Consider the following 56289-nt stretch of genomic DNA (forward strand, 5'->3'; position numbering starts at 1 on the left):
GGCAAGGGGGTGATGCCCCTAACCCTGGAGGTCAGCTGACCGCCACCCCGGCGATCTGCTGGCCACCCACCCGGAGATCACATGGCCACCAGCCCGGAGCGCAACTGTCCGCCCACCCGGAAGTCAACATGTCCCTTGACAAGCCGGCCGCGCACCGTCGCCGCCGGCACCCCCAACCGCGCGCCGATGCGCCCATGCAACACCACCCGGTGGCCTTGGCCTCCAACGCCGCGCCGATCACCACCGCCAAGTGTTACACCCGGCGGCCCACCAACACGTCTGGCCAACACGAATGCGACCGGCCACATCCCCGGCACAACACCCGATGGACGTCCACCGGCCCCCGCCTGGTCTGCCGAGTCCACCAGCCGTCGAAGATCACCCGCGCATGCCCACACCCGGGCAGCGCTCCGGCCGCGGTGTCCCAACCCGACCCTGCCGAGCCAAGAACTCGTCGATCGGCGCCTCGACAGCGAATACCATCATCAACGGCTGCTGCTATCAGCCCACGGCCCTCGGACGCCTGGACAGCGTCGCGAGGGCCAACCCTCTTCAGGACCGTGACATCCTCGCCGTCACCCGCCCCGACCACAATCCCGTCAGTCACGCTCCGTAGAAGACACCCATCTCGTCACAACCGCCCACCTGCAGCGCCACCTACCCCGTCCGCCAACAGCGTGGTGACCGACCGCTTGCTCTTCCACGACCTCGCGGTCCGGAGCGTCCGCCCACCTCGGCGGAGGACGCCTGGCTGGCTGGGATCGCCCAGGCGACCGACACCGCCAGCCATACCGCCACGTCGCCACCTCCTGCGCGGCGCAGGACCCCGAGCCCGTCCTCCGCCGCGACCTCGAGCTCGGTTGGCGGCGGGTCGCTACGTCGGCGAGCTGCGCCGTGACGGCCGGGTGCTCGAGAACAAGCCGCGGCGGGCATCGAGGTCCTGGCAGCGTGGGCCGCGCCGAGCACGACGCGCCGCTGCACACATGACGCCGGATTCGATGGCTGGGCCCGGTTGCTGCATCACCTCAGCGTAGGGCACGAGCCGCGTCGAGCGGGTGGCTCCTCCGCCCGGGGCGGATGTGCCCAGTGCAAGATCAACACGGTGTCGGAATGTCGGTTCTGGCGCTCCCGGTGGCCCCGGAGCCCGGTTGTCTGTCGCTGTGCTGCCCGTGCGTGGGCCTCCAGTTAGGATGCCGTAGTGGTGGTCTCGGACTGCTGCTCGGGGACTTCAATGGGAGGAGAGAGACGTTCGAGACTCTGGTCCACCCCGACGAATCGACGGGTGGCAGATGCGTTTGACACCGCCGTGGTGACCGCGTGCGAGTTGCGGCGCGACTGCCGGGCGATCGAACCCGACGGAACTGTGGGAGAGAGATGACCGGGTCCGACGCACCCTCCACCCAGCCCGCCCGCGTGCGGGTGGAGGGCGGCGTGCCGCCGTCGCGCCTCGACGACCTCAACGCGGCGTGCCGGGCCATCGCCGGGGCGGACTCGCTCGAGAACCTGCTGCGCACCGTCGCTGAGTCCGCGCAGGGGCTGATCGGCACCCACCAGGCGGTCGCGAGCCGCCTCGTGCACGGCTGGGGCGAGGCGACCACGCACGTGTCGCTGTCGGACAAGTACGCGGAGTGGCGCTCCTACGACGAGCCGCCACAGGGGCTGGGGGTCCTCAACTTCGTCACCCGTGAGAACCTCCCACTGCGGTTGTCGGCCGAGGAGCTCGTCGAGCACCCCGAATGGCGCGGGCTTCGCGACGCCCCGGGGCACCCCCCCCTGCCCGACTACCTGGCCGCGCCGCTCATCAGCCGCAACGGCCGAAACATCGGCCTCATCCAGCTGTCGGACAAGGTGGACGGCAGCAAGTTCACCGAGGACGACGAGGGGCTGCTCGTGCAGGTCGCGCAGATGGCCTCGGCCACGCTGGAACACGTCGAGGGGCTCGAGCGTGAGCGCGCGCTGCGCCGGGAGCTGGAGTCCCGCGCGGCCGAAGCTCGCCTCATCGGCCAGGTCGGCATCGCCACGACGAGCAGCGACGCGCTGCCGGTGAAGCTGCAGGGCTGTGTCGAGGCGGTCGTGGAACAACTCGGGGCGGCCTTCGCGCGGATCTGGCTGCTCGACGAGCCCGCCGATGAGCTCGTGCTCGTCGCGAGCGCGGGCCTGTACACCCATCTCGACGGCGGTCACGCCCGGGTGCCGGTCGGCGCCTACAAGATCGGGAGGATCGCAGGCGACCGCCACCCCCATCTCACCAACGACGTCCCGAACGATCCCGAGATCTCCGATCCCGACTGGGCCGAGCGGGAGGGCATGGTCGCCTTCGCCGGCTACCCGCTCGTCCTGGAGCAGCGCTGCATCGGCGTCCTTGCGATGTTCGCCCGTCAGCCGCTCCCCGAGAGCAGCATGGCAGCGCTCGCCGCCGTCGCGGACGCGGTCGCCCTCGCCGTCGAGCAGGCGCGTGACGCGCAGCGTCTGGAGCAGCGGGCGGTGCAGATGCGCCGGCTCGCTGAGGTCGCCTCCGCGGTGAACGCGGCGACCGACCTCGACGCCGTGCTCGACCTCATCACCGAGGAGGCCCGCTCGCTCATCGGTGCGCACCAGGCGATCACGAGCGTCACGCAGGGCGGCGACTGGTCGCAGGCCATCACCAGCGTGTCGCTGTCGGAGAAGTACGCCGCCTGGCGCGACTATGAGGAGGAGCCGGACGGCTCGGGGATCTACGCGTTCGTGTGCAAGACCCAGCAGCCGGCGCGGCTGACGCAGGCCCAGCTCGAGGCCCACCCCCGCTGGCGCGGCTTCGGGGACGCCGCCGACCGCCACTCGCCGATGCGCGGATGGCTCGCCGCCCCGCTGACCGCCCCCGACGGAACGAACTTCGGGCTCGTTCAGCTGTCGGACAAGCTGGCAGGAGACTTCGACTCCGAGGATGAGGCCGTCCTCGTGCAGCTCGCCGGCATCGCCTCCTCCGCGGTGCACAAGACCCGCCTGTACGAGGAGCGCGTCCGCGTCGCCCGCATCCTGCAGCAGAGCCTCCTGCCACCGGCGCTGCCGGACGTGCCCGGCGTCGAGGTGGCCGCTCGCTACCAGTCCGGCCGCGAGGACGTCGGCGGCGACTTCTACGACCTGTTCCCCGTCCGCGGCCGCTCGTGGGGGGTCGTGATCGGCGACGTGCGCGGCAAGGGTCCCGACGCTGCCGCGCTCACCGCGCTCGCCCGCCACAGCACCCGCACGGCAGCGATGCTCCAGCGCCGACCCTCGAGGGTCCTCGCCGTCGTCAACCAGGCGCTGCACGACACCAGCGACCCCGAACGGTTCTGCTCCGCGGCGTACCTGCGCATCACGACAGGACGCAGCGACGTGCGCGTCGACGCCGCCTCCGGCGGTCACCCGCCGCTGCTCATCCTGCGCGCCGACGGACAGATCGAGCGGATGGAGCCCACCGGTCCGCTCATCGGCCTGTTCCCCGACATCGAGCTCAGCGACCGGCACCTCCGACTCGAGCCGGGGGACAGCATCATCGCCTACACCGACGGCATCACCGAAGCCCGCACCGGCGAGGAGCTCTTCGGCCACGACCGCCTCGTCGAGCTGGTCGGCACCCTCGCCGGCCGCAGCGCCGACGACATCGCCGGTGCGGTGTCCGAGACGGCGGCTGCCTTCGCGCAGGAAAGCGAAGCCGACGACGCCGCCGTCATCGTGCTGCGAGTCGCCCCGGATCCCATGTCCTGAGCGGGACCTTGCCGTCGCGCTGCCCGATGACGGACGATCCGCACCGGTATCAAAATGCCCGCCGGAGATCCCCGTCGGCGTCAACCGCCCACCGGCCGGGGTCGCCGCGGAGCCGAGCGTGGTCGGTGTCAACCAGGTCGCGTTCAACATCGGACAGAACGTGGGTCGACGAGGGTCACCTGCCGGGACTCGCCGCCCACGATCCACAAGGCGCGGCCGCGGGCCGCGGGTCAGCTGGGTGGCGAGGCCGGCCTGGAGCTGGTTGAGCTGGAGGGTGTCGCGCAGCAGGCACTGCTCGCCGGGCTTCTGCCGGTAGATGACCAGGTGCCGGAGTCGGCGATCACCCCTTCCGCCAGCGTCCACCGCGCCGACGCCTCGCGGCCCCGCGGGGAGGCGGCCACAGCGAGCTGCAGCCACGCGGCAGCGGCGATCATCACCAGCGGCAGCGCGGCCCGGTGCGACCGGTAGACCGCGGCGATGTCAACGACGGTCAACGGCTCGACGGTGTCGGCGTCGAGGTTGGTGTGCCCTGCGAACATCCCGCCGAGGTCGCCGTGGTCGTCGACGAGGCGGGCCATCGCCAACGCGAGCTCACGAGACTCCTCGGTGACCCGGCCGGGGTCCATGTTGAGCCGGGTCGCCACCGCCCGGTCGGGCGCGGTGAGCGCTTCAGGTCAGCATCGTCAGGGTCGCGGTGTCCCCGTGAGCGCTGATCGACGGATGCGCGTGGTCACCGGCCAGACCCCCCACCCGGGCCAGGGTCGCGCTGAGCAGGACCATCTCCAGCTGCCGGCAGGCCCGGCCGGGGGGTGGCCTCCACCAGGGCGCGGACGGTCGCGGTGTCGCGGTGGAACGGATCGGTCGGTGGGAGGTGATGGCCGGCGCCGCCGGGGTCAAGAGGGTTGAGGATCGTGCCGCCGCCGGGTCGCAGTGATCTCGAACGGCTCGGGACGCGCCTCCACCAGGACGTGACCGGCGAAGCGGCGGCGTTGCCCGCGAGGCCCACCGATGCGGCGGTACCGGTCGCGCAGCCGCCGCCGCTCGGCCAGCTCGTCGGCGGCCTGCTGGCGCCGCTCCTCGCGCAGCTGGCTGCGATCCGCCCGCCCGTCGCGGCGGCGCGCGCGGGCGCGAGTCACCCTTTTGGTGGCGGACCCTCGCCTTCGCCGTGACCGGATCACCGGGCGCCTCTGCACAGCGGCAGCGTGAACGCGAAGCCTTGGCGTTGGGTCCCCGACAGCCGGCGCAGCTCCAGCGAGCAGCGCCGGGCGGCTGCCTCGACCTGACCGACCGCGGTCTCGAGCTCGGCCGGGGTGGTGGCGGTGACGGTCACCAGCCACACGACCCGGTACACCGTGCGGCCCTCCACCAGGTCCTCCTCGCGCTGGGCGGCGTCGTGCCAGGCGCGCCGCTGCCGGGCGGAGGTCCCAAACCCCCACGTGCGCGCAGGGTCTGCTCGGACTCGGTGGACCACTGCTGGGTCTGGGCGCGGCGCTCGGCGGCCGTCAGCGGTGTGGGGACATACAGCAGGGACAGGCGGCGCTGGGCCGCACGCCGATCAGCAGGTGCTGGAGGAACTCGCCGGTCACCGGCCGACGCTGGCCGCGGCCCCGTCCACGCCAGGGTTCGGATCGCTGCAACGCACCGCACGCAGGCCGGCGTGCCGCGCACGTCGGTCTACGAGCTCGACCTCGCCCGGGAACCCGAGGGCGCCTGGCGGCTGGGCGGCTGCCGGCAGGCGCAGTGATGCGCCGGGGTCTAGCTGCCATCGCTGTCGTCGTCCTGGTGGCGCCGCTCGGCCTGATCGCCGTCACCGGCACCAGCGATGCCCGCTGGCCGATCGAATTCGACCGCACAGCCCTTGCCGGTGAGATCCCCGAGACGATGCTGTCCGCCTACCTCGACGCAGCCGAAGTGTGGGACATCGACTGGGCGCTGCTCGCAGCGATCAGCAAGCTCGAATGCGACCACGGCCGGTACCGCGCGCCCGGCTGAGGGCCGCCCGGCACCATCAACCACGCGGGCGCGCGCGGACCGATGCAGTTCCTCGGCTCCACCTGGCGCTCCTCCGCCGGACGCTACGAGCTGGACGTGGCCGGCCCCCAGCCCCCGACGGGCAGGGCTATGGCACCGCCGGGGACGGCGACGGCATCGCCGACCCGTGGAACCCCTTCGACGCCGTCCACTCCGCCGCCCGCTAACTCGTCGCGCTCGGTGGCCGAGGAGACCCGCGGGTGGCCGCCAAGAGCTACAACGCCGGCCCGGCCAACCGCAACCCAACCGCCGGCGAGGGCTACACCGCCCGTGCCGTCGAGCTGGTCGCCCACTACCACGCGCTCGCCGGCGCCGGGGGGCCGGGAACACCGCCGGTCGCGGTCGTCCAGGACGGCTACGGACTGCCGTTCGACCCGGCCGGACTGCACGCCGTCACCACCAACGAGGCCACCGCGCGACCCGGAGTGGCAGCTCGTCAAGCTGCACCACTCGGGTCGGGTCGGCATCGACATCTCCCTGCGCGTCGGCACGCCCCTGTACGCCCTCCTGGGCGGTCACGTCGTGTGGGCGGGTGAGTCCGGCAACTTCGGCTACGGGCTGGCCATTCGCAACCCTGACCAGCACGCGTCGGTCACCTACTGCCACCTGTCAGCCATCGACGTGACCGCCGGGCAGCAGGTCGTCGCCGGCCAGCCGGTCGGCCGCTCCGGTGGCCAGCCCGGAACGCCGGGGGCCGGCAACTCCACCGGCCCGCACCTGCACCCGCACATCGACACCCCTCAGGCCGCCGCTGCGCCCAGGCGCTCGCATGGGGCAATGCGCCCCCCGCTACGTGCGGGTGCTGCTCGCGAACCTGTCAGCGGTCCTCGGGGCTGCTGTCGAGGACGGGTTGATCGCTAAGAACCCGGCGAGGTCAGCTGCGGTGAAGGGCCCCGCAGCGCCCCAGGACAAGGTGATCCCATGGCCGGTCGAGCAGGTCGAGGCGGTCGTGACCGCGCACCCGGAGCGGTGGGAGGCGGTCCCCGTCCTCGCTGCGGGCTGCGGGCTGCGACAGGGCGAGGTGTTCGGCGTCCGCGTCGAGGACATCGACTCCTCGGCCGCAAGATGTTCGTGCGCCAGCAGGTCAAGATGCTGCACGGCAAGCCGGTGTTCGCTCCGCCGAAGGGTGGCAAGACCCGTGAGGTGCCACTGCCCGACGTTGTTGCGTTCGCGCTGGGCGAGAGCCTGCGCCGGTGGCCCGCCCGGGAGGTGACCCTGCCTTGACGGGAGGTCGACGGCAACTCAGTCACCGCGATGCGGGTGTTCGTCACCCGCGAGGGCGGCCCGCTGACACGCAGGCACTACAACGTGAACGTATGGAAGCCCGCACTCGTGGGGGCCGGGGTGGAGCCGACGCGGGCGAACGGGATGCACGCGCTGCGGCACCACTACGCCTCGGTCTTGCTGGACGGCGGGGTGAGCATCCGGGCCCTGGCCGAGTACCTGGGGCACGCCGACCCGGGCTTCACCCTGCGCACGTACACGCACCTCATGCCTAGCAGTGAGGACCGCGCCCGCGAGGCGGTGGACGCGGCCCTGAGTCGCCTGGCGCCGGGTACAAGTGAGACCCAGGCGGCACCCTGAGCGGAGTGTGCAGTAGACCAATGAGTCGCCCGCGACATCCACCAGCTCATCGCCTCAGCCATCGGCTCCGAGCCGGCGCTTGACAGACATAGGAGCACCATGGACCGGGTGCGGATAGCCGGGAAAAGTTAGATACTCAGGCCATCAATTAGGCAGGATGGGGGAGCGTCGGTCGGTCAGTCGAAGACCACTGGGCGGGACGCTTAGATGAAGTACTTGTACGAGTACGGCAAAGGGCCTATGCGCGGAGCCGATCCGAGCGCGTCGGCCACCTTCGACGCGTAGGACAGCGTGACCGGGAGTGTTCCGTACAGCGTCTCGGAGTTCCAGTCCATCTTGGTCAGGGCGAGCACCTCGGCCGCGAGTGGTTCCGCTGGTCCCTCGCCGGCCCACCGCCTGAGCAGAATCGGTGCGGGGATGCCTGTGCCTTCCTTGTAGTAGGGGTACCGGGACGGGATGTCGTCCACCGCACCCTGGGTCCAAAGAAGGGCCTCGTTGTCTCCCGCGTGGAGCAGCGTGCCCCTGGTCAGTGGGAACCCCTGCGCCTGCCGTCCGCGGTACCGGATTGCTCGCCACGGCGTGTGTTGCTGGACCTGGATGAGCTGGACGTCGGGGACGCCCTCGAGCGCATCAAGGCACCCATCGACTTCGCGGCGGAAGAACTCCGTCGACTTGTGGACGACTATCCGCTGGGGATGCCGGCCCGCGTGCCTGTCGGCGTACAGACCGACTGCCCTCGACACCACTGTGCGCATCTGCTGCCGTGTCAGGAACGGGTTGCGGCCATTCACGACGACGCCGTCGTCTGCGCGGACCTCATAGGCGAGGAATTCCAGCCCAGATCCTTCGGCGTCGAACACCTGGGCGCAGCAGGTCACGAAGCGAGTGTGACCGGGGACCCGCTTCAGGGTGTACGCCAGCCCGAGGAACGCCGTTCCGTCGTCGGCACGGTCCACCTTGTACGGCGTGCCGCCGGCCTTGGCGTAGCACGCCAGGGACAGGGTCCACCCGACGGAGCACGCGTCCCGCTGTCCCTGTGCGGTGCGTTGGCGGACGAGCTGGGTGGGGATCCCCAGGGCTGCTGATGTCCCTTTGACGAAGCTGTGTAGGTCGAACGGGTCGTCGTCGTCCCCGTAGAACCCCGCGGCGAGGCTGTCGGGCAGGTACAGCCAGACGATGTCGTAGTCGCTGCGCGTGTCGCGCAGAGACCGAAGGCCGTCGGCTATTGCTGCCGCGAAGACGGTGTGTGGATTAGGAGCCGCAGCCATCCTGTGGGGCAGGTCCTCGGCGAACCGGACGTGGCTGCGCTCGTCGGCCGGGGCGAGGTCGACACCAAACGCGGCGGTCATGCCAGGGTAGTCAATGAGGTAGTCGCTGCGGGTCTGTTTCGGCTGTGCCGACAGCAGCAGTCGTATGAGACTGCTCATATCGCGGCCGCTACCTGGCGGTGCGAGCGTTGCGACCCTGACGACCGGCGGGACGGCACCCGTAACCTCGTCGCTGTACGGCCCGAACTGTGTCAGTCCCCGAAGCGGGTGGACGTCGACCGCGTCGCGGTCGGACGGCGAGAACAGCAGACGCGGCTCGGGGAGTTCCCGCGTGTCGGGAAACCTGAATGGCAGCGGAGGGCTGTCTGTGACGTTAACCGGCACGGCGTGCCTCCTGGGTCGGTTCGGTGCGCGCATACGCAGTGCGGGTCCTCAGCCGAAACGATGCGTCGATACCGGCTTGGTCACCGAACCCGAATAGTGCGAGTTCGGCTCCTGTTTCGGGCGCGATCATCTTCGTCCACGCCGTGATGAGCGCGTCGGCAACGTCGTTGTATCGGTGGTCAAGGCGCCCCTTGAGGAATCGGGCACGCGGCGTGTCCGCGTCGCGGTCGTCGGGCCGGACCGACCCAGCCCGCCTCCCGGAGGGCCGTCCGCTTTCGTCTTCGACCCACACGGACGGACGTAGCACGACCCACAGCCGGTTGAACCGATGGTCGAGCCGCAACTCGACCGACTCGGCCCACCGCAGGCTGGTGCCTGGCACCGTGCCGCATACCGCCGTGCCCCCCACGAGTTGGCGGTTGAACTTCCGCTCCTCGGCTGTCGCTGCCACGGCCACGGCGGACTTGAGCGGCCCCAACAGCGCAGTCTCGGCCTTTGCGGCAGCGACAATAAGGCGGCGGTTGTCCCGGCGCGCCCGCGGGGCGGGTTCCAGCGGTGCAGCCCGAAGAATCGCACCGGTCAGAGCTGCGTACAGCAGCCCCTGCTCCATGCTGCTTGTCCTCGCGATCCTGTCGGGATCGAGCAGCGACTGTGACCAACCTGATATGCCGAACGGATCGAACGTCCTGCGGACATCCGCGTCGAGACCGAATGCCAAGACTCCCTGACGAGTACGGCACGCGACCACCGGTGCGTCCGCTGCCTCGACCGCTGCCAGCACTTCCGAGTGGCCACCTATGGTGCACTCCACCCGCCGGACCACCTTGGGGTATCCGATGACTTCGAGGGCGTTAAGTCGTACCGCGTCGCCGTCTGATGAGGTCCCGGGGAGAACGAACGGCATTTCGTGGCGAACCGGGCGGTGCGGCGTGAGCACCTTGGACACAGATGCGGGAACGGTCGACATCTCCACCAACCTGGTGATGAGCTCGCCGAATGTCTCGGCCTTGACCTTGTGTGCGTCCACGCCGCCAGCGCGGACCTCTGCAAGCAGCGCGTCGACTTGTGGCGGCGGCGGGTCGGCGCTGCGGTGGACCCAGAAGAGCCCGTGGGGAAAGGGGGTCGAGCCGGTCAGGACGCCGTGCAACGCGTCCAGCACTGATGCGTCACGCCCGCTGAACCCCGCCACGATGAGGCCATACCGCTGCCCGGCCGTGATGAGCGCTTGGCGCAACCGCTGGTCCTGTGCCTGCAGTTCGTCGCCAGTGTTCTTGAGCCGTTCGTACCGGTAGTCGCCGTGCAGTTTGACGTACAGCGGGACCCGCCCTTCGGTCACCGCGCGCACGGCGGCGTCGCCGGATTCGGGGGTTGCCGTCATCAGAGACGTGGCTGCCCCGAACCGTTCGCACGCGCGTTCAACCACCTGGTCGAAGTTCGTCGTCCACACCATGTCCACGCGGCGCGCTGCGATAAGAGCCGCGAAGCAGAGGTTCGCGTAGCCAGGCTGGGCCGCCTCGAGCCTGTCTTGCAAGTAGCGCCGCCGGTCCTCTGGGCGCGAGTACACGGCTTCCATGACTGCGGCGTACTCGTCCCTGTGCCCAGCGGGCGGCAGTCCGAGCGCCTCGACGAAGTCCTGAACCCGCTGCTTCACACCGGGTTCGGTGAAGTCGGCGGCCGAGGGGAGCCTGTTGCCCTTGGACACGTACAGGACCCGTTTGAGGTCGTCGATCATCTGCCCGGCTGTGGGGGCACGTGCTGAGACTGAAGCTCCTGCTCCCAGGAGCCACATGAGGTCGGATCCTCGTACCCCGTGGATGCGTACGAGTTCGTCAAGCTCCAATGGTGCGCCTTACCAGGATCGGGTCCAGGTGGACATAGTAGCTCGGCGGTGTCGCTTCACGCTTCCGTAATTCCACAGGAGAGATTCGTCGGCGTCTGGGCTGGCGGGAGCACACACGGTGGGATGCCCTCGGAGGCTCAGACTTCCGTCACTTGTTAACGATTCGGCGGTACCGTCGGCCGGACGGCAACAGAGCTCGGAGGGTGCATGATCGACTTCCGCGTCGGTGACGGCCGCCGGCGGGGGTGGGGACCCGACGACGACTGGGGCGCCTGGTTCGGCTCAGGCGTCCTGCGCGGCCTCGTCGAGGTCATCGACTGCTTCCTCGACGAGCCGATGCCGTTCAGCGCCCGCTCCGGCCCAGCGCGTGCCGCTCTCGGCTGCGTCCCTTGGCTCAGCCACCGAGACGTCACCGACCGGCTGTCTCGGATGCGGACCTGCGTCGTGGTCGACAAGCCTGACCGGGCGACCCGCTGGCACCGAGCGCTCCAAGAGGCTGGCGAGCCCTTCCCGCCGCAAGCCTTGCCGGGGTTCGACTCCTATGCGCCGCGTTCCCCCGAGGGAGAACCTGTCGTCGTCGGCCCCCACGGTCCCTGGCCCCCGTACGAGACCCCCGGCCTGGGTCCTGTGCGGGTCGCTGGCTTCCGCGGCGATAAGACGGCGCCACTCCTGCACGCGAAGGTCCTTGTCCTCGGCTACACGTACTGGGCTGAAGATGAGTTCTCCCGCGAGTTGATGCTGTTCCGGCCGCGGCTGGTCTGGTGGGGCTCCGCGAACTGGACTCGCGGGGCGGAGCGGCACATCGAGGTCGGCACGTACTCCGACGACGGCGACCTTCTCGACGACGCAACTCGCTTCATCAGCGACCTGGTCAAGATCTCCGAGCCGCTGGATACGACGAGCAGTTTCCCCGAGCCCGAGTTCGCCGAAGTCGACTTCGACGATGCCGCGTTCATCGAGTACCTGGACGAGTACGGCGACTGCTACGAGGAGGAAGAGGCCGACGACGCGAGGCCGTCCATCGACCAGTCGGAGGAGTATGGGTTCCTCCCAGAGGAAGCCGACGACTAGGGATGCCGCGCACCAAGCGCGTGACGAAACGGTTCGCGAGCCGGATGCAGTCCTGGCTTCGCGGTGCCCGCATGCAGGGCCTCGACCTCTTCGGGGGTCGTGACCTGGTTCGTGCAGCGCAGCATGCTTCGCTTCGCGGTGAATCGGGTGTTGCTCGGCGATGCACATGCCGGTTCCGCAGTTCGGCAATCGAGCGAACGCTCGCCGCGAACGCCTCAACCCTGGACTAGGAAATTGGCCGCCGGATTGAACTCGCGTCCACCTCAGTCAACTTTCTGGGATCAAGCTGCTACCAAGGCCATGACGCCATGGCCTGGAGCACTCCTCCCAGAACGATTTCCCCCGCCGAAACAATGGCAGCTCCGTTCGAACGGCGCTGATCCTGCAGGGTCGATCGCACGTCGGCAACTCGTGACTTGTGAACCTCATACAGCGCCGCGCTGACCTCGTTCTTGATCGCGCCCTTCAAGGTGTCAACCTCGTCTTGCAGCGCCGCGATGCTGCGCTGCCCAAGCGAATCGTGGGCGTACCGCTCATGCAGAAATCCGGCCGGATCAGTTGCCAACGCTCGCGCGGCGCGTTGGTAGCCGCGAATGGCCCACCACAGCACGCCGACTACGCCCAGGACCTCCAAGACGAGACCTATGAAGGTCAGTGCCATGTCCATCCTCCTCGCCGTAGCGTCGCTGGCCGCCGGGAGGATCTTCCCCTGGTGCCCGAGCAAATGCGGTCTGACGAGCATTCAAGTCGGTGGGCTGGCCCTCCACACGCGCAACCTGTCGAGGCTCCACGACGCGGGGCCCGGCGGCCCAGGGGATAGCGCTCTTGGTAGCAAACGACGGTAAGGTCGCCCTGGAAATCCGTCTGGGGGGTGGAGACGATCGACCTGTCACTGCTCATAGGCTGGCTCGGGCTGCTCGCGGGGACGGCGGGGGTCATTGCTTCGCTCGTCACGTACAGGCGCGCGGCTGAGAAGGCCCCCGCCTGTCTACGTGATCACTGGTCGTCCGCTTGCACGTTCCCACCCCCAACGAGGAATCGAAGTTACCTACGACGGCAAGGCGATTGACGCTGTGCACCAGCTGTTCATCGCCTTCTGGAATGCCGGCCAAGGCCCGTTGAGGCAGGAGGACATACCGCCCCACGAGCCGATCTCCTTCAGTCGGCCTGACGGCGTGACGGTCCTGGATGCTCGCCTGGCGAAGGTATCCAATGACGCCACCAGGTTCACCGTGACGAGCCACGACGACCGCACGATTGGGGTGAATTTTCACCACTTGGACGCGAGTGAGGGAGCGCTGGTGGAGGTGCTCCACGACAAGGGGTTCGCGATTCCAAGGGCCACCGGCAAGGTCATCGGCGCACGAGGCCCTATCGAAGAGATAGATACTCCCCTATGGGATGACCCAGGTGGCCACAGACCCCTCTTTGTCTCATCCTGGGTCAGTGGCGCTATCTCGGTCATCCTGGGAACCGTCGCGGTCCTTACCGGGTGGCTCTCAATTGCCACGTGGGCGCTCGTCGCAGGTGTGTTCGCGCTCTTGAGTTTCGCCGGGGCGCGCAGCTCCTACCGCAAGGACGTGAGGTTCATTGCCGAGGCGATCCGCCCCCACCCCTACAACATCCTCAGGATGTTCCGCAGTCGGGCAGTCCAGGCCGACGACTCATCGATACAGGGTTTGTAACGGGAGCAACCCGCCCGTGCCGTGACCCGCCCATGGCGTTTCGGTCGCCTGGTTGCCCAGACCAGGAGTTCGCGCGACATTTGCCCCGCTTGCCGGTCCGACGGCCCTTCCTACCGTGAATGCCGCTCCAGGTGGTGATAGCGGCCGCGTCGCCGTTTGGACAAGTGGGCGAACTCTGAACCCGCCCGAACGTTGCGATATCAGGCTGAACCATGAGCTATTGACAGCTGTGGTTAGCGGACGATGCACAACGAGGACCGCGCCCATGATCCGGCAGGCGCGGTCCTCAGTCAGCTGTCGTGTGGCCCAGATGTGGCCCAGACGGCCCTCCGACCGACATTTGCGCAGGTCAGAGGCCTGCCCTGTCAGATGTCGTAGTAGAGGTGGAACTCGTAGGGGTGGGGCCGCAGGCGGACCTGGGAGACCTCCTCGTCCATCTTGAACTCGATCCAGGTCTCGATGACGTCTTCGGTGAAGACCCCGCCCTCGAGGAGGAACTCGTGGTCGGTCTCGAGCGCGGCGAGAGCCTCCTCGAGGCTCGCGGGGACGCTCGGCAGGTCCAGCAGCGCCTCGCGGGGCAGCTCGTAGATGTCCTTGTCGACGGGGTCGGGCGGCTCGATCTTGTTGCGCACGCCGTCGAGGCCGGCCATGAGCATGGCGCTGAAGGCGAGGTAGGGGTTGCACGAGGGGTCGGGCACCCGGAACTCCACCCGCTTTGACTTCGGCGACTGGCTGATGAGCGGGATGCGGCATGCCGCCGACCGGTTGCGCTGGCTGTAGACGAGGTTCACCGGCGCCTCGAAGCCAGGCACGAGCCGGCGGTAGGAGTTCACCGTCGGGTTGGAGAATGCGAGCACCGCCGGCGCGTGCTGGAGGAGGCCGCCGATGTAGTAGCGGGCGGTGTCGGACAGCTGCGCGTACCCCTGCTCGTCGAAGAACAGCGGCTCGTCGCCGTTCCACAGCGACATGTGGGTGTGCATCCCCGAGCCGTTGTCGCCGAAGATCGGCTTCGGCATGAACGTCACCGTCTTCAGGTGCTGGCGGGCGACGTTCTTCACGATGTACTTGAACATCATGACCTTGTCCGACATGCGCAGGAGGCTGTCGAACTTGATGTCGATCTCCCCCTGGCCGGCGCTGCCGACCTCGTGGTGCTGGAGCTCGACCTCGATGCCTGCCCGCTCGAGCTCGACCGTCATCTCGCTGCGCAGGTCGGTGTAGTGGTCCATCGGCGGGACCGGGAAGTAGCCCTGCTTGTGCCGGACCTTGTAGCCGAGGTTGGGTCCTTCGTCCTTACCCGAGTTCCACGCGCCCTCCACCGCGTCGATGTGGAAGTACGACTCGTGGGGCTTGGTGTCGAAGCGGATGTCGTCGAAGATGAAGAACTCCGCCTCGGGGCCGAAGTAGGCGGTGTCGGCGATGCCCGTGCCGGAGAGGTACTGCTCGGCCTTGCGGGCGATGTGGCGCGGGTCGCGACTGTAGGACTCCCCGGTGACCGGGTCCCTCACGAAGCAGTTGAGGACGAGCGTCTTGTGCTGGCGGAACGGGTCGAGCACCGCCGTATCGGTATCGGGCACGAGGATCATGTCGGATTCCTGGATCTCCTGGAACCCCCGCACGGACGAGCCGTCGAACCCGAGGCCGTCGGTGAAGACCTCCTCCTCCATGACGTGTGCCGGGACGGTGAAGTGCTGCATCAGCCCCGGCAGATCGCAGAACCGGAAGTCGACGAACTCCACGCCCTCCTCGGAGATCCTCGACAGCACGTCGTCTGATGAGGCCAACTCGGCTCCTTTGCGTTCTCTGCGTACTCTCGGACGGTGCGCCAACACCCTACGCGGGTGCCGTCACACCGTGATTACTCCATTGTTTCCGACGTGTTACCGCTCGCCGTCGCGCCGCGCGGAGGGCACGAGGGCCGCTGCGGCGTCGCCGGACGCCCCGTCGCGCTGGCGCACCCAGACGGTCCTCTGCGGGAACGGGATCTCGATGCCTTCCTCGTCGAAGGCCGCCTTGAGGCGCGCGCGGTACTCGCGGTTGACGGGGAACTGCTTGCCCGGGACCGTCTTGATGACGATCCGCATCGTGAGCTGGTCACTGGCGAAGTCCTGCAGCCCCCACACGTCCGGTTCGTCGAGGATGAGGTCCCCCCACTCCTCGTCCCGCCACATGTCGTCGGCGACACGCTTCATGACGCGCTTCGCATGCTCGACGTCGGTGTCGTAGGCCACCCCCACGTCGAGCAGGGACCGGGCCCACTGCTGGCTCATGTTGCCGACCCGGTTGATCTGGCCGTTCGGGACGTGCCACACCGTGCCCTCGACGTCGCGCAGCCGTGTGGTGCGCAGCGTGATCGCCTCGATGGTGCCGCGCGCCTCGCCGACGTCGACGATGTCGCCGATGCCGTACTGGTCCTCCATGAGCATGAAGATGCCCGACAGGAAGTCCTTCACGAGGCTCTGCGCGCCGAAGCCCAGTGCGACACCGACGATCCCGGCGCCGGCGATGAGCGGGCCGACGCTGATGCCGAGCACGTCGAGCACCATGACGGCGGCGATGGCCCATATAGCGAACGTGGCGAGGCTTCGCAGGACCCCGCCGATCGTCTCGGTGCGCATGTTCGCGCGGGCGAGGTCGAGCGGTCCGGTCGCCCCTAGCGGCCCCCTGCCGCGCAGGGTCTCGAGCTTGGCGAGCCCCTCCTCCCTCACCCGGCGCATGAAGGCCTTGATGGCCTTGCGCATGAGCCGGTTCGCGAGGTACGCGAGGACGAGGATGAGGATGATCTGCAGCAGCGTCGGGATGATCCGTCCCGCGAGTGCGGAGACCACGACGCTGCCGCTCGTCTCGAAGACCCACGTGCAGATCGGCCCGGGCTCCTCGCCGCAGGCGCTCTGGAACCGGTCGATGTCCTCGGGGGCGACGTCGGGGAGGTTGTCGGCGGCCTGGGCGAGCAGGACGCTCAAGGTCAGGAGGGGCGCGTGCATCCGATGCAGCTCCTGGTCGGGAGACGTTGGTGCGCAGCCTAGTGGCGGGACTACCGCTCTGCTACACGAGCGTCTAGCCGGTCACGGCCCGTCGAGCCGCGGGCCGCCCTGGCCGGCTGGAAGGGGGCTGTCGGGTCGCTGCCACACGCCGGCGTCGGCCGCCTGGCGCCCGGCCCGGTACGACGAGCGGACGAGCGGACCGGCCGCGACGTGGCGGAACCCCAGCGCGCGGCCGAGCACGGCGTAGCGGTCGAACTCGGCCGGTTCGACGTAGCGCTGCAGGGCGATGTGGCGGTGATCGGGCTGCAGGTACTGGCCGATGGTCAGGATGTCGACGCCGACGGCGCGCAGGTCGCGCATCGCCTCGGTGACCTCGTCGGCGGTCTCGCCCAGGCCGAGGATGAGGTTGGACTTCGTCGCGCACCGGCGGGGAAGCCAGCTGCGGGCGCGCTCGAGGACCTCGAGGCTGCGCTCGTAGCGAAACGCCGGGCGGACATGGCGGATCAGGCGGCGGACGGTCTCGAGGTTGTGGGCGAAGACGTCCGGGCGCGCGTCGGTGACCGTGCGCAGGTGCTCCGGCCGGCCGTGGAAGTCGTCGGTGAGCAGCTCGACGCCGCAGCCGGGCGCCCGGACGCGAATCTGCCGGCAGGTCTCGGCATACAGCCAGGCGCCCCGGTCGGCCAGGTCGTCGCGCGACACCCCGGTGACGACCGCGAAACGCAGTCCCATGGCGGCGACCGTCTCGGCCACCCGGCGCGGCTCGTCGGTGTCGTAGCCGGGGGGCATGCCGGTCGCGATGTCGCAGAAGCCGCAGCGGCGGGTGCAGGTGTCGCCGCCGACGAGGAACGTCGCCTCGCGGTCCTCCCAGCACTGGAAGATGTTCGGGCAGGACGCCTCCTCGCACACGGTGTGCAGGCCCTGCCGGCGCATGCGGGCCTTGATGTCGCGGTAGTTGGGGCCGGCGAGCGGCACCGGCTGCTTGAGCCAGCGCGGCTTGCGCTCGGGGATCGGGGGGACGCCGACCACGGTCAGCCGGGTCGCGCCCTCGGGGATCACTGGCATCACGTACGCCCTCGCGGCTTCGTGGTGAGGCCCCGAGTCTAGCGAGCCGTCGACAAGGCTTGCGGAGCGAGCCAGGCGAACGGCGCGAGGTTGCGGAGGATCCCGAACGCTCCGAGCACGACGAGCGCCGTGGCGAGCAGCGCCCACCACACGCCGGCGGGCAGTCGCGGGACGGGCAGGCGGGGTCGGCCGAGTGCGCGGCCGGCCCAGGCGAGCCACGCGTAGGCCGCGAGGGGGGCGGCGAGAACGAGGAGGAGGTTCGCTCCGGCCGCCGCCGCGACGTCGCCGCGGGCGAGATGGTGGACGGCCCGCAGCGATCCGCACAATGGGCACCAGAGCCCGGTCGTCGCGTTGAAGGGGCACAGCCCGTAGCGGCCCGGGACGGAAGGGGCGGCGAGAGCGACGAGCGCGCATGCGGCGAGCGCGAGCGACCCGGACCCGAGCGCTGCCGCGAAGCCTGCCGGTGCGCGTGGCCTTCGGGCCGCGCAGTCGCTCGGGGCGCAGATCTCGGGCACGGCCGTCACCCACCCATCAGCGGCAGGAACGCGCCGAGCAACCCGAACACGAAGAACAGCACGACCCCCAGCACGACGAACGCCGCGCCGATCCACCCGACGACGATCGCAGCCGTCGCGATGCCGTCACCGCCCTGCGTTCCACCGGAGGAGCGGATCTGTCCGCGGGAGAGGTAGCCGAGGACGAGCCCGACGACCACCCCGACGACGCCGATCCCGCACATCCACAGGGTGAGCAGGCCGAGGATGCTCGCGACGAGCGCCGCGACGGCCATGCCGTTCGTGGGTGTCGTCGGCGCGCCGGCCTGCCCGCCACCCCAGCCAACAGCCGCCTGCTCCCAGGACGGCTGCTGTCCCGGACCCGCCCACGGTGGGGCCGCCTGCCCGGGCGGCGGGACCGCGCCCGGCACGAAGCTGCCCGGCGGCGGGGGCGGGGTCGCCCACGGGTCGCCGCCCCGGCCCTCCTCGGGCGGCCCCTCGTACGGCGGTGTGCTCATGCGACGCTCCTCGATCCTGGCACGTTGCCCGCAGCGTAGGGCACCCGCCTCCCGGGCGGACGACCCGCTCCTGCGGTCAGCGCTCGCTTCAGCGACGGACGCGCGGCGTCATCCCGACCTCGTCCGGGGAGGCGAACCGCAGGTCGCGGTCAAGCGCCCGGGCGAGCTCGACGAGCAGGCGGGGACCGACGTCGGCGACCGTCGTGGCCACGCCGAGGGACGCGAGCGAGCACACGCCGGCGTCGCGGATGCCGCAAGGGACGATGCCGGCGAAGTCGTCGAGGTCGGTGGTGACGTTGAAGGCCAGGCCGTGGCTCGTCACACCGTCCTCGACGCGGATGCCGATGGCCGCGAGCTTCTCGCCGCCGACCCACACCCCGGTGCGACGCCGGTCGGGCCGGGCGACGATCCCGTAGGCGGCCGCGGTGCGCACGCACGCCTCCTCGAGGGCCTCGACGTAGGCGCGGACCGCCCGGCGGGCGCGGAGGCGGACGATGGGGTAGACGACGAGCTGGCCGGGCCCGTGGTAGGTGACGTCCCCGCCCCGGTCGACGGCGACGACGGGGATGGGCCGCGTGCCGAGGACGTGCGCGGCGACGTCGGCGTGGCGCCCGGCCGTGTACACCGGCTCGTGCTCGCAGCTGAGCAGCACGTCGTCGACCGCATCGGCCCTGCGGGCGCTGACGAGCGCGCGCTGCCAGCGGAGCCCGTCAGCGTACGTGAGGCGCCCGCAGTCGACGGCGAGCATCAGTACCGGATCTCGCCGGCCCAGTCGTGGGTCTCCACGACCTCGGCGACGTCGGAGACGAACCGTGCCGCGTCGGCCCCGTCGATGAGGCGGTGGTCGTACGTGAGGCAGAGGTAGACCATGTCGCGGATGGCGATCGCCTCGCCGCCGTCGTCGGTGACGACGACCGGCCGCTTCTGGATGGCGCCGGTCGCGAGGATCGCGACCTCCGGGTAGTTGAGGATCGGGGTGTCGAGCAGCACGCCGCGGCTGCCGGTGTTCGTCACGGTGAACGTGCCACCCTCGATGTCCTGCATCTCGAGCTTCTTGTCGCCGCGTGCCTTGTCGGCGGCCTCCTTGATCCCGCGCGCGAGGCCGGCGAGGGTGAGGTCGTCGGCGCCCTTGACGTTCGGGACGAGCAGGCCCTTCGGCGTGTCGACGGCGATGCCGAGGTTGACGTAGCCGTGGATCTTGACCTTGCCCGCGTCCCAGTCGGCCTGGGCGTTCACGAGCTCGTGGCGGCGGATCGCGAGCACGGCCGCACGGGCGAGGAACACGAACGGGGACAGCGACACGCCCTCGCGGGCCTTGAACTCCTCCTTCACCCGCTCGCGAAGCCGCATGACGCGGGTGACGTCGGCCTCCTGCACCGTCGTGAGCTGCGCTGACGAGCTCATCGACTCCATCATCTTGGCGGCGATGCGCTGGCGGATGCGGGAGAGGTCCTCGACGCGCTCCCGCTCGCCCTCGCGCAGGGAGATGCGCCGCGCGGGCTGCGGGGACCGCTGGGGCGCCCGAGCGGGAGCCGCCTGGTCGCTCGGCGCGGCCGCCTGACCCCCGCCCTGGCCCGAGATGGCCGCCTCGACGTCCTCGCGGGTGATCCGACCTCCCTGGCCGGAGCCGGAGACCTGCGACACGTCGATGCCGTGCTCGGCCACCATCCGGCGCACGATCGGCGACATGAGCTGCGTCTCGCCGTTGCCCTGGCCGGCCGGCGCCGCGGCGGCCGGCGCCTCGGCGGCCGGACGCTCCTGCGCCTGCCCGGGCGCGTCGGCGGGTGGCGTCGCCTGCGCCGCTCCGTCCGCGGACTCGGTGCCCTGCGGCGCGGCTGCCTCGCCGCCGGTCGCCTGTGCGCCACCGGTGTCCTCGCCCGCCTCGGCGATGATGGCGACGACCGTCCCGACGTCGACCGTCTCGTCGACGTCGACGCGGATCTCCTTCAGGACACCCGACGTCGGTGCGGGCACCTCGGTGTCGATCTTGTCCGAGCTGAGCTCGAAGAGCGGCTGGTCGGCCTGGACCTCCTCGCCGATCCCGACGAGCCATGCGGTGATGGTGCCCTCGGTGACGCTCTCACCGAGCTGGGGCAGGGTCACTTCGGTTGCCACGGGCGTTGCTCCTCTCGTCCCTGACGGCTAGCCGTGCAGGGGGTTGCCGGCGAGCTTCATGTGCGCTTCTCCGAGCGCCTCCGTGAGGGTGGGGTGGGGATGGATGAACTGGGCGACCTCGGTCGGCAGGGCCTCCCAGTTGTAGATGAGCTGCCCCTCGGCGATGAGGTCGGTCGCCCTCGGCCCGACGATGTGGATGCCGAGGACCTTGCCCCCGTCCTTCGCCGCGAGCACCTTCACGTGTCCGCCGGCCTTCATCATCATCGCGCGGCCGTTGTGCGAGAACGGGAACGTCGCGGTGTCGTACTCGATGCCGGCCTCCCTCACCTGCTCCTCGGTGAGCCCGACGCTCGCGATCTCCGGGTGCGAGTAGGTCACGCGCGGGACGCCCGCGTAGTCGATGGCGGTCGTGGGCCGGTCCGCGAGGTGCTCCGCGACGAGGAAGCCCTCCTGGAACGAGGCGTGCGCGAGGCCGAGCGCCGGCGGCGGCAGGATGTCGCCGATGGCGTAGACCCCCTCGGCGCTCGTGCGGCACAGGCCGTCGACCGGCACGTATCCGCGCTCCACGGTGATGCCGGCGTCCTCGTAGCCGAGGTCCTCGGTGACCGGCCTGCGCCCGATGGCGATCATGAGCACGTCGCCCTCGAGCTGCTGCTCGCCCTTCGGGCCTTCTACAGTGACGCGCACGCCCCCGTCGCCCTTCTCGACCCTCGTGAGCCGCGTCGACGTGAGGGCGGTGATGCCGCGGCGCTTGAAGTCGCGGGCCAGCGCCTTGCGCGTGTCGGGATCCTCGTTCGGCACGAGGCCGTCGAGCATCTCGACGATCGTGACCTCCTGTGCCCCGAAGGCGTTCCACACCGTGGCGAACTCCACACCGACGGCGCCCGCCCCGAGCACGATGGGACGTTCCGGCAGGGCCTCCCGGTACAGCGCGTGGTCGCTCGTGATGACGGTCTCCCCGTCGATCTCCGCGCCCTCCACCGGTATCCCGCGGGGCACCGACCCCGTCGCGAGGACGAGCCCGCGCCCGGCGGTCAGGGTGCGCTCGCCCTCCCCGGTGCTCACCACCACCGTGCGCGCGTCCTTCAGGCCGCCGATGCCGGCGATCGTGTCGACGCCGCGCGACTTGAGCGTGGCCTGCAGCCCCTTCCAGTTCGCGTCGACGACGGACTGCTTGTAGTCGAGCAGCGCCGCGACCTCGATGCCGTCGTAGCTCGCGCGCACGCCGTAGTCGCCGGCGTGCTGGACATGCTCGGCCACCTCCGCCGCCTGGAGGAACGCCTTCGTCGGGATGCAGCCCCAGTGCAGGCAGGTCCCGCCCACCTTGTCCTTCTCGACGAGGGCCACCTGCAGCCCGAGGTCCGCCGCGCGCAGCGCGCAGGAGTACCCGCCCGTGCCGCCGCCCAGGACGATGAGCTCATAGCTGTCGGCCATACCGGTTCACCCCTGCTGATCGCGGTCTTGCTCGCATCCTATCGACGCGTGCAGCGCCCTTTAGGCTGCTCTTACCCGCTTGACGAGGAGCCCACCGTGCCCGTGCTGCGCCGCTCGCCGCTCGACGACCGTCACCGTGCGCGGGGGGCCACCATGACGGGCTTCGGTGGGTGGGAGATGCCGCTCGACTACGGAAGCGTCGTGGCCGAGCACCGGGCCGTGCGCACCTCGTGCGGCGTGTTCGACCTCTCCCACCTCGGCACCGTGCGGGTCACCGGCGACGGCGCGCAGGCCTGCCTGCGGCGGGCGTTCACCAACGACGTCGCGCAGCTCGCGCCGGGGCGGGCGCACTACACGCTGTGCCTGAACACCGACGGCGGCATCGTCGACGACCTGCTCGTGTACCACCTCGACGGGGGCTTCTTCGTCGTGCCGAACGCCGCCAACGCCGCCGCGGTCGGGGATGCGCTCACGGCGGCGGCCGCGGCGGCAGGCGGCTGCGAGGTCGTCGACGTGAAGGACCACCTCGCCTGCCTGGCCGTGCAGGGACCGGATTCCGCCGAGGTGGTCACCGGCACCGGGTGCGACGTCGGGGACCTCGCCTACCTCGACTGCCGCGCCACCCCAGGGGGGCTTCCCCCGGCGGGCGGCGTGCTCGCGCGCTCCGGCTACACCGGCGAGCGCGGCTACGAGCTGTTCCTGCCGGCGGAGCACGCCGCTGCGCTGTGGGACCGCCTCGTCGATGCCGGCGCGACGCCGGCCGGGCTCGGCAGCCGCGACACCCTGCGTCTGGAGATGGGCTACCCACTGCACGGCCAGGACATCACCCCCGCGACGTCGCCGGTAGAGGCCCGCCTCGGCTGGGCGGTGAAGGGCAGCGGGTTCGTCGGCGAGGAGGCCTACCGCACGGCGCAGGGGGCCGGCGCGCCGCGCCTGCTGTGGGGCCTGCGCGCAACCGGCCGCGGGATCCCCCGTGCGGGCTGCGTCGTCCACCGCGAAGGCGAGGAGCTCGGTGCCGTGACGAGCGGGTCGTTCTCGCCGACGCTGCGCGTCGGGATCGCGATGGGCTACGTCGACGCGACCCCCGGCGAGCGCGTGGAGATCGACGTGCGGGGCAAGACGGTCGCCGCCGAGGTCGTCCGCCCGCCGTTCGTCGACGCGTCGCCGAAGCGCTGAGCGGGCGCCGCCCCGCAGTCAGGCGGGCGGCAGCGCGAGCATCCGGTCGAGCGCCCCGCGGGCCCAGTACGCGGTGTCGGGGTCGACCCGGACGGGGTTCACGACCTCACCGGCGACGAGCGACTCGAGGACCCACACGAGGTGGGGGAGGTCGATCCGGTTCATCGTGGCGCAGAAGCAGACCTTGTCGTTCAGGAACGTGATGGTCTGCTCCGGGTGCTGCTGAGCGAGGCGCCCGACGAGGTTGAGCTCGGTGCCGATCGCCCACGACGTGCCGGGTGGTGCCTCGCGCACGGTGCGGATGATGAACTCCGTCGAGCCGACGAGGTCGGCGTGCTCGGCGACCTCGTGGCGGACCTCGGGATGCACGAGCACCCGCACCCTCGGGAGTCTGGCGCGCACGAGCTCGACGTGGTGCGGGAGGAACGTGCCGTGGACGCTGCAGTGCCCCTTCCACAGGATCATCCGCGCCTGCCGCAGCGCCTCCGGGTCGAGCCCGCCGCCGGGCCGGTGCGGGTCGTAGACGACGCACTCGTCGAGGGACAGCCCGAGCCGGCGGACGGCGGTGTTGCGGCCGAGGTGCTCGTCGGGCAGGAACAGCACCTGCGAGCCCTGCGCGAAGGCCCACCGCAACGCCTGGTCCGCGTTGGACGACGTGCACACCACGCCGCCGTGGCGGCCGGTGAACGCCTTGATGGCGGCCGAGGAGTTCATGTACGTCAGGGGGACCACCGCGCCGCAGCCGGCCTCTTCGAGGTCCGCCCAGGCACCCTCGACCTGGCCGATCTCGGCCATGTCGGCCATGGAGCAGCCGGCGGCCATGTCCGGCAGGACGACCGTGGTCTCCGGCGGCGTGAGAAGGTCGGCGGTCTCGGCCATGAAGTGGACGCCGCAGAACACGATGAAGGGCGCCCCGTTGGCCGCGGCGCCCGTGGCGAGCTTGAAGCTGTCGCCGCGCAGGTCGGCGAACGCGATGACCTCGTCGCGCTGGTAGTGGTGGCCGAGGATCACCACCTGGTCGCCGAGGGCGGCGCGCGCCGTGCGCGCACGCTCGACGAGGCCCGGGTCGCTCGGGTCGGGCACGACACCGGGGCAGATCGTCCCCCGCTCGCTGCCGGGGTCCGCACGCGACCCGAGCAGCAGCAGCGGCGTCGTCTCCGCCGCCTCGCGAAGGGTGGTTCCTTCGTTCATCGGTTCACGTGTCCTTGACCGCCGGGTGGCCCCTGGCGTCGGCTCTCGACCGGCCTGTCACGGCAAGGGGAGGTGTGTCAACGTAACATCTGCCCGCCCCGTCGCAGGGCGGGGCGTGCGGCGGGCGGCTCTACACTCGGTCGGCATGCGGGTCGTCGTCGCACCGGACAAGTTCGCCGGCACGCTCACCGCCGCCGAGGCCGGGGAGGCCATGGGGGCCGGATGGTCGCGGGCACGTCCCGGCGACGACGTCGTCGTCGTGCCGATGGCCGACGGGGGAGAAGGCACCGCGGACGTCGTCGCGGCCGCGGTGCCCGGCGCGCAGCGCATGTCCGCCGAGGTTGCCGACGCACGCGGCAGCGCCGTGGAGGCCGCCTGGGTGCTCCTGTCCGACGGGCGGGCGCTCGTGGAGGTCGCGCAGGCATGCGGCTTGTCGCGTCTGTCACCCGACCGGCGCAATCCCCGCTGGACGACGAGCTACGGCGTCGGCCAGCTGCTCCTCGCGGCGGTCACCGCGGGCTGCCGTGCGATCGTCGTGGGCCTCGGGGGCAGCGCGACCGTCGACGGGGGGGCCGGGCTCGCGACGGCCCTCGGCTACCGGCTGCTGCGCGGCGACGGCAACGGCGTGAAGATCGGCGGGGAGTACCTGCGCTCCCTGCACCACATCGAGCCGACCGCCCCTCCGCCCGTGCCCGTCGTGGCGGCTGTCGACGTCACCAACGCCCTGCTGGGACCCGACGGTGCGGCCGCCGTCTTCGCACCGCAGAAGGGCGCGACCCCCGACGACGTGCCCGTCCTCGAGCAGGCCCTGACCCGCCTGGCCGACATCGTCGAGCGCGACCTCGACGGGGGACCGTGGCGCGACCTGCCCGGCGCCGGCGCCGCGGGAGGGCTCGGGTTCGGGCTCGCCGCCTTCTGCGGGGCGCGCCTGGTGAGCGGGTCGGCGGCGATCGCCGACCTCGTGGGCCTCGAGGCGGCCCTCGACGGGGCGAACGTCGTGCTCACCGGCGAGGGCTCCCTCGACGCCCAGACGACCCGAGGCAAGGTGCCCGCCTACGTCGCCGAGCGCGCCCGACACCACGGCGCGCGGGTGATGGCCGTGGCGGGGCGGGTGACCGACGGTGCGGGCGCCGGCTTCGACCGGGTCGCCGAGCTCGGGCCCGAGGGCCTGCAGCGCGCGACAGAGCTCGTCGCCGAGCGCGCGGGCGAGCTCGCCGCCACGCTCGCATGAGCACCGCGCACGGCGTCGGCAAACCGTGGAGCGTGCCGGTCGCGAGGGATACACTGGCGGACGTCGTCCACCAGCGAGGTATCAGATGAGCGAAGCGCCCGCCATTTCCATTCCGCTCTCGGAGAAGCCGGTCGAGCCGATCACGCTCACCGAGTCGGCTGCCGCGAAGGTCAAGGAGCTCATGACCCGCGAGGAGAAGCCCGACGAGGTCGCTCTCCGCGTCGCGGTCCAGCCCGGCGGCTGCTCGGGCATGCGCTACGCGCTGTTCTTCGACGACCGGGAGCTCGAGGGTGACCTCGTGCTCGACATCCACGGCGTGCCCGTGCGGCTCGACAAGATGAGCGCACCGCACCTGCAAGGCACCCAGATCGACTGGGTCGACAGCCTCCAGGGCGCCGGGTTCGCCATCAACAACCCCCAGGCGCGCAGCACCTGCGCCTGCGGCGACAGCTTCTCCTAGGCGCGAGCGGCACCTCGAGGCCGCAGAGCACACGCGCCACACGAAGAGGGAGCCTGCGGGCTCCCTCTTCCGCGTCCACGCGCGTGCGCCCTGCAGCAACCGCGCCCCGGCGGGCTGCGCCCTCCCGAGGCGGTCCCGGTCAGGAGGACCGCCGCACGCGGAAGGACCAGCCGCGCCCGGCCTCCGCCTGACCGAGGTACTCGTGGCCCTTCATCCGGCACCACACCGGAATGTCGACCTTCGCGCCAGCGTCGTCGGACAGCACGACGACCTCCTCGCCGGGGCGCGCCTGCTCGACGGCCTTGGCGAGCGCGATGACCGGCACCGGGCACGGCTTGCCGAGGGCGTCGACGACGGTGGCGGGTCGGGAGGCGGACACGCTCCGGAGCGTACCCGTCTGGCGTTCAGCGCCCCGCCCCCAGGCGGGCGCGCAGCGCGCCCACGGCCGTGGCGAACGCCTCCGCGAACCGCTCGACGACGTCGCCGGCGACGTCCGGACCGAACGAGACGCGGACGTGGCCGTGGGTAAGCGCCCCCATGGCGACGAGGACGTGGCTCGGCCGCCCGGACGTCGACGCGCACGAGGACCCGGAGTGTACGGCGAAGCCGGCGCGGTCGAGCTCGGCGGCGAGGGTCTCCCCGTCGACGTAGAGCGCCGACGCGGCGACGATGTGGGGCAGGGCGTCGTTCGGGGGGCCATGGACCGCGACGTCGTCGAGGTCGCCGAGGCGCGCCCGCAGGCGCCGGCGCAGGCGATCGCAGCGTGCCACCTCCGCGGCGGCCGGGCCTTGCGGGTCCCCGGGACGCAGATGGAGCAGGGTCTCGGCCATGGCGGCGATCCCCGGCAGGTGCTCGAGTCCGGCCCGCCGACGGCCTTCGCGCTCGTCGCCGGACAGCAGCGGGCGGAAGCGGGCGCGCGGGGACCACGCGAGCGCCCCGGTGCCCCGGCCCCCACCGAACTTCGCCGCGGACACCGACACGAGGTCGGCGCCGAGCGTCACGACGTCGACGGGGAGCCGCCCGAACGTCTGGCAGGCGTCGACGTGCAGGAGGGCGTCGGCGTCGCGGCAGAGCGCGGCCGCCTCGGCGACCGGTTGGAGCGTGCCGGTCTCGTGGTTGGCGTGCTGGAGGTTCACGAGCGCCGCGCCGTCGCGCAGCGCGGCGGCGAGGGCGTCGAGGTCGACGCGCCCGTCGCGGTCGACGGGCACGCGGGTGTGCGCACAGCCGCTGGCGTCGGCCGCGGCGAGCACCGCCGAGTGCTCGACGGCGGCGGACAGGATCCGCCGCGGGCGGGCCCGGTTGGCGGTGGCGACACCGCGGACGGCGAGGTGCACGGCCTCCGTGCCACCGGAGGTGAACGCGACGCGCTCGGCGGCGACCCCGAGCGCGGCGGCGGTCGCCGCGCGCGCCGACTCGAGCAGGTCGCGGGCGGCCCGGCCCTCGGCGTGGCGGCGGCTGGGGTCGCCGGGCAGGCTCCGGGCGACCTGCGCGAGCGCGGCGAGGGCCGCCGGGTGCGCGGGCGCGGCGGAGGCGTGATCGAGGTACACCCGTTGCGTCGCCATCGGCGTCAGTATGGCGAGGCCGTCAGCACCTACGGGTACGCGCGGGTCTCGACGTCCTCGACGACGCCGCCGACCTCGACCGTTCCCGCCGGGCCGGGCCGGGTGCGCAGCTCCGAGCCCGTTCCCTGGCGGATGACGAGCGGCCGGCCGAGCACTGCGCCGAGGCGCACCGCGGCCGCTCCCGTGGCCTCGTCCTCGGGCACCCCGAGACGCGCGGCGAAGAACCGGGCGCGCACGCGGCCGGCCGTCTCGTCCTCCCACGCCCACGCGTGGAGGACGTCGGTCCCGGCGGGCGGGGCTTCGAGGGCGTCCACCTCGGCCGGGGACTCGTAGCGCCGAAGCGTCATCTCCGGCGCCCACTCGGGGCGGCCGCGGATCCAGCGACGGCCGTCGTCCTCCCATGTCGCGACGGTGCCGGCCGGCGGGCGCAGGGCGTCGACCCACGTGCCGTGCTCGGCGAGCAGCCAGGCCGTGCCGACGAGTGGGTGACCGGCGAAAGGCAGCTCAGCCGCCGGGGTGTAGATCCGCAGCCGCCCCGTCGCGGGGTCGTCGAGGAACACCGTCTCGGAGAAGCCGAGGTCGGCGGCGATCGCCTGGCGGTCCTCCTCGGGGATCTCGGCCCCCTCGAGGAACACCCCGAGCGGGTTGCCCCCGGCCCCGTCAGGGCCGACGAACACGCGGAGTACGGAAAGGGTCGGCATGCGGGGGACCCTACCGGTTGGCCGGGTCGCCGGAGCCGTTCATCCCGGCGGCGCGAGGCGGACGAGCGCTCCGGTCACGGCCACCGCGAGCAGCAGGCCGGCGAGCTCTGCCCGTACCGTGCGCTGCAGCCGGCGCCACGCCGCGGGGCCGTCGCGGTCGATGGCCGGCACGAGCCGCCACCGGTTGTGGGCGGCGAGGGCCAGGACGACCGCGACGAGCGCCACCTTCACGAGCAGCGTCCGCCCGTAGCCGCTGCTCACCAGGCCGCCGAGGCTGCCGACCTCGCGTGCCGCCAGGGCCGTACCCGTCGGCACGAGCGCCGCGACGCTGGCCGCGGCCACGGTGGAGAAGCGGCCGAGGAGCCGGGCGCCGCCGCTCGCGTCGAACGAGCCGCGTCGCATGGCGAGGACGACGCCGAGGAGCAGGAGACCGCCCAGCCACACGCCCGCCGCGCCGGCGTGCACGACCGTGACCGTCGCCGCGAGCCAGCGGGTGTCCGCGGTCGCGCTGTGGCCGGTGAGCGTGAAGCCCGCGAGCGCGACCAGCACCCCGGCGCCCGTGACGAGCGCGCCGGTCCGCGGCCGGCCGACGCCCAAGGCCACGGCGCAGAGGCCGGCCAGGCGCAGCAGCGCCGCCGCACCGAACGGCGAGGCCGCGACGGCGGCCAGGGTCCGTGCGTCGGACGCGCCGGCGAAGCCCGATCCCTGCACGACGGCCGCGTGCAGCGGCACGCTGAGGGCGCTCGCGGCCATGCCGGCGATGGCCGCCGCCCGCACGAGCCGCACGATGCGTGCCCGTTCGTGACCGCGGCCGTCGTGAACGGCGCCGACGAAGACCGCGCCGCCCACCGCGACGAGGACCCCGGTCACGAGCACGACGCGCACGAGCAGCGCCGCGGCCTCCACCGCGACCTGCGAGGCGCCCAGCGCGGTGAGCGCGACGCCGGCCACCCCCGCGGCGCCGACCACGGCGGCCCCCGCGACCGCCCTCGCCGGCATCCGACCCGAACGCCGGTCCCCCCCCGGCGCGCCGACCGGCGCCCGTCGCGCGAGCGCGCCTCGTGCCGCCGGCGCACGCACCGCCGGCGCGGCGACCTCGTGCTCGACGGCCGTCATCGCGCTGTCCGTCTGTCGTCCACGACCATGGTTCGGCAGCACGCGGCCGGGGGATTGCCCGCGCATGCGCCCCACCACCGCACACGTACCCTGTGGACATGGCTCCGCGTACCGCTGTCGTCGCTGTGGGCGTCGGCGCCCTGCTACTCGCGGGGTGCGGTGGCGCACCGGGAACGGCCGCCGAGGTTGACTGCGGTCCCGTGGAGGAGCAGCCCGACGCCGGCCATCAGCACCTCGTGGGCGACGCGGAGGCGCCCGTCGACTACGCCACCGTCCCCCCGACCTCCGGGTGGCACTTCGCCGACCCCGACCGGGTCCGCGGGGCACTCGGGATGCACGAGGCCGAACGCCCCCTCACCGAGACGGAGCAGGCGAGCGTGCTGGCCGTCGACGCAGTCGTCGTCACCTGGCGCGATCTCACCGCCGAGCAGCGCGACGCGCTCGCCGAGCTCGCCACCGGCGAGTACGCCGGGCGGGTCGCGGTGACGCCCTACGACCGCCTCGAGCCGGGCCAGGTGGTGATGACCGCCTGGCGGACGATGCAGGTCTGCGACGGCCTCGACCTCGCGGCCGTCGCCCGCTTCGTCGACGCGCACGCCGCTGCGGAGCCCGACTTCTCGATGGGCGGAGCCGACCACGGCGACGAGCACGGCCGGCATGAGTTTTCCGGCCGCTGAGCGGCTGCCCCGACCGAGGAGCGCCACGTGACCAACCCCCGCGACAGCATCCGACTCCACCAGGCGGTCGCGCCCGTCGTGGCCGCCCTGCTCGCAGGGGCGGCCCTGGTCGTCGGCGCCGGGCCCGCTGCGGCGCACGCGGCACTCGTGGGGGCACACCCCGAAGACGGGGCGACGGTCACCGACGAGCTCGACATGGTCGTGCTGGAGTTCGACGAGCCCGTCGGCTTCGCGCAGGTCCGGGTGACCGGACCCGACGGCCAGCGGGTGGACGAGGGGCAGCCGGGGGAGCGGGGGACGACGGTCGAGCAGCCCCTCGCACCGGTGCTGCCAAGGGGCGCCTACGAGGTGGCGTTCCGGGTCACACCCGACGACGGGCATCCCCTCGAGGGACGGGTTGCGTTCACCTACGCCGGTCCGGTCGGCACGGGCGACGTGGGCGACCCACCGCCCGCCGCCGGGGACAGGGCCGAAACCGTGCTGCCCGCACCCGGCGAGGCAGACGTCCGGGAGGAGCAGACCGGAGTGGAGGCCGAGGGCATGGGTGCCGAGCGGGAGGCCGACCTCGGCTACCCCGTGCTGGTCCTCGCACTGCTCGTGCTCCTCGCTGCGGCCGGCGGTGCGGCCCTGTTCGTGCGCCGGCGCGGTCGGGGCGGCTCCGGCGGCCGGGTCGCGGACGCGTAGGCGACGGAGCCGTGCCCCGCACCGTGCGTCTCGCCAGCCTCGCCATGCTCGCCGCAGGCCTGCTCGTCGGTCTGGCCGCCCCCGCGCTCGCACACGGACGGGGCACCGACGCCAGCAACTACCTCAGCCGCGTCACCGCCGCCCCCACGATCGAGGGGTTGCGGTGGCGGGTGTACGGCGGCGACGAGCTGCTGTGGGTCGAGAACCGCACCGGCGACGAGCTCATCGTCTACGGCTACGAGCGTGAGCCCCGTGACCTCTACCTGCGGATCGGGCCCGACGGGGTCTTCGAGAACCGCAACGCCGCAGCCACCTACCTCAACCGGGAGCGGCTCGGCGGCCCGGTCCCCGAAGGGATCGACGCGGAGGCGCCCCCCGACTGGGTGCAGGTGTCGACCGAGCCCCGCTTCATGTGGCACGACCACCGCATCCACTACATGGGCGTGGGCCTGCACCCGCGCGTCACGGACCCCGCCGAGCGTACGCCGATCATGGAGTGGTCGGTCCCGTTCAGTCTCGCCGGCGAGGAGCTCGAGGTCGCCGGCGAGCTCGAGTGGGTGCCGGGGCCGCCGTGGTGGCCGTGGCCACTCGTCGGTCTCGCACTCACACTGCCGGCCCTCCTGGGCCTGCGCACCGGGCCGCACGGCGACCGCTGGCCGGGGCTCGCGCGGCCCGCTGCGCTCGTCCTCGGCGCGGTCGCGGCCACGAACCTCGTGTTCCTCGTCGACGACCTGCTCGCCGTGCCGCTGCCCCTTGCGACCCGTGTGCCCGCCGCCGTGCAGACCGCGCTGTTCATCGGTCTCGCGGCTTTCGGCGCGCTGCGGGGCCGCCGGGGCGGGGACGCCGGCGCCTTCACCGCCCTCGGGGTGGGCGCGGGCGCACTGCTCATCGGCCAGGGCCTGCTGCTCCTGCCGGCCCTCGCCGCGTCACAGCTGTCGACGGTCTTTCCCGACGCCGTGCCGCGCCTCGTCATGGGGTTGAACATCGCCCAGGTGCTGCCCCTCGGTGCCGTCGCGTTCGTCGGGACGCGCCGGGTGCTGCCCGCGGACGCCGGTCCGCGCGACGAGCCCGCCGCCGTCGGCGGGTGACCTCCGGCGGTCCGCTCAGCCGAGCACGCCCCCGGCGAGACCGCCGAGGCCGAAGGTGACCGCCGCCGCCACCGCCCCGACGGCGAGCTGGCGGAGCCCCGACCGCAGCATCGGCCGGTTGGTCAGCAGGCTGATGGCCGCACCGACGGTGAACAGCGCCACGGACGCCGCAGCCATCGCCGTGAGCATCGCGGCGGCCCCCGATCCGATCACGAAGGGCAGCAACGGGATGGTGGCCCCGACGGAGAACGCGGCGAAGTTCGACGCCGCGGCGCCCCAGGGCGAGCCGAGGGCGGTCGGGTCGAAACCGAGCTTCTCGCGCGCGAGGACCCGCGCGGCCACGTCGGGGTCCCGCAGGAGCTCCTCGGCTGCGCGCTCGGCCTCGCCGGCGGGGGTCCCGCGGGCGCGCAGCAGCAGCGCGAGCTCGTTCGTCGGCTCGTCGGCGAGCTCCGTCAGGTGCGCGGCGTCGAGCGCGATCTCACCGGCGAACAGCTCACGCTGCGACGTGACGGAGATGAACTCGCCGGCCCCCATGGACAGGGCTCCGCCGAGCAGGCCGGCGAGGCCGGCGAGGACGATGACCTCGTTCGAGGCCTGACCGCCTGCCATGCCCATGACGAGGGCGAGGTTGGAAACGAGGCCGTCGTTGACGCCGAAGACGCCGGCGCGCAGGCCGCCCGACGTGCGGGCCCGCCACGAGGGGAACAGGCCCGCGACGACCCGGGCGTGCACCCGCTCGTCGACGACCATGTGCGCGGGCGCGGCGGGGTCGGCGTCGTAGCGGCTGATCTCCGACGCCTCGCCCCGCTCGAGGAGGGGGATGACCGCCCCCACGCCGAGGCGCCGCGCGATCCACGCGAGCAGCCGCGCGCGGCCGCCGACCTGATGCGCGGCGACCCGGGGCGGGTCCTCGCCGAGCTCGGTGAGCTTGGCCGCCCAGTGGCGTGCGTGGCGCTCCTCGGCCTCGGCGAGCCCGAGGAGGATGTCGCGGCGCTCGCCGTGCGCGCGCTCGGCGAGGGCACGGTACACCGCCGCCCCGTCGAGCTCGTCGGCCATGTGGCGCCGGTACCGCCGCTTCGCACTCCTCATCGCCCGCCGATGATAGCCGGGGGGCGTCGTTGCCCGGGCGTGCCGCCCGGCATCGCGTGTCGCGGCCGTGCCGGGGCGCCGCTATGGTCATCGCGTACCGCGGGGGCTCGGTGAACCGGGCTGAGAGGGCGGATGACACGGTCGCCCGACCGCATGAACCTGATCCCGGGTAATGCCGGGCGGAGGGAGGTCCCACGTCGATGTCTGCTCACGGTCCCAACCCCTTGCCTCTCCCCGACGGTGCTCCGCACGCGAGGAAGGTGTACGTCACCGGCTCGCGCTCCGACCTGCGGGTGCCGATGCGCGAGGTCGCGCTCGGGGCGACCACGGGGCGCTTCGGCGACGAGGCCAACCCGCCGGTGCGCCTGTACGACACGTCGGGGCCCGCCGCCGACCCCGACATCGTCGTCGACGTCGCGCGGGGCCTGCCACCCCTGCGGGCCCCGTGGATCACCGAGCGCGAAGACGTCGAGCGTTCGACCGGCCGGGGGCACGCCGCCTGTCGTGCGGCACCCGGTCGGCGGGTCACCCAGCTGGCGTACGCGCGGCGCGGCGAGATCACCCCGGAGATGGAGTTCGCCGCCCTCCGCGAGGGCGTGGCGTCCGAACGCGTTCGCGACGAGATCGCCCGCGGCCGAGCCATCCTGCCCGCGAACGTCAACCACCCCGAGAGCGAGCCGATGGTGATCGGCCGCGGGTTCCTCGTGAAGGTCAACGCGAACATCGGCAACTCGGCCGTCTCCTCGTCGATCGCCGAGGAGGTCGAGAAGATGGCGTGGGCGACGCGCTGGGGAGCCGACACCGTCATGGACCTGTCCACCGGCGCGGACATCGCGTCCACCCGCGAGGCGATCCTGCGCAACGCGCCCGTACCGGTCGGCACGGTGCCCATCTACGAGGCGCTGGAGAAGGTCGGGGGCAGGGCGGAGGAGCTGTCGTGGGAGGTCTACCGCGACATCGTCGTCGCGCAGGCCGAGCAGGGGGTGGACTACATGACCGTCCACGCCGGCGTGCGCCTGCCCTTCGTCCCCCTCACCGCGCAGCGGGTCACCGGGATCGTGTCGCGTGGGGGGGCGATCATGGCGGCGTGGTGCCTCGCCCACCACACCGAGAGCTTCCTCTACACCCACTTCGAGGAGCTCTGCGAGATCCTCGCCGCCTACGACGTGTCCTTCTCCCTCGGCGACGGCCTGCGGCCCGGGTCGGTCGCCGACGCGAACGACGAGGCGCAGATGGCCGAGCTCGACACGCTCGGCGAGCTCACCGAGGTCGCGTGGCGCCACGACGTGCAGGTCATGGTCGAGGGCCCCGGCCACGTGCCGATGCACAAGATCAAGGAGAACATGGCCCGCCAGCTCGCCGCCTGCCACGAGGCCCCCTTCTACACCCTCGGGCCGCTCACGACCGACATCGCCCCGGGCTACGACCACATCACCTCGGCGATCGGCGCGGCGATGATCGCCTGGTACGGCACGGCGATGCTGTGCTACGTCACGCCGAAGGAGCACCTCGGCCTGCCCGACCGCGACGACGTGAAAGCCGGGGTGATCGCCTACAAGATCGCCGCGCACGCCGCCGACCTCGCCAAGGGCCACCCCGGCGCGCAGGCGCGCGACGACGCGCTGTCGAAGGCGCGTTTCGAGTTCCGCTGGGAGGACCAGTTCAACCTGTCGCTGGACCCCGAGACCGCGCGGGCCTACCACGACGAGACGCTGCCGGCCGCACCGGCGAAGACGGCGCACTTCTGCTCGATGTGCGGGCCGCGGTTCTGCTCGATGCGCATCACCCAGGACGTCCGCGAGTACGCCGCGACCCGGGGGCTCGCCGACAGCGAGGCGCTCGACGCCGGCATGGCCGAGAAGGCCGCCGAGTTCCGCGACGCGGGCGGGGAGGTCTACCTCGCCTGAGCCGTCGCGCCCGTCAGCGCTGCGCGCGGTAGCGGTGCATGGTGAGCGGCGCGAACACGGCGACGAGTCCGGCGCAGATCAGCAGCACGACGCCGAGCTGGCCGGCCGTCGCGTTGCCGTGCATGAGCCCGCGCACCGCCGCCACCACGTGGGTGACCGGGTTCACGCCGACCACCGCCTGCAGCCAGGACGGCATGGTCGCAGGGTCCACGAGGATGTTGCTCATGAAGGTGAGGGGGAACAGCACGAGCATCGCCGCGTACATGACCGACTCGGGCGTGCGCATGAAAAGCCCGAACAGCGTCCAGATCCACGACAGGCTGAAGGAGAAGGCCAGGAGGAGCAGCACCGCCGACAGCAGCCCGACCGCCCCGCCACCCGGCCGGAAACCGAGCGCGAGACCGAGCACGACCATGATCGCCGAGGCGAGCGTGTAGCGGACCGCGTCGCCGAGCAACGCGCCGACGAGGACGGCGGGCTGCCAGATCGGCAGCGACCGGAAGCGGTCGAACACCCCCTTGGTGATGTCGGTGTTCAGCGCCGAGCCGGTGTACATGGTGATCATCGTGACGGTCATGACGAGGATGCCCGGCAGCACGAACTGCAGGTACTCGCCGGTCGACCCCGCGAGGGCACCGCCGAACAGGTACGTGAACAGCAGCAGGAACATGATCGGGAACATCGTCACGTCGAACAGCTGCTCCGGGACGTGCTTGATCTTCAGCAGCGCGCGCCACCCGAAGGTGAGCGACGCCGCCAGCGCGCTCGGGCGGGGCGGGCGCGCCCGCCCCGCCAGGACCGCCCGGAGGTCCGCGTCCCCTGGGTGGGCGCCGGTCAGCGGCGCCTCGGCCTGCCGGGGGGTCATGTCCGCTCCTCCAAGGTCGCCGCCGGCCGCCGGCCGCCTGTCGAGGTGGCGGCCTCCTCGGCGGGGTGACCGGTCAGGGCCAGGAACACCTCGTCGAGGGTCGGCTGCCCGAGCGCGAAGTCGGTGACCGTCACGCCACGGCGCACGAGCTCCGCGAGCGCACCCGCCACCGCTTCCACGTCGGCGACCGTGGCCGACAGCGCGACCGGGTCCACCTCGCGCTGCACCGGAACCCCCAGCGCGACGGCGAGCAGCCGCTCGGCCTCCGGCCGCTGACCGGCGTCGCCCAGACGCACCCGCAACGACCCGGCGCCGACCTCCGCCTTGAGCTCACCGCTCGTCCCCTCGGCGATGACGTGCCCGTGGTCGATCACCGCGATGCGGTCTGCGAGGTGGTCGGCCTCGTCGAGGTACTGCGTGGTGAGCAGCACCGTCGTGCCCTCGGCGACGAGGGCCCGCACGATCTCCCACACCTGGTTGCGGCTGCGCGGGTCGAGGCCGGTGGTCGGCTCGTCGAGGAACATGAGCTCGGGGGTGACGACGATGCTCGCGGCGATGTCGAGGCGCCGGCGCATGCCACCCGAGTAGGTCTTCACCTGACGGTCGGCCGCTTCGGAGAGCGAGAAGGCGTCGAGCAGCTCGGCGGCCCGCTCCCTCGCCTGCGCCCGCGAGTGGCCGAGCAGCCGGGCGAGCAGCACGAGGTTCTCCGCGCCGGTGAGGTCCTCGTCGACCGATGCGAACTGCCCCGTCAGGCTCACCCGGCTCCGCACCGCGTCGGCTTCCCCGACGATGTCGTACCCGAGGACGCGTGCCGTTCCCGCGTCCGGCGTGAGCAGGGTGGCGAGCATTCGGATCGTCGTCGTCTTTCCCGCGCCGTTGGGCCCGAGGAACCCGTACACGCCACCGGCGCGGACGGCCAGGTCCACGCCGTCGACCGCCCGCACTGTCCCGAAGCCCTTCACGAGCCCTGACGCCTCGATGGCCAGGTCCGTCGTCGCGCCCACCACGCTTCCTCCTTGCCGCCTGTGTTCCCCCGCGCGGTTCCCCCCGGGGCATCGTAGTCCACCGGCCGGCGCTTCACGGGGGGTGCCCGTCGGGCGCTCGGCCCTACGTGGCGGCGGCGCGCAGCGCGCGCTTGTCGACCTTGCCGGTGGCGTTTCGGGGCAGCGCGTCGACGCAGAGGATGCGGCGGGGGACGGCGTGGACGCCGACGCGCTCGGCGACGAGCCGCCGCAAGGCGTTCAGGTCGAGGGCGGCGGCGAGCCCGGGGACGACTGCGGCGCCGACCGCCTCACCGCCGAGCACGTCGGGGACGGGGAACACCGCCGCGTCGTCCACGCCCGGTGCGGTGCACAGGACCCGCTCGACCTCACGGCTCGACACGTTGGCGCCGCCGCGCAGGATGAGGTCCTTCGTGCGGTCGGTGATCCGCACGGTCCCGTCCGCCGCGACCGTGCCGAGGTCGCCGGTCGGTAGCCACCCTTCGCGCAGGGCGCCACCGGGCGCGTCGAGGGTGCCGCCGGTCACCGTCGGGCCCGCGACCTCGAGCTCGCCGGTCACCCCGGGGGGCAGCGGGCCGCCGGCGCCGCGGGCGCGGACGCGCAGCCCGGCGAGCGGCCGGCCGACCGTGCCGGGTGGCGCCGGGCGGGCGGGGTCGTAGCGCAGGGCAGTGACCGGTCCGTGCGCCTCCGTGAGGCCCCACACGTCGTACAGCGCGACGCGGGGGTGGCGGGCGGCCAGGGTCCGCGCCGTCGCGGGGGGCATCGGGGCGCCACCGTGCACAAGCGTCCGCCAGGTCGGGACGTCGACCGGGTCCTCGCGGGCGAGGAGGGTGAGCCATGCCGGCACGGCGTCGAGCAGGGTGATGCGGTGGGCGGCCATCCGCGCGAGTGCCCCGGCCGGGCGCGTGTCCGCCGGCAGGACGTTGCACCCGCCGACGAGGATAATGGTCATGGTCTGGGTGGACAGGACGCCGATGTAGGTGAGCGGCATGACGACGAGGCTGCGCTCGCCTTCGCCGAGGGTGAGCAGCTCGAGGTAGGCGCGTCCGACGTGGAGGAGGCCGCGGCTGGTGAGCCGGACGATCGTCGGGTGCCCGGTGGTGCCCGACGTCGCCACAAGCGCCACCGCCCGGTCGGGGTCGGCGGGCACCGCCGGCAGGTCACCGGGCCGGGCGCTGCCGTCGAGGGGTAGGGCGACCCGGGCCGGGGCGGGCGCGGCGTCGCCGGCGGCGGCACGCAGCCGGTCGGCGTGGGCGTCGTCGGCCACGCAGAGGGCCGGTCCGGCTCGCGCGAGGAGGGCGGCCCAGCGCGGGGGCGGCAGGCTCGCGGGCAGCAGGAGCGCCGTGACCCCGATGCGGGCGCACGCGAACGGCGCGGCGTAGAGCGGGGCGTCGGCGGAAAGGGCGAACGCCACCCGGTCGCCGGGTCGCGCACCGGCGGCGAGCAGCCCCCCGGCCGCTGCGCTCACCGCGGCGTCGAGCTCGGCGTAGGTCAGCGACCCGGCAGGGCTCTCGACCGCGGGCCGGTCCGGCCAGCGGGCCGCCGCCGCGCGCAGCAGCGCGTCGAGCGACCCTTCGCCCACGGCACCGGGCGTCAGGCGCGGTCGCCGGCGAGGCGCCAGGCAGCCGGCAGGGCGAGCGCGGCCGCGACCGCCTTCAGGGCGTCGCCGACGAGGAACGGGGCGACTCCGAGCCCCAAGGCCTCGACGACGCCGTACCCGCCGACGAAGGCGAGCCATGGGACGCCGAGTGCGTAGATCACGAGGGAGCCGAGGGCGAATGTCGCCGCCATGCCGAGCGGGCCCCGGTCCCACCCCCGCCTTGCGCAGGCGCCGACGACCGTCGCGGCCACGACGAACCCGACGAGGTAGCCCCCCGACGGTCCGACGAGGTAGGACACCCCGCCGGTCCAGCCGGAGAAAACCGGTAGGCCGACCGCCCCCAGCAGCAGGTAGGTGGCCTGTCCCGCGGCCGCGCGCGCCGGACCGAGCGCCGCGGCGGTCAGCAGGACGGCGAACGTTCCGCCCGTGATCGGCACGGGGGAGAACCCCAGCGGGATCCGCAGCTGCGAGGCGGCGGCGGTGAGCAGGGCAGCCCCGAGGACGAAGGCGACGTCGCGCGCGAGCGTCCGCGGGAAGACGTCGGCGAGGACCGGGCGGGAACCGGCGACCGGTGCAAAGGCGGACACGGCGTTCTCCTGCGGCTGCGAGAGGTCGGGCGGGCTTGGTCGCAGCCTAGAGCAGCGGCGGGGCGGGCGCCCATGGCATCATGCGGTGCGAGCCCCCGCGCGCCCCCGGGGCGCCCGCACCGTTGCCCCCTGCCAGTGAGCTGACGCATGAAGGTCCTCCTCGTCTCGACCAACCCCCGCCTGTCCCTGCAGGTCACCACCGCCGTGCTCGGTGAGCCCGACGTCGAGGTCCTCGAGGTGCGCACCCCGCAACGGGTGCTGCAGCAGCTCGACGACGAAGGCGGGTTCGGTCTGGTCATAGCCGACGCGGACACCGCGCCGACCGGCGGCTTCGCGCTGGTCCGGGAGGTGAAGGCGCGCGCGCAGATGGGCGCCGAGATGCCGCCGGTCATCCTCCTGCTCGCGCGGGAGGCCGACAAGTACCTCGCGAAGTGGTCGCAGGCGGATGCCTTCATCCTCAAGCCACCCGACCCGTTCGACCTCGCGGAGGTGGTCCGGGCGCTGCGTGACGGCAGGCCGGTGCCGGCGCTGCCCCGCGTCGGGGTCCCCCGGGGGCCGATGCCCGCGGACGTCACCGAGGCACTCGGCGGCGTTAACGTTGCCGGCGGCACGGTCGTGAGCAGCGGGCCGTGACCTCCCGATCCGGCCAGCGCTGGCCGGACCTGCTCATGCGCCTCGTCGCGGGCGAGGACCTCGACGACGCGACGACCGCGGACGCTATGACGGCCATCATGGAAGGCGAGACGACGCCGGTCCAGGTCGCGGGGTTCCTCATGGCGCTGCGTGCGAAGGGCGAGACCGCCGAGGAGATCGCCGGACTCGTGCGGGCCATGCGGCGCTACGCCCTTCCCGTGCGGGTGGAGGGCCCGCTCGTCGACACGTGCGGCACCGGGGGCGACCGGGCCGGCACGTTCAACGTGTCGACGCTCGCTGCGCTCGTGGCCGCCGGTGCCGGTGCGGCCGTGGCGAAGCACGGCAACCGGGCTGCGAGCGGGCGCTGCGGCTCCGCCGACCTGCTCGAGGCGTGGGGGGTCGTCATCGACCTGCCGCCGGCGGGCGTCGAGGTGTGCATCCGCGAGGTGGGAATCGGCTTCTGCTTCGCGCCGACCTTCCACCCGGCGATGCGCCACGTCATGCCCGCGCGCCGCGAGCTCGGCGTGCCGACGGTCTTCAACTTCCTCGGCCCGCTCACCAACCCCGCCGGCGCGCGCCACCAGACCATCGGCGTGAGCAACCCGGTCATGGCGCCGCGGATCGCGGGGGTCCTCGCCCGGCTCGACGCCGCCCACGCCCTCGTCTTCCACGGCTCGGACGGCCTCGACGAGCTCACCACAACCGGACCGTCGACGGTGTGGGAGGTCCGCGGTGGCGAGGTCGCCGAGTGGACCTTCGACCCGGCCGAGCTCGGCATCGCCCCCGCCACGGTGGCTGACCTGCGCGGCGGCGACGTCGACGACAACCGGCGCATCGCCGAGTCGGTGCTCGCGGGCGACCCGGGTCCCCCCCGCGACATCGTCGTGCTCGGCGCTGCGGCCGCGCTCGTGGCCGCCGACCGGGTCGACGAGTGGGCGGCGGGCCTCGACGCGGCAGCCGCCTCGATCGACTCGGGGGCCGCAGCGGGGGTCCTCGACGCCTGGGTCCGCGTCTCCCGCGAACAGGCGGCGCGGCCCTGCGGTTGACGCGGACCACCTCCGCCGGACCCGGGCACATGGGCCTCTGACGCCCGCTGCTCGCCTCCCGGACGGCGTCCTGGACGGCTTCGCGGGTCGTGCGTGGGCTGGACGTGGCCCCTCAGGCTGCCGGCGTCGGCGAGCTCGGCCAGGGCGGCGAGGTGCGCGACGTCGGGGCGGGGAACGCCGTGACCCAGGGCAAGGGATGAGCCGTGGAGTGACCCCACGTCGGGGGACTGGCCGTCCCGGCATGGCTGAGGGGCGCCGGCTCCGGGTACTCCTTGGGAGATGAACGAGCGCCGACCCGAGGAGACGAGCATGGCCAGCGGCCGGAGCGGCCACTCCGCGTGGCAGCGCGCCGTGTGCGGGCCGGCAAGGACGGTCTGGCTCGGCTGGGCGGTCGGGTTCACGGTCATCGCCGCGGGCGTGGTCGCGCTGGCGCCTTACGCCCTCGGGCACCTGTCCGACGTGCGCGTCGGGCTCGTCGGCAACGGCGGCGCGACGGGGCCGGCGACTGCCGCGCTCAGCAGCTCACCGGACACGGGACGGGACGAGGCGGCGCTGACGGCTATACCCGCAGGCCGCACGGGCCTTGCGTTCCTCAACCTCGACGACCCGCTCGAGCGTGCGGTGTCGGCGCTCGGCCCCCCCGACGCCCGGGTACCCGACATGAACGCCGCGTTCGCCTACACGTGGGATCTGGCGCCGGGCGTCGAGCTCGTCGTCACCGCGGACGACCATGGCATCCTGGGTCTCGCCGCCCGGGTGCCCGCCGATGGGCCGGTGCGGATCGCCGCGCACGCCGGGGTCGTCATCGGCGAGTCGACCCCCGCCGACATCGTGCGTCTCTGGGGTCAGGACCACGAGGTCGCACGCCATCCGGGCGAGGACTTCGTGCTGCGCTACATCGAGTGCGTCGGGGCCTACCCCGTCGTCGTCAAGTTCGAGCAGGGGAACGATCCCGCCGAGGTGCGCTGGGACGAACCGGTCACCGGGGTGTTCCTCGCCTACGCCGACGCCGAACCGGGCACGGCGGGCTGCCCGGTCGCCTGACCAGGCCGCGCCCGCTGCCCCTGCGCCACACGGCCTCGGCGTCGGCGAACCCCACGCCCCACAGACGCTCGAGGTCGCTCGTGGAGTAGGCCCGGGATGCGACCATCGTGTGCGTGGCGGTGACGTCGGAGACCTTCGCGATCCGCCGTCGCCCACGTCAGCGCCGCGTGCGCTTGGCGGCGAGCTCGGCGTGCGCGCGACCCGTCGTGCGCAGGCTCGCGGCGAGGCGCTGCGACTCCTGCGCCAGGACGCGCCCGCCGGCGACGAGACTCGTGAGCTCCCCTTCGCAGTGGTGCAGCACCACGCCGCGGCCGTGGAGCCAGCCGGCGACGAGGCTGATCTCCTCGGCGTCGTCGGCGGCGACGTGTGCCGATGCGTCGCCCGGGCGCGGAGCGGCGGCGCGCAGCCGGGCGACCGCCGCCTCGACCTCGCACGGAACCGTGACGGTGCTCGCGACGAGGCGTCCGTGGCGCACGAGGACGACCTCCCGTCCCCCCGCATCTCGGGCGGGCCGTGAGGCGGCGAGCTCGGCAGGGGCGGCGACCCCGGCGAGCTGGCGGGTCCGCCGGAGGGCCGCCACGAGCGCGGCGAGACGGTCGCGCGCGGCCGCGGCCTCCTCGTAGCGCGCCTGCGCCGCGAGACGGCGCAGGCGCGCGGCGAGCTGGTCGAGCACCGGCGCGGGGTCCGCGGTGAGCGCCGCGGTCACCGCGGCGACCGCCGGTGCGTAGCCGTCAGGACCGACGCGGCCGTCACAGGGCGCCAGGCAGCGGCCCATCTCCGCGAGCGCGCAGGCGGTGAAGCGCGTGCGGGGCCCGATCCGCGCGCTGCAGCGACGCAGGGGCACGGCGTCGTGCAGCGCCTCGACGACGCGATCGGCGACGCGTCGCGACCCGAGCGGCCCGAGATAGGTCGCGCCGTCGTCGCGTGGTGCACGCACGATCGACAACCGGGGGAACCGCTCGATGGTGAGCTTCAGCCACACCCCGCGACGTGGGTGCTTCGAGCGACGGTTGTACCGGGGACGGTGCGCAGCGATGAGCCGCACCTCCCGCACCGCGGCCTCGAGCGGCGTCGGGGTCACTCGGTGGTCGATCGCCGCGGTCTCTCGCAGCAGGTCGGCGATCTTGCGCCGCTCGTCCCCGCCGAAGTAGCTGCGCACCCGGGCGCGCAGGTCGGTCGCCTTGCCGACGTAGAGCGCCTCCCCCGTCGCCGAACGGAAGGTGTAGACGCCGGGGGACCGCGGCAGCCCGTCGGCCAGCCCCTTGCGCGCCCGGTACAGCGGAGCGTTGCGTACCCGCACGAACTCGACGAGGTCCTCGGCGGTCACGACACCGAACGAACCGGCGCGCTCGAGGAGGCCGTGGAGCACCTCGACCGTTGCGCGCGCGTCGGCGAGGGCCCGGTGCACCGGCAGCGTCCGGCAGCGAAAGAAGCCGGCCAGGGTCGCGAGCCTGCAGTCGCGGACCTCGTCGCGCACGAGCCGGCGCGCGAGGGCCGCGGTGCACACAACCGGATGCTCGAGGCGCGGGTAGCCGAGCCGGACGAGATTGGCGTTCAGGAACCCCGTGTCGAAGCGGGCGTTGTGCGCCACGAGCATGGCCCCGCGGCTGAACTCGACGAACGACGGCAGCACCGCCTCAATGGGGGGGAAGGCGGCCACCATGGCGTCGGTGATGCCGGTGAGCGCACTGATCCCGCGGGGGATGGCCACGCAGGGGTTGACGAGCGTGGCGAGCTCGCCGAGCACCTCCCCGCCACGGACCTTCACGGCCCCTACCTCCGTGATCCGGCTGTCGTTGGGCGAGCCCCCGGTGGTCTCGAGGTCGACCACGACGAAGGTCACCGCATGCAGCGGTGTGGCGAGGTCGTCGAGGCGGGGCTGAAAGGCAGGGGCGCGCATCGCCCGGGAGCATACTCGAACCTGCGTTCGATTAGGCGGAACGCCTGCGTTTCAGGCGGCGGTGTCCCGGCGCCGCTCCCGGCGTTCGCGGCGGAAGATGCGCCGCCGCTGCGTCTCCGTCGTGCCCCCCCACACGCCGAACACCTCGCGGGTCGCCATGGCCTGCGCCAGGCATGGCTCACGGACCGCGCAGGTCGCGCAGACAGAAAGGGCGAACTCCACCGCCTGTGGCTCGACGCAGAAGAAGACCTCGGCGTCGCGCTCGCGGCAGGCGGCGCGTTCCTGCCAGCTGCGATCGGGCATGCTCATCGGCAGGTCAACGGAAAACGCATCCGGCGGGTTCCCCGACGGCAGCCGAGCCTGCGGTCGCGCACCATCCGATGTCGAGGAGACGAGCGTGCCCCCCCACGAGCTTCCCCGAAGCGACACCGGATTCCGCATGGCCAGGGCGGGGGAGCGGCCGCGCGACCGCTTCGGCCGTCCGCTGCCGCGGGGAGCGCGCGATGAGCTGCCGGGCAGGCAGGACCCCGACGATGTGGTGACGACCGTCGACGAGGCGTTCGCCCAGGGCGCCGTGCTGTTCGATGCGGGCAGGTTCTTCGAGGCGCACGAGTTCTTCGAGTGGATCTGGAAGTGCGACGCCGTCGACCCGGCCGACCGGGACTTCTGGAAGGGCGTCACCCAGGTCGCGGTCGGGTGCGTCCACACGCAGCGGCGGAACGCGACCGGTGCCCTGACGCTGCTCGAGCGGGCGGCGGGCCATCTCGACCCCTACCCGTCGCCCCACCTCGGCGTCGACACGGCCGCGCTCGCTGCGGCTGCGCGGGCCGTGGCCGCGGTCGTGCGCAACCATGGCCCCTCGCCCGAGCTCGCGTTTCCGAGGTTGCCGCGCACGGGCTGACCGGGCGTGCCGGTTGCGCCACGCTACGCTCGACCACCAACCGCCGATCGCGACGAGGAGCGCACCAACGATGGACATGCCGGCCGGACTGGACCCCGGGCAGCGCTATCGCTGCGGCGCGTGCGGCAACGTCACGCGCTTCGACGTGGAGTCGGTGGAGCGGGTGCGCCGCTTCTGGCACCTCGACCTGTCGGGGGCCGGGGTCGCCGAGGAGGAGGAGCGGGTCGAGGTCACCGTCGAGTCGGTGGTCTGCCGCTGGTGCGGGTCGACCGACGCCATCGAGGTCGTTGCGGCTCCGCACGTGCGCGGGGAGGCCCCGACGGGGTCATGACCGCGCAGGTGGGAGCAGGGGACGAGCAGGAAGAGCCTGATCCCGCAGGCCTGCTCCTCGACCTGCCGGCGCCGCTGTGGGGCGAGCTGCTGCGCGCGCTGAGACGCGCGGTCGACCGGCTGCCGCGGGCTCAGCTGCCCGTCGCGCTCCGGCCCTACGCGGGGTGGACCCCCGAGAGCCTCGGGGCCCCGCGCCCCCGCAAGGCGATCGCCCGCGCGGTCGTGAGCGACCCCCGGCTTCGGGAGCAGATCGGCGCGGCCATGGAGGACGCTGGTGCGCTTGCGGCCGCGGCGGACACCAGCGGCACGCGCCTGGTCGAGGACCACGGTGAGGAGACCGCCGTGGCGGCGCTCGTCGCCAGGGCGCGCTGGGAGGACCTTGCCGTGGTGGCTGCTGCCGCGGCGGAGCGCCGGGCAAGCCAAGACCGAAGCGCGGCGGAGGCGTCGGGCGCACCCCACCTCGGGGAGCTGCAGGAGGCCTCGCGACGACTGCGGGCCGACCTCAACGAGGCGCGCGACGAGCGGGACGCCCACCGCCGCCGAGCCGACGCCGCGGAGGAGCGGGCACGCCGTTCCGGCGCCGCCCGCCGCGAGGTGGAGGCCGAGACCGCCACGCTGTGCGAGCGGGTGGCCAAGCTCGAGGCGCAGCTCGTCGAGGAACGCCGCCAGCGTGACCGCAGGGTGGCGCGGTTGCAGCGACGGCTGGAAGAGGCGGAGGCGCGCGCCCGCGTGGACGAGGCGCGGGCCGCGCGCGTCGTCGGAGAGCTCGAACGGCTCGCGGTCGATCTGCGGGAGGCCCTCGGCCCGCCGCCGTCGGCGGGGGAGAGGCAGGGGGTCGCGCTGCCTCCGCCCGAGGCCGCAGCGCCCGCCATCCCGCGAGTGGTCGCCGCCGCGGCGGCGGGGCGGCCGTGCCGCCTGCCACCCGGCGTGGCCGGGGACAGTCCGGCCGCGGTCGAGGCGCTCCTGCAGGTTCCCGGCCTCGTCGTGGTCCTCGACGGGTACAACGTCACCAAGGACGTCCGCGGCCGCCCCCGGGCGCGGCTCGCGGACCAGCGCCACTGGCTCGTGAAGCTGGCCGGCGGCGTCGCCGCGCGCTACGGACGCCGCCTCATGGTGGTGTTCGACGGCACCGACGAGCATGCCGGACCGCCACCGGCTGCGCGGGGCGTGGGGGTGCTGTTCACCGCCGGCGAGGAGATCGCCGACGAGCGCATCGCCGAGATCGTCGCGGACCTCGGCCCCCGCGCGCCCGCACTGGTCGTGTCGAGCGACCGGGAGGTGCAGGACGCCGCCGAGGACCTCGGCGCCAATGTCGCCACCGCCGGGGTGTTCCTCACCGCCGTCGGCGCCTGAGCGCGGGGGTGCCGTCACCGCGGCGTCCCGGAGCTCGCCTGCGCGGTGGCGAGCAGTCGCGGGGCGCTGGAGCGGTCCCGCTACGCCGTGGCTGTCACAGGGGCTGCGTACGGTGCGGGTCCAGAGCTTCCCCGAGAAAGGAGCTGTCCCGTGCAGATCGACTGCGGCGAGTGCGCCATGCAGCACACCGACGCCTGCCAGGACTGCATCGTCACCTACCTGCTCGACCGACCCGAGGGCGCGGTGGTGTTCGACGCCGACGAGCAGCGCGCGATCAGGGCGCTGCAGGACGGAGGTCTCGCGCCGAGGAGCCGGTTCGTGGCACTCGGCTGACCGCACCGGCGGCCCGCCCGTGGCACTCGGCTGACCCGCGGGCCACCGCGTCGCGCCTCCTTGCCGCAGCAGGTGGCGTGTCCCACAATGCCCGGAGGACGCCCACCCGGTAGCCGGGAGAACCTGTGAGACAGCTGCAACTGGTCGGCTACACCGCCGATCTGCTCCACCTCGTGTTCACCGACACGGACGAGGGTGGGGGACGGTTCAAGGCGCCCATCGACGAGGACTTCGTGGCGACGCTGACCGAGGTGCTCGAGCTCGTCGACCCCGACGCCGCTCCCCTCGGCTCCCTTCTCGGAGAGCGGTCGCCACACCCGCCCCCCGCGCCTGAGCCCGACGGCATCGATGCGGGGACCGGTGACGACGGGGATGAGCCGCCGGTCGGCCCGCGGGGGGTCGGACCACTGGCGGGCATGGCGGCGGCCGTGAAGTGGGCGGCCGCGGACAACGGCGAGGTTGTGGTGGGCTCCGACCGTCCGCGGCCGAGCAAGCTCGCCCCACGCGAGATCCAGGCGCTCCTGCGCGCGGGGCAGGGCGTGCGCTCCGTCGCCAAGCTCGCCGACACCGACGAGTGGTGGGTGCGCCGCTGGCTGCCCCCCATCGAGGCGGAGCGCGACCAGGTGCTCCAGGGCGTGTGGTCGTGCTCCATCGCCAAGACGCGCCTCGGTGTGAGCGCCGACCCGGTGGGAGAAGCGGTCGAGAAGAACCTCGCGGCGAAGGGCGTGCGCCCTGATGACCCTTCCGTCGAATGGAGCGCTGCACGGCGCGAAGGCGACGCGCACTGGAAGGTGATCTTGCGCTACCGCAGCCGGGGGCGCGCGCAGCGAGCAGTCTGGCACTTCAGCACCGAGACGGGTGAGCTCCTCCCGAGGAACAACCTCGCGGTGGACATCGCCTGGACGAGACCCCGCCGTGGCGCGACGCGCGCGACGGCCGATGGTGCCCGCCGGCCGTCGCGTCGCGCCAAGGCTCCGGGTGGGGTCAAGAAGGCGGGCGCGAAGAAGGTCGCCGCAAAGAAGGCTGCGGCGACGAAGGGCGAGAAGAAGGCTGCGGCGAAGAAGGCCACCGCGAAGAAGGCTGCGGCGAAGAAAGCTGCGGCGAAGAAGGCAGCGTCGAAGCGGGGCCCGGCGAAGAAGTCCGGTGTGAAGAGGACCGCCCCGGCACCGGCTGCGCAGGCCGGGACGGGCACCGGCGACAACCCGGCTTCCCGGTAGCATCGGGGGGAATGGCCGAGGTCGGAGCTCGCGCGGAGCAGCGTGCCGTCGTCTCCGGTGCGGGTCGGCTGCTCCTCGGCGCGCACCTCGTCGCCGGTGCGCTCGTGGTCGTCGGTGTCCTCGCGCAGGTGCTGCGGCCTCTCGCCCCCGACCTGGGCCCGCCACCCCCGCCGACCGTCTGGTTCGACGCGGCTCACCTCGCACAGGTCACGGCGTACCGCCAGCCGCTCTACGCCGCCGGCGTCGCCGCGCTCGTGCTGCGGCTCGCCGTGCCCTGCCTCGCGGCGTTCAGCGGCCCGGGCCGGCGCTTCGTCGACGGCGTCGTCCGCCGGGTGGGGGAGCACCGACCGGCCCGGGCCGCCACCGCCGTCGTCCTCGCCGTCGTCGTCATCACCGATCTCGTCGTCTTTCCGCTCGCGTTCTGGGCGGGCTACGTCCACGAGGGCGCGTTCGGCTTCCGGGTGCACGGGCTCGCGGGGTGGGCGAGGGACTGGGCGGTCGAGAAGACCCCGACCTGGCTCGTCGTGGCGACGCTGACGCTCGGCGGCTACGCGCTCGCGCGTCGACTGCCGCGTGCCTGGCCGCCGGTCGCGGGCGCCGCGACGGCGCTCCTTGCCGCCGCGTTCGTTCTCGTGACGCCGGTCGTGCTCGAGCCGCTCGTGTTCTCCACCGACACTCTGCCGAACGGACCGGTGCGTGCAGAGGTCCAGCGGGTCCTCGACCGCTCCGACCATCAGGTGGAGCGCATCGTCGTCGCCGACGCGAGCCGGCGGACCACGAAGCGCAACGCCTACCTCTCCGGGCTCGGCCCCAGCCGCCAGGTGGTGCTCTACGACACCCTCGTCGAGAGCCAGCCACCCGACGAGGTCGGTGCCGTGCTCGCTCACGAGCTGGCGCACCACCTGCACGCCGACCTGGTCCGCGGCACGCTGCTCGCTGCAGCGGGGACGACGGCGCTGTGCTACCTGCTCGCGGCGGTGCTGCGCAGGCGGGTGCGCAGCGGCCGCCAGCGGACCGTCGGCGACCCCCGCGCCGCCGCGGTCGTCCTCGCGCTCGTGGTCCTCGCCACCGTCGTGACCGCTCCGGTCGCAAACGCAGTGAGCCGCCGCGCGGAGGCCGCCGCCGACCTCGGCGCCCTGCGCATCACCGGCGCGCCCGCCACCTTCCAGCGGCTGAACGCGGAGCTCGCGCGCGCCAACCTCTCCGACCCCCTGCCACCACGGTGGGTCCAGCTGCTGTGGTCGACGCACCCGCCCCCGTCCGCGCGGCTGGAGATGGGGCGACGGTGGGAGGAGGGGCTGCTCAGATGAGCACCCCCCGGACGCTCTGGGTCACCAACGACTTCCCGCCGCGGCTGGGAGGGATCGAGACCTTCGTCTCCGAGCTCGTCAGCCGGCTCGACCCCGCCGGTGTGCGGGTGCTCGCCGCCGCCGCGCCGGGCGACGCCGAACATGACGCGGACCTGCCGTTCCCCGTCGAACGGATCGGGCGCCGGCCGCTCCTGCCGACGCCCGCGGTGACGCGGCGGGTCCGGGCCGCCGCTGCCGCGCACGCCGCCGACGTCGTGGTGTTCGGCGCGTCGTGGCCACTCGGCGAGCTCGCGGGTGACCTCGACGTGCCGACATTCGCGCTCACGCACGGCCATGAGGCCGGGATGGTGCGGGTGGGTCTCGGTCCGCTCTTGCGGCGGGTGGCGCGCCGTGTCGACGGCCTCGGGGTGATCAGCCGGTTCACCCGCGCGGCGCTCGAGCCGTGGGTGGCGGCCCACACCGCCGTGTACGACCTCCCGCCGGGGGTTGACACCGACCGTTTCCATCCCGGCGTGGACGGCTCCCGGATCCGGGAGCGCCTGCACCTGTGCCCCGACGACGGGCTGGTCGTGTGCGTGGGACGCCTCGTGGCCCGCAAGGGGCACGACGTCCTCGTGGACGCCTGGCCCCGCGTGCGCGCCCGCCATCCCGGCGCGCACCTGCTGCTCTGCGGCGGCGGCCCGGCAGGTGCGCGCCTCGGCCGCAGGGCCGCCGCGCTCGGAGTCGAGGGGGCCGTCACCCTCGCCGGACCGGTCGGGACGCCTGACCTGCCCGCGGTGCACGCGGCCGCCGACGTCTTCGCGATGCCCTGCCGCACGCGCCTCGGCGGCCTCGACGTCGAGGGCCTCGGCATCGTCTACCTCGAGGCGCAGGCCACGGGCACGCCGGTGGTCGCCGGGCGTTCCGGTGGTGCCCCCGAGACCCTCGTCGACGGGCGCACCGGCCTCGTCGTGGGCGGCAGGGCGCCGGCCGAGCTGGCCGACGCGCTGTCCGCGCTGCTCGGCGACGGTGAGCGCCGCCGCGCCATGGGTGCCGCCGGGCGCGCCTTCATGGAGCAGCGCTACGCCTGGCCGGTCATCGCCGAGCGCTTCCGGGGGATCCTCGAGACGATCGCCGGTGCGCGCACGCACCGGTGACGGCGCACAGCCGCAGCAGCCCCGGCGCCAACCCTGCGGGCGTGGGATCCGTTGGAGGCGTAGTCTCGCGAACGAGGAGGCACCGGCATGCACAAGGACTTCACCCTCATCCCAGACGACCAGCCCGGCGTGCTCGCCCGCCTCGGCGAGGCCGCGGGGCGAGCGGGCATCAACATCGAGGGCATCAGCGCGTTCACGGGCGAAGGCAAGGGCATCGTCCACCTGCTCGTGCGCGACCCCGAGGACGCGCAGCGGGCGCTCGCCGAGGCGGGATTCGACGTCCGTGCCGCCCGCGACGTGCTCGTCGTGGACATCGAGGACCGGCCCGGGGCGATGGGCGAGGTCTGCCGCCGGCTCGCCGCCCACGACGTCAACATCCAGCAGGCCTACATCGCCGGCGGCGGATCAGGCGGGGGCTACCGGCTCGTGCTCGCCGTCGACGACATCGAGCGCGGTCGCGCGCTCGTGTGACGCGGACGCCGCGCTGCGGTCAGCGGGTGGGGACGGCGCAGGAGCCGTCGGCGCACGCCGCCACGTCGTGGCCGCCGTCCGCGGCGGGATCATCGCCGTTGTCGGGGCCGGCGCCGTCGCCGGTGACCCGGGCGGCGTCCTCCTGACCGGTGGTGTCGGGCAGCGACTCGGCCCAGACCGCCTCGAGCAGCTCGGTGAGGACCTCCGGGGACTGGGCTCCCGCGACGCCGTAGGCACGGTCGACGACGAAGAAGGGGACGCTTGTGATCCCCAGCGCTCGCGCGGTGGCCTCGTCGGCACGCACCTCTCCGGCGTACGCGTCGCCGGCGAGGACGGCGCGCGCCTCCTCGGGGTCGAGCCCGGCGTCGGCTGCCAGCCGGGCGAGGACCGCGACATTCCCGACGGGCTGGCCCTCGCAGAGGTAGGCGGCGAGCAGGCGTTCCTTCACCGCGTCCTGCACGCCCTGCTCACCGGCGAGGTGGAGCAGGCGGTGCGCGTCGAAGGTGTTGCCTGGACGGGCGATGTCGAGGCGGAATGCGAGACCCTCGGCCGCGGCCACGCGGGTCATGCGGTCGTGCATCGCCTGCGCCTCCGGCCGCGACACCCCGTACTTGGCGGCGAGGTGCTCGACCGCCACCCCGCGCTCCCGGGGCGCTGAGGGGTCGAGCTCGAAGCTCCGCCACGTCACCTCGACGGCGTGCGCGTGCGGGAAGCGGGCCAGCGCCGCCTCGAAACGCCGCTTGCCGACAAAGCACCAGGGGCATACGACGTCGGACCAGATCTCGATCTGCATGCGCACACCTCGTGAAAACCCGGGGACTTGCTCCAACACGCCGGCGACAAGGATCCTTCCCGAGGCCGGGGCGCCGTTCACGGTCGACGGGCGACGGCGAACACCGACTGTCCGAACGGGGGCGGAACCCACCGCTCGACGGCGGCGAACGCCGGCACGAGCCGGTCCCAGACGGACAGCGCCGGTCCCGCCGCCGGCCGCATGCGGAGGATGCGCATGCCGACGGTCCAGGCGAGCAGTCCGGGGGCGTTGACGTAGTGCAGGCAGACCAGCCGCAGGCCCGCGGCGTCGAGGGCGGCGACGAGGTCGGGACGGCGGTAGCGGCGGAAGTGCCCGATCTCACGGTCGAACCGGCTCATCGCGAACGTGAACGCGGGCACGACGAGGATCACCCGGCCGCCCGATGCGAGCAGCCGGGCGAACCCGCGCAGCGCTTCGACGTCGTCGGCGATGTGCTCGAGGACGTTGTAGGCCACGACCGCCGAGTGGTCGGCGTTCTCGGTGATGGGCGCGAGAAGGGCGCGCACGCGCACCCGCGGGTCGCCGGCGAAGCGGGCGCGGAGGAGCTCGAGGCGTTGCACATCGCCTTCCGAGGCGGTGAACACCTGCACCCACGGGGCCCACTCTGCCGCATAGTCGCCGAGCCCCGAGCCGACCTCGAGCGGCCGGGGGCCGAGCCAGGGGGTGGCGAACGACGCCAACCAGCGCCGGTAGCGCACCGCCTGACGGAGGTCCTCGAGCGTCTGGCCCTGCACGGACTGGTCACCGGCGACGGTCAGCGCCGCGCCGGCCGGCGCCTGTGGGATGGTGGGCACGGCGGAGCTCGACATGGGGCGCTCCCGGTGAAAGGGGCGACGGGCGGGCTGAAAGGATAGCCGCCGCACTGGCGGCAGGGACGGCGCGGCGGCGGAGCCGGAGGCAGGCCGGTCGCCGTGGCCACGGTAGCCTGCCGGGGATGGCCGCCCGGACCGCAGCCGCTCGGGCCGCGGGGCGCCGCCACGCGCGGTCGCGCCTGCGCCCCCTCGACGGGGTCGTCGCCGTGCTCCTCGCGACGGGCGCGGCCGCGCTGCGCGCCGGTCCGCTCGGCCCGTCGAGCCTCTGGCTGGACGACGCCTGGACCGCCCTCGTCGTGCGGGCCGACTCGGTCGCCGAGGCTGCCGCCCTCGCGGTGACCGCCCCTGGGTTCGGGCTGCTGCTGCGCGCGTGGCTCCAGGCGGTGGGCTTCTCGGAGACCGCCGCGCAGCTGCCGCCGTTCGCATTCGCCGTGCTCGGGCCGCCCGCGGTCTACCTCGTCGGCGTCACGGTCGGTCTGCGCCGCACGGCCGCCGGCGTGGCCGGGCTGCTGCTGCTCGCTGCACCGGCGCACCTCACGAACGCCACCCGGGTGAAGCAGTACACCCTCGACGCGCTGCTCGCCACGGGCGTCATCGCGCTCGCGTGGCGGGTGCTCGCAGCGCCCCGGGAGGCCGCCCGGTGGGCGACGCTGGCCGCTATCGGGACGCTGGCGACGCTCGTGTCCGCCCAGATCGCGCCCGTCGTCGTTGCCGCGCTGGCCGCCGGACTGCTCGCGGCCCGGCGCGCCGGCGCGGCGCTGGGGGCGGGCCTTGGCGCCACCACGGCCTACGGCGTGCTCGGCGGCGCGTGGTACCTCGCCTACCTGCGCCCCTCGGTGAGCCCTGCGCTGCGGGCGTACTGGAGCGGGCACTACCTCGACCTGGCGGACGGGCCCCGCGCGGTCGCTGCGGGACTCGTCCAGGGGCTCGGCGGGGTCCTCGGCGCGCTCTCGGCCGTCCCGGCCCCCTTCGTCGCCGTGCCGTTGCTGGCCGCAGCGGGGTGGGCGCTGCTGCGCCGGCCGGCGGTGGCGGTGCTCCTCGCGGGTCCGCTCGCCGTGACGGTGCTCCTCGCGGCCCTGCGGCTGGCCCCGCTGGGGGGTGGACGGACCGACATCGTCCTGCTGCCGGGCCTCGCGCTCCTCGCCGCCGTCGGCGTCGACGCGGCCGCCGGCGCGGACCGGCGGGCCGCGGCTGGCCTGGCCGCGGCGGTCCTCGCGGCGACGGCGCTGGCCCGACCCGACGCCGGCTCCTACCCGAGCCACGACGTGCGACCGCTCGTGGCGCGCATGGAGGCCGCGCTGCGACCCGGCGACGCCGTCCTCGTGTACTCCGCCACGCGCTGGGCCTACGGCCTCTACACCGGGTTCGATGTCGCCTTCCCGCCCGACCCGAGGCGAGGGACGGGCTTCGACGTGGCCGTCGCCGACCCTCGCGTGCGCATCCTCGAACCCCAACGCCACACCGCCGAGCGCTACGCCGCCGACGTGAGCGCGGGAATCCGCGGGGCACAGCGGGTGTGGCTGCTCGCCAGCGGATGGCGCGGCGACCTCGCGGTGCTCGAACGCCTCATCGGCGATCGGGGCCTCGTCGAGACCTCCCGCGAGTCGCGCCCCGGGGGGCTGCTCGTGCGCTGGGAGCGCCCGTGAGGCGGGCCGCTAGCCCATGGGCGCGTAGCTGATCTCGGCCCCGTCGAAACCGGGTGCGGAGTGCAGGGCCTCCATCACGTCGCCGAGCGCGGAGTTCGTGTCGGTGGCTGACACCGTCACCTCCGCCCTCACGCACAGCCGGCCACGCTCGTCGCGCCATGGTTCGTGCAGGCTCACGTCGCCGACCGGCCACAGCGCGGCTTCGAGCAGCTCGGAGCGGTCCGCCTCGGCGGGCAGGCACGCCGACACGATGATCCGGTGCGACGTGCTCGCCCTGGCGTGATCCGAGTCGGGCACCGGCGTGCCGGCGCTGCGGACGGCGGGCGCGAGGTCCTCGGTGGCGGGGGCCGGACCGACGTCGAGGGCGATGAGCAGTGACGCGTCAGGGGCCGCCCAGGCGACGTGCGTCGTCGCGGCGCGCAGCCCCGACACGGTCGGGGCGACCGGCACGACGACGAGGTCGTCGGCTCTCGCGGCGGCCCCGACGGCGAGGTCGAGCCGCCGCGGGTCGTGGTGGACCCGGTCGCTCAGCGCCGCCACCTCGGCGGGCAGGTCCACGGTGCTCTCGCCGCTGCGCACCACCCGGACCGGTGCCCCCGTCGTCTCGTGCAGCCGGCGCACGAGCGCGGCCGCGAGCCGGATGCCGCCGGTGGCGGCGCTCCCCAGGTGATCGTCGGACACGGGCAGCAGCAACCGCGAAAAGGACTTCTCGCCGAGGCGGGCGACCGCGAGCGGCACCGCCGAACGTCCCGCGATCGAGTCGATGAGGCTGCCGAAGACGTTCTGGTGGCTGCTGCGCCCCTGCCATCCCATGACGACGAGTGTCGCCTCGCACTCCCGCGCCGTGTCGAGCACCCCACGGGCGACGGATTCGTCGACGTCGAGCATGCCACGGGCCTCCACGCCGGCTCGTCGCGCGGTCACCTCGGCGCTGACGACGAGCTCGTGTGCCGTCTCCCGCTCCGCTGCGGGCGCGTCCGGGCGCAGGACGGTCACCGGGACAACCAGCCCGTCCCGCTCCGCGAGCGATGCGGCCAGCTCCAGCAGGGTGTACGCCGATCTGGGGTTGCTGACCGGGACGAGGACGGTGGTGCCGAAGGCCATGGGGCTATTAGACAGCATGCGCCTCCCGTGGCGCCTCGCGCCGGGGGGCGAACGGTGCTTTGCCATCCGGGCCGTGGCGCGCGGGTCGGGTTGGTTGCCTTGCGGGGCGCCGCTGGCGTCTACTGGGCCGATGCTCTTCCGACCGGATGCGCGGGATTTCCGGCTGATCGGTCTCTACTCCGCCCGCGTGCTCATGGGTGTCGGGGTGGCGATGCTGCTGCCCGCCACCCTCGGATTCGCCCTCGGGGAGGTGAACGAGGCGTGGGGCTTCATCGTCGCTGCGGCGCTCGCGGTCCTCCTCGCCCGCACGGCCGAATGGGTGTGCAGGACGAACGCGGCGCTGACGACGAGTCACGGGCTCGCGGCGGTCGGGGCGGCGTGGCTGCTGGCCCCGGTGTTCGCGGCCGTACCGCTCCTGCTGTCCGGTCACTACGTGTCCTACCTCGACGCCTACTTCGAGGCGATGAGCGGGTTCGCCACCATCGGCCTCACCCTCGCGAACGACATCGACCACATGGCAAGGAGCGTCAACCTGTGGCGGCACCTCATGCAGTTCATGGGCGGGCAGGGGATCATCATCGTCTTCCTCACCCTGTTCGCGCGCGGCGGCGGGGCCATCGGCGCTCTGTACGTCGGCGAGGGCCGTGAGGAGACCATCCTGCCGAACGTCGTCAGCACCGCGCGGTTCATCTGGCGGGTGGCCCTCACCTACGCGGTCGTCGGCATCTTCCTGCTCTGGGCGGCGCTCGTCACCGCGGGGATGACGCCGGGCCTCGCGCTCTACCACGGGACGAACCTCTTCATGGCCGCGTTCGACACCGGGGGGTTCGCGACGCAGTCCTCGTCGGTGGGCTTCTACCGCTCGCAGGTCGTCGAGGCGGTGCTCATGCCGATCATGGTCGCCGGGGGGTGCAGCTTCGCGCTGCACTACTGGCTGTGGCAGCGACGCGGCCGGGAGCTCGTCCGCAACCTGGAGTCGCGGGTGCTCGCCACCTCGATGCTGCTCGTGTTCGCCGTCATGTGCGTCGGGGTGGCGCGGATCGGACTGTTCGCCGACGTCGGCCCGCTGTTCCGCCACGCGTTCTTCCAGACCGTCAGCGCGCACACG

The 56289-nt window shown here is 73.1% G+C and carries 56 protein-coding genes and 1 riboswitch (1 of these 57 only partly in view); of the genes, 27 read left to right on the forward strand and 29 right to left on the reverse strand.

Annotation, left to right across the window (positions count from 1 at the left end; all coding sequences use genetic code 11):
• The first annotated feature begins 1374 nt into the window (after positions 1–1374).
• A complete protein-coding gene (locus VM324_01205; protein ID HVL97894.1) occupies positions 1375–3726 on the forward strand; it encodes a SpoIIE family protein phosphatase in 2352 nt (783 codons plus the stop codon).
• A 230-nt stretch (positions 3727–3956) separates the two neighbouring features.
• On the opposite strand, the gene VM324_01210 is transcribed toward VM324_01205, so the two are convergent.
• From VM324_01210 to VM324_01220, 3 genes are all read right to left on the reverse strand, one after another.
• Positions 3957–4370 (reverse strand): hypothetical protein, encoded by a 414-nt coding sequence (locus VM324_01210; protein HVL97895.1) that lies wholly within the window; start codon positions 4368–4370, stop codon positions 3957–3959.
• 249 nt (positions 4371–4619) lie between these two features.
• Positions 4620–4862: a hypothetical protein gene (locus VM324_01215; GenBank protein HVL97896.1), complete on the reverse strand. Its 243-nt coding sequence runs from the start codon at positions 4860–4862 to the stop codon at positions 4620–4622.
• Positions 4863–4900: 38 nt separating this feature from the next.
• Positions 4901–5197 carry an SCO6880 family protein gene (locus VM324_01220; protein ID HVL97897.1) on the reverse strand — a complete coding sequence of 99 codons (297 nt, stop codon included), beginning with the start codon at positions 5195–5197 and terminating at the stop codon, positions 4901–4903.
• A gap of 311 nt (positions 5198–5508) precedes the next feature.
• On the opposite strand from VM324_01220, the gene VM324_01225 reads away from it, so the two are divergent.
• The 4 genes from VM324_01225 (at position 5509) to VM324_01240 (ending at position 7341) form a co-directional block, all read left to right on the forward strand.
• Entirely contained in the window at positions 5509–5718 is a 210-nt protein-coding gene (locus VM324_01225) for a hypothetical protein (protein ID HVL97898.1), read from the forward strand.
• A gap of 239 nt (positions 5719–5957) precedes the next feature.
• Positions 5958–6293: a hypothetical protein gene (locus tag VM324_01230; GenBank protein ID HVL97899.1), complete on the forward strand. Its 336-nt coding sequence runs from the start codon at positions 5958–5960 to the stop codon at positions 6291–6293.
• A gap of 529 nt (positions 6294–6822) precedes the next feature.
• A complete protein-coding gene (locus tag VM324_01235; GenBank protein ID HVL97900.1) occupies positions 6823–6981 on the forward strand; it encodes a hypothetical protein in 159 nt (52 codons plus the stop codon).
• A gap of 30 nt (positions 6982–7011) precedes the next feature.
• Positions 7012–7341, forward strand: coding sequence for a tyrosine-type recombinase/integrase (locus VM324_01240; GenBank protein HVL97901.1), 330 nt, complete (start codon positions 7012–7014; stop codon positions 7339–7341).
• Between the two features lie 203 nt (positions 7342–7544).
• Here VM324_01240 and VM324_01245 read toward each other — a convergent pair whose 3' ends face one another.
• Both VM324_01245 and VM324_01250 read right to left on the reverse strand, forming a co-directional pair.
• Positions 7545–8993: a hypothetical protein gene (locus VM324_01245; GenBank protein HVL97902.1), complete on the reverse strand. Its 1449-nt coding sequence runs from the start codon at positions 8991–8993 to the stop codon at positions 7545–7547.
• A complete protein-coding gene (locus tag VM324_01250; protein ID HVL97903.1) occupies positions 8983–10725 on the reverse strand; it encodes an SIR2 family protein in 1743 nt (580 codons plus the stop codon). The genes VM324_01245 and VM324_01250 overlap by 11 nt, the downstream gene beginning before the upstream one ends.
• Before the next feature lie 315 nt (positions 10726–11040).
• Between VM324_01250 and VM324_01255 the strand changes: the two genes are divergently transcribed.
• Positions 11041–11904 carry a hypothetical protein gene (locus VM324_01255; protein ID HVL97904.1) on the forward strand — a complete coding sequence of 288 codons (864 nt, stop codon included), beginning with the start codon at positions 11041–11043 and terminating at the stop codon, positions 11902–11904.
• 289 nt (positions 11905–12193) lie between these two features.
• Here the strand turns inward: VM324_01255 and VM324_01260 are convergent, their stop codons facing one another.
• Positions 12194–12565 carry a hypothetical protein gene (locus tag VM324_01260; GenBank protein ID HVL97905.1) on the reverse strand — a complete coding sequence of 124 codons (372 nt, stop codon included), beginning with the start codon at positions 12563–12565 and terminating at the stop codon, positions 12194–12196.
• Positions 12566–12977: 412 nt separating this feature from the next.
• Between VM324_01260 and VM324_01265 the strand changes: the two genes are divergently transcribed.
• The gene (locus tag VM324_01265; GenBank protein HVL97906.1) at positions 12978–13589 is read left to right on the forward strand and encodes a hypothetical protein; all 612 of its coding nucleotides are present in this window, start codon (positions 12978–12980) and stop codon (positions 13587–13589) included.
• 365 nt (positions 13590–13954) lie between these two features.
• Here the strand turns inward: VM324_01265 and glnA are convergent, their stop codons facing one another.
• The 8 genes from glnA to lpdA all read right to left on the reverse strand — a co-directional run bounded on the left by glnA (position 13955) and on the right by lpdA (position 22196).
• Entirely contained in the window at positions 13955–15373 is a 1419-nt protein-coding gene (gene glnA, locus VM324_01270; protein HVL97907.1) for a type I glutamate--ammonia ligase, read from the reverse strand.
• A gap of 96 nt (positions 15374–15469) precedes the next feature.
• Complete coding sequence (locus VM324_01275) at positions 15470–16573, reverse strand: mechanosensitive ion channel family protein (GenBank protein HVL97908.1); 1104 nt, start codon at positions 16571–16573, stop codon at positions 15470–15472.
• Positions 16574–16654: 81 nt separating this feature from the next.
• The gene (lipA, locus tag VM324_01280; protein HVL97909.1) at positions 16655–17635 is read right to left on the reverse strand and encodes a lipoyl synthase; all 981 of its coding nucleotides are present in this window, start codon (positions 17633–17635) and stop codon (positions 16655–16657) included.
• A 38-nt stretch (positions 17636–17673) separates the two neighbouring features.
• Positions 17674–18159 carry a DUF2752 domain-containing protein gene (locus tag VM324_01285; GenBank protein ID HVL97910.1) on the reverse strand — a complete coding sequence of 162 codons (486 nt, stop codon included), beginning with the start codon at positions 18157–18159 and terminating at the stop codon, positions 17674–17676.
• Positions 18156–18647, reverse strand: coding sequence for a DUF4190 domain-containing protein (locus VM324_01290; GenBank protein ID HVL97911.1), 492 nt, complete (start codon positions 18645–18647; stop codon positions 18156–18158). The genes VM324_01285 and VM324_01290 overlap by 4 nt, the downstream gene beginning before the upstream one ends.
• Positions 18648–18735: 88 nt before the next feature.
• A complete protein-coding gene (gene lipB / locus VM324_01295) occupies positions 18736–19395 on the reverse strand; it encodes a lipoyl(octanoyl) transferase LipB (protein HVL97912.1) in 660 nt (219 codons plus the stop codon).
• Positions 19395–20762, reverse strand: coding sequence for a 2-oxoglutarate dehydrogenase, E2 component, dihydrolipoamide succinyltransferase (sucB, locus tag VM324_01300; GenBank protein HVL97913.1), 1368 nt, complete (start codon positions 20760–20762; stop codon positions 19395–19397). The genes lipB and sucB overlap by 1 nt, the downstream gene beginning before the upstream one ends.
• 27 nt (positions 20763–20789) lie before the next feature.
• Positions 20790–22196 carry a dihydrolipoyl dehydrogenase gene (gene lpdA / locus VM324_01305; protein HVL97914.1) on the reverse strand — a complete coding sequence of 469 codons (1407 nt, stop codon included), beginning with the start codon at positions 22194–22196 and terminating at the stop codon, positions 20790–20792.
• 96 nt (positions 22197–22292) lie between these two features.
• On the opposite strand from lpdA, the gene gcvT reads away from it, so the two are divergent.
• Complete coding sequence (gcvT, locus tag VM324_01310; protein HVL97915.1) at positions 22293–23372, forward strand: glycine cleavage system aminomethyltransferase GcvT; 1080 nt, start codon at positions 22293–22295, stop codon at positions 23370–23372.
• 18 nt (positions 23373–23390) lie between these two features.
• Here the strand turns inward: gcvT and nadA are convergent, their stop codons facing one another.
• Positions 23391–24563: a quinolinate synthase NadA gene (gene nadA, locus VM324_01315; GenBank protein ID HVL97916.1), complete on the reverse strand. Its 1173-nt coding sequence runs from the start codon at positions 24561–24563 to the stop codon at positions 23391–23393.
• Positions 24564–24708: 145 nt separating this feature from the next.
• Here nadA and VM324_01320 point away from each other — a divergent pair, with 145 nt between their 5' ends.
• Both VM324_01320 and VM324_01325 read left to right on the forward strand, forming a co-directional pair.
• The gene (locus VM324_01320; GenBank protein HVL97917.1) at positions 24709–25794 is read left to right on the forward strand and encodes a glycerate kinase; all 1086 of its coding nucleotides are present in this window, start codon (positions 24709–24711) and stop codon (positions 25792–25794) included.
• An 85-nt stretch (positions 25795–25879) separates the two neighbouring features.
• Complete coding sequence (locus tag VM324_01325; GenBank protein ID HVL97918.1) at positions 25880–26254, forward strand: iron-sulfur cluster assembly accessory protein; 375 nt, start codon at positions 25880–25882, stop codon at positions 26252–26254.
• Positions 26255–26393: 139 nt separating this feature from the next.
• Here the strand turns inward: VM324_01325 and VM324_01330 are convergent, their stop codons facing one another.
• Genes VM324_01330 through VM324_01345 form a run of 4 tightly spaced genes read right to left on the reverse strand, consistent with a single transcriptional unit; the run spans position 26394 to position 29633 of the window.
• Entirely contained in the window at positions 26394–26633 is a 240-nt protein-coding gene (locus tag VM324_01330) for a sulfurtransferase TusA family protein (GenBank protein HVL97919.1), read from the reverse strand.
• A gap of 25 nt (positions 26634–26658) precedes the next feature.
• Positions 26659–27816 (reverse strand): aminotransferase class V-fold PLP-dependent enzyme, encoded by a 1158-nt coding sequence (locus VM324_01335; GenBank protein HVL97920.1) that lies wholly within the window; start codon positions 27814–27816, stop codon positions 26659–26661.
• A 29-nt stretch (positions 27817–27845) separates the two neighbouring features.
• Complete coding sequence (locus VM324_01340; GenBank protein HVL97921.1) at positions 27846–28517, reverse strand: PhzF family phenazine biosynthesis protein; 672 nt, start codon at positions 28515–28517, stop codon at positions 27846–27848.
• A 39-nt stretch (positions 28518–28556) separates the two neighbouring features.
• Positions 28557–29633, reverse strand: coding sequence for a CopD family protein (locus tag VM324_01345; protein ID HVL97922.1), 1077 nt, complete (start codon positions 29631–29633; stop codon positions 28557–28559).
• Positions 29634–29731: 98 nt separating this feature from the next.
• Between VM324_01345 and VM324_01350 the strand changes: the two genes are divergently transcribed.
• From VM324_01350 to VM324_01360, 3 genes are read left to right on the forward strand one after another with little or no spacing between them, the layout of a single operon-like run.
• Entirely contained in the window at positions 29732–30310 is a 579-nt protein-coding gene (locus VM324_01350; protein ID HVL97923.1) for a DUF3105 domain-containing protein, read from the forward strand.
• Positions 30311–30337: 27 nt separating this feature from the next.
• Complete coding sequence (locus tag VM324_01355) at positions 30338–30994, forward strand: copper resistance CopC family protein (protein ID HVL97924.1); 657 nt, start codon at positions 30338–30340, stop codon at positions 30992–30994.
• An 11-nt stretch (positions 30995–31005) separates the two neighbouring features.
• Positions 31006–32082 (forward strand): hypothetical protein, encoded by a 1077-nt coding sequence (locus tag VM324_01360; protein HVL97925.1) that lies wholly within the window; start codon positions 31006–31008, stop codon positions 32080–32082.
• 15 nt (positions 32083–32097) lie between these two features.
• Here VM324_01360 and VM324_01365 read toward each other — a convergent pair whose 3' ends face one another.
• Positions 32098–33171 (reverse strand): VIT1/CCC1 family protein, encoded by a 1074-nt coding sequence (locus tag VM324_01365; protein ID HVL97926.1) that lies wholly within the window; start codon positions 33169–33171, stop codon positions 32098–32100.
• Positions 33172–33260: 89 nt separating this feature from the next.
• Positions 33261–33376, forward strand: a riboswitch (TPP riboswitch).
• Here VM324_01365 and thiC point away from each other — a divergent pair.
• The gene (gene thiC, locus VM324_01370) at positions 33372–35078 is read left to right on the forward strand and encodes a phosphomethylpyrimidine synthase ThiC (GenBank protein ID HVL97927.1); all 1707 of its coding nucleotides are present in this window, start codon (positions 33372–33374) and stop codon (positions 35076–35078) included. It overlaps the preceding riboswitch by 5 nt.
• 13 nt (positions 35079–35091) lie before the next feature.
• On the opposite strand, the gene VM324_01375 is transcribed toward thiC, so the two are convergent.
• The 4 genes from VM324_01375 to VM324_01390 all read right to left on the reverse strand — a co-directional run bounded on the left by VM324_01375 (position 35092) and on the right by VM324_01390 (position 39131).
• Positions 35092–35943, reverse strand: coding sequence for an ABC transporter permease (locus VM324_01375; protein HVL97928.1), 852 nt, complete (start codon positions 35941–35943; stop codon positions 35092–35094).
• Positions 35940–36947 (reverse strand): ATP-binding cassette domain-containing protein, encoded by a 1008-nt coding sequence (locus VM324_01380; protein ID HVL97929.1) that lies wholly within the window; start codon positions 36945–36947, stop codon positions 35940–35942. The genes VM324_01375 and VM324_01380 overlap by 4 nt, the downstream gene beginning before the upstream one ends.
• Before the next feature lie 103 nt (positions 36948–37050).
• The gene (locus VM324_01385) at positions 37051–38526 is read right to left on the reverse strand and encodes an AMP-binding protein (protein HVL97930.1); all 1476 of its coding nucleotides are present in this window, start codon (positions 38524–38526) and stop codon (positions 37051–37053) included.
• 11 nt (positions 38527–38537) lie between these two features.
• A complete protein-coding gene (locus VM324_01390; protein HVL97931.1) occupies positions 38538–39131 on the reverse strand; it encodes a biotin transporter BioY in 594 nt (197 codons plus the stop codon).
• 147 nt (positions 39132–39278) lie between these two features.
• On the opposite strand from VM324_01390, the gene VM324_01395 reads away from it, so the two are divergent.
• The 3 genes from VM324_01395 (at position 39279) to VM324_01405 (ending at position 41854) form a co-directional block, all read left to right on the forward strand.
• Positions 39279–39764, forward strand: coding sequence for a hypothetical protein (locus VM324_01395; protein ID HVL97932.1), 486 nt, complete (start codon positions 39279–39281; stop codon positions 39762–39764).
• Positions 39761–40810 carry an anthranilate phosphoribosyltransferase gene (gene trpD, locus VM324_01400; GenBank protein ID HVL97933.1) on the forward strand — a complete coding sequence of 350 codons (1050 nt, stop codon included), beginning with the start codon at positions 39761–39763 and terminating at the stop codon, positions 40808–40810. The genes VM324_01395 and trpD overlap by 4 nt, the downstream gene beginning before the upstream one ends.
• 309 nt (positions 40811–41119) lie before the next feature.
• Positions 41120–41854, forward strand: a complete 735-nt coding sequence (locus VM324_01405; GenBank protein HVL97934.1) for a hypothetical protein — start codon at positions 41120–41122, stop codon at positions 41852–41854.
• A gap of 157 nt (positions 41855–42011) precedes the next feature.
• Here the strand turns inward: VM324_01405 and VM324_01410 are convergent, their stop codons facing one another.
• Together VM324_01410 and VM324_01415 are read right to left on the reverse strand one after the other, a co-directional pair.
• Positions 42012–43754 carry a DEDD exonuclease domain-containing protein gene (locus VM324_01410; protein HVL97935.1) on the reverse strand — a complete coding sequence of 581 codons (1743 nt, stop codon included), beginning with the start codon at positions 43752–43754 and terminating at the stop codon, positions 42012–42014.
• 51 nt (positions 43755–43805) lie between these two features.
• Positions 43806–44063 carry a WhiB family transcriptional regulator gene (locus VM324_01415; protein HVL97936.1) on the reverse strand — a complete coding sequence of 86 codons (258 nt, stop codon included), beginning with the start codon at positions 44061–44063 and terminating at the stop codon, positions 43806–43808.
• Between the two features lie 88 nt (positions 44064–44151).
• On the opposite strand from VM324_01415, the gene VM324_01420 reads away from it, so the two are divergent.
• From VM324_01420 to VM324_01455, 8 genes are all read left to right on the forward strand, one after another.
• Entirely contained in the window at positions 44152–44655 is a 504-nt protein-coding gene (locus tag VM324_01420; GenBank protein ID HVL97937.1) for a DUF309 domain-containing protein, read from the forward strand.
• Between the two features lie 70 nt (positions 44656–44725).
• Entirely contained in the window at positions 44726–44986 is a 261-nt protein-coding gene (locus VM324_01425; protein ID HVL97938.1) for a hypothetical protein, read from the forward strand.
• Complete coding sequence (locus VM324_01430) at positions 44983–46338, forward strand: NYN domain-containing protein (GenBank protein ID HVL97939.1); 1356 nt, start codon at positions 44983–44985, stop codon at positions 46336–46338. Before VM324_01425 ends, VM324_01430 begins: the two co-directional genes overlap by 4 nt.
• Before the next feature lie 150 nt (positions 46339–46488).
• Positions 46489–46671, forward strand: a complete 183-nt coding sequence (locus tag VM324_01435; protein ID HVL97940.1) for a hypothetical protein — start codon at positions 46489–46491, stop codon at positions 46669–46671.
• Between the two features lie 125 nt (positions 46672–46796).
• On the forward strand, positions 46797–47888 hold the full coding sequence (gene sepH, locus VM324_01440; protein ID HVL97941.1) for a septation protein SepH: 1092 nt from the start codon (positions 46797–46799) through the stop codon (positions 47886–47888).
• Between the two features lie 11 nt (positions 47889–47899).
• Complete coding sequence (locus tag VM324_01445; protein HVL97942.1) at positions 47900–49198, forward strand: M48 family metalloprotease; 1299 nt, start codon at positions 47900–47902, stop codon at positions 49196–49198.
• The gene (locus tag VM324_01450) at positions 49195–50334 is read left to right on the forward strand and encodes a glycosyltransferase family 4 protein (protein HVL97943.1); all 1140 of its coding nucleotides are present in this window, start codon (positions 49195–49197) and stop codon (positions 50332–50334) included. The genes VM324_01445 and VM324_01450 overlap by 4 nt, the downstream gene beginning before the upstream one ends.
• Before the next feature lie 87 nt (positions 50335–50421).
• The gene (locus VM324_01455) at positions 50422–50805 is read left to right on the forward strand and encodes an ACT domain-containing protein (protein ID HVL97944.1); all 384 of its coding nucleotides are present in this window, start codon (positions 50422–50424) and stop codon (positions 50803–50805) included.
• Between the two features lie 19 nt (positions 50806–50824).
• Here the strand turns inward: VM324_01455 and VM324_01460 are convergent, their stop codons facing one another.
• Together VM324_01460 and VM324_01465 are read right to left on the reverse strand one after the other, a co-directional pair.
• The gene (locus VM324_01460) at positions 50825–51598 is read right to left on the reverse strand and encodes a DsbA family oxidoreductase (protein HVL97945.1); all 774 of its coding nucleotides are present in this window, start codon (positions 51596–51598) and stop codon (positions 50825–50827) included.
• Between the two features lie 77 nt (positions 51599–51675).
• Positions 51676–52428, reverse strand: coding sequence for a class I SAM-dependent methyltransferase (locus VM324_01465; GenBank protein HVL97946.1), 753 nt, complete (start codon positions 52426–52428; stop codon positions 51676–51678).
• A gap of 125 nt (positions 52429–52553) precedes the next feature.
• Between VM324_01465 and VM324_01470 the strand changes: the two genes are divergently transcribed.
• A complete protein-coding gene (locus VM324_01470) occupies positions 52554–54077 on the forward strand; it encodes a hypothetical protein (protein ID HVL97947.1) in 1524 nt (507 codons plus the stop codon).
• Positions 54078–54086: 9 nt separating this feature from the next.
• Here VM324_01470 and VM324_01475 read toward each other — a convergent pair whose 3' ends face one another.
• Positions 54087–55181 carry a universal stress protein gene (locus VM324_01475; GenBank protein HVL97948.1) on the reverse strand — a complete coding sequence of 365 codons (1095 nt, stop codon included), beginning with the start codon at positions 55179–55181 and terminating at the stop codon, positions 54087–54089.
• Positions 55182–55311: 130 nt separating this feature from the next.
• Here VM324_01475 and VM324_01480 point away from each other — a divergent pair, with 130 nt between their 5' ends.
• Positions 55312–56289 carry the 5' portion of a potassium transporter TrkG gene (locus VM324_01480; GenBank protein ID HVL97949.1) on the forward strand. It continues 528 nt past the right edge of the window, so the window shows 978 of its 1506 coding nt (coding positions 1–978); it begins with the start codon at positions 55312–55314; the stop codon falls past the right edge of the window.

This window comes from Egibacteraceae bacterium (assembly GCA_035540635.1).
Taxonomy (GTDB): domain Bacteria; phylum Actinomycetota; class Nitriliruptoria; order Euzebyales; family Egibacteraceae; genus DATLGH01.

What these genes read in the sequence shown, in the direction of transcription:
- VM324_01205 (HVL97894.1), top strand. Translation starts at nt 1,375, where the DNA reads ATGACCGGGTCCGACGCACCCTCCACCCAGCCCGCCCGCGTGCGGGTG.
- VM324_01235 (HVL97900.1), top strand. Translation starts at nt 6,823, where the DNA reads ATGTTCGTGCGCCAGCAGGTCAAGATGCTGCACGGCAAGCCGGTGTTC.
- VM324_01240 (HVL97901.1), top strand. Translation starts at nt 7,012, where the DNA reads ATGCGGGTGTTCGTCACCCGCGAGGGCGGCCCGCTGACACGCAGGCAC.
- VM324_01250 (HVL97903.1), bottom strand. Translation starts at nt 10,725, where the DNA reads ATGATCGACGACCTCAAACGGGTCCTGTACGTGTCCAAGGGCAACAGG.
- VM324_01255 (HVL97904.1), top strand. Translation starts at nt 11,041, where the DNA reads ATGATCGACTTCCGCGTCGGTGACGGCCGCCGGCGGGGGTGGGGACCC.
- VM324_01260 (HVL97905.1), bottom strand. Translation starts at nt 12,565, where the DNA reads ATGGCACTGACCTTCATAGGTCTCGTCTTGGAGGTCCTGGGCGTAGTC.
- VM324_01275 (HVL97908.1), bottom strand. Translation starts at nt 16,573, where the DNA reads ATGCACGCGCCCCTCCTGACCTTGAGCGTCCTGCTCGCCCAGGCCGCC.
- lipA (HVL97909.1), bottom strand. Translation starts at nt 17,635, where the DNA reads ATGCCAGTGATCCCCGAGGGCGCGACCCGGCTGACCGTGGTCGGCGTC.
- VM324_01290 (HVL97911.1), bottom strand. Translation starts at nt 18,647, where the DNA reads ATGAGCACACCGCCGTACGAGGGGCCGCCCGAGGAGGGCCGGGGCGGC.
- lipB (HVL97912.1), bottom strand. Translation starts at nt 19,395, where the DNA reads ATGCTCGCCGTCGACTGCGGGCGCCTCACGTACGCTGACGGGCTCCGC.
- lpdA (HVL97914.1), bottom strand. Translation starts at nt 22,196, where the DNA reads ATGGCCGACAGCTATGAGCTCATCGTCCTGGGCGGCGGCACGGGCGGG.
- nadA (HVL97916.1), bottom strand. Translation starts at nt 24,563, where the DNA reads ATGAACGAAGGAACCACCCTTCGCGAGGCGGCGGAGACGACGCCGCTG.
- VM324_01320 (HVL97917.1), top strand. Translation starts at nt 24,709, where the DNA reads ATGCGGGTCGTCGTCGCACCGGACAAGTTCGCCGGCACGCTCACCGCC.
- VM324_01325 (HVL97918.1), top strand. Translation starts at nt 25,880, where the DNA reads ATGAGCGAAGCGCCCGCCATTTCCATTCCGCTCTCGGAGAAGCCGGTC.
- VM324_01335 (HVL97920.1), bottom strand. Translation starts at nt 27,816, where the DNA reads ATGGCGACGCAACGGGTGTACCTCGATCACGCCTCCGCCGCGCCCGCG.
- VM324_01340 (HVL97921.1), bottom strand. Translation starts at nt 28,517, where the DNA reads ATGCCGACCCTTTCCGTACTCCGCGTGTTCGTCGGCCCTGACGGGGCC.
- VM324_01345 (HVL97922.1), bottom strand. Translation starts at nt 29,633, where the DNA reads ATGACGGCCGTCGAGCACGAGGTCGCCGCGCCGGCGGTGCGTGCGCCG.
- VM324_01350 (HVL97923.1), top strand. Translation starts at nt 29,732, where the DNA reads ATGGCTCCGCGTACCGCTGTCGTCGCTGTGGGCGTCGGCGCCCTGCTA.
- VM324_01365 (HVL97926.1), bottom strand. Translation starts at nt 33,171, where the DNA reads ATGAGGAGTGCGAAGCGGCGGTACCGGCGCCACATGGCCGACGAGCTC.
- thiC (HVL97927.1), top strand. Translation starts at nt 33,372, where the DNA reads ATGTCTGCTCACGGTCCCAACCCCTTGCCTCTCCCCGACGGTGCTCCG.
- VM324_01375 (HVL97928.1), bottom strand. Translation starts at nt 35,943, where the DNA reads ATGACCCCCCGGCAGGCCGAGGCGCCGCTGACCGGCGCCCACCCAGGG.
- VM324_01395 (HVL97932.1), top strand. Translation starts at nt 39,279, where the DNA reads ATGAAGGTCCTCCTCGTCTCGACCAACCCCCGCCTGTCCCTGCAGGTC.
- VM324_01405 (HVL97934.1), top strand. Translation starts at nt 41,120, where the DNA reads ATGGCCAGCGGCCGGAGCGGCCACTCCGCGTGGCAGCGCGCCGTGTGC.
- VM324_01410 (HVL97935.1), bottom strand. Translation starts at nt 43,754, where the DNA reads ATGCGCGCCCCTGCCTTTCAGCCCCGCCTCGACGACCTCGCCACACCG.
- VM324_01415 (HVL97936.1), bottom strand. Translation starts at nt 44,063, where the DNA reads ATGAGCATGCCCGATCGCAGCTGGCAGGAACGCGCCGCCTGCCGCGAG.
- VM324_01425 (HVL97938.1), top strand. Translation starts at nt 44,726, where the DNA reads ATGGACATGCCGGCCGGACTGGACCCCGGGCAGCGCTATCGCTGCGGC.
- VM324_01430 (HVL97939.1), top strand. Translation starts at nt 44,983, where the DNA reads ATGACCGCGCAGGTGGGAGCAGGGGACGAGCAGGAAGAGCCTGATCCC.
- VM324_01445 (HVL97942.1), top strand. Translation starts at nt 47,900, where the DNA reads ATGGCCGAGGTCGGAGCTCGCGCGGAGCAGCGTGCCGTCGTCTCCGGT.
- VM324_01450 (HVL97943.1), top strand. Translation starts at nt 49,195, where the DNA reads ATGAGCACCCCCCGGACGCTCTGGGTCACCAACGACTTCCCGCCGCGG.
- VM324_01455 (HVL97944.1), top strand. Translation starts at nt 50,422, where the DNA reads ATGCACAAGGACTTCACCCTCATCCCAGACGACCAGCCCGGCGTGCTC.
- VM324_01460 (HVL97945.1), bottom strand. Translation starts at nt 51,598, where the DNA reads ATGCAGATCGAGATCTGGTCCGACGTCGTATGCCCCTGGTGCTTTGTC.
- VM324_01465 (HVL97946.1), bottom strand. Translation starts at nt 52,428, where the DNA reads ATGTCGAGCTCCGCCGTGCCCACCATCCCACAGGCGCCGGCCGGCGCG.
- VM324_01470 (HVL97947.1), top strand. Translation starts at nt 52,554, where the DNA reads ATGGCCGCCCGGACCGCAGCCGCTCGGGCCGCGGGGCGCCGCCACGCG.
- VM324_01475 (HVL97948.1), bottom strand. Translation starts at nt 55,181, where the DNA reads ATGGCCTTCGGCACCACCGTCCTCGTCCCGGTCAGCAACCCCAGATCG.